This is a genomic window from Christensenellaceae bacterium 44-20 (genome assembly GCA_041223705.1).
Classification (GTDB): Bacteria; Bacillota; Clostridia; order Christensenellales; family Christensenellaceae; genus QANA01.
In genome coordinates this window covers 214,477-259,827 of the sequence record JBCLQU010000002.1, presented here as the reverse complement: position 1 = coordinate 259,827, position 45,351 = coordinate 214,477, and the positions used below count along the sequence as shown (strand labels likewise).

Annotated in this window: 49 protein-coding genes and 3 tRNA genes; 21 read left to right on the top strand and 31 right to left on the bottom strand. The window is 55.9% G+C overall.

What is annotated here, in order from left to right; genetic code table 11:
- Positions 1 to 131 precede the first annotated feature (131 nt).
- The 4 genes from AALG83_08245 to AALG83_08230 form a co-directional block, all read right to left on the bottom strand.
- Positions 132 to 205: transfer RNA gene (locus tag AALG83_08245), tRNA-Gly, on the bottom strand.
- Positions 206 to 328: 123 nt separating this feature from the next.
- The gene (locus tag AALG83_08240) at positions 329 to 1,948 is read right to left on the bottom strand and encodes a VanW family protein (protein MEY8383138.1); all 1,620 of its coding nucleotides are present in this window, start codon (positions 1,946 to 1,948) and stop codon (positions 329 to 331) included.
- 4 nt (positions 1,949 to 1,952) lie between these two features.
- The gene (locus AALG83_08235; GenBank protein ID MEY8383137.1) at positions 1,953 to 2,606 is read right to left on the bottom strand and encodes a redox-sensing transcriptional repressor Rex; all 654 of its coding nucleotides are present in this window, start codon (positions 2,604 to 2,606) and stop codon (positions 1,953 to 1,955) included.
- Positions 2,607 to 4,550: an aconitate hydratase gene (locus AALG83_08230; GenBank protein MEY8383136.1), complete on the bottom strand. Its 1,944-nt coding sequence runs from the start codon at positions 4,548 to 4,550 to the stop codon at positions 2,607 to 2,609.
- A gap of 275 nt (positions 4,551 to 4,825) precedes the next feature.
- On the opposite strand from AALG83_08230, the gene AALG83_08225 reads away from it, so the two are divergent.
- The 7 genes from AALG83_08225 to AALG83_08195 all read left to right on the top strand — a co-directional run bounded on the left by AALG83_08225 (position 4,826) and on the right by AALG83_08195 (position 8,032).
- Positions 4,826 to 5,101 (top strand): hypothetical protein, encoded by a 276-nt coding sequence (locus tag AALG83_08225; protein MEY8383135.1) that lies wholly within the window; start codon positions 4,826 to 4,828, stop codon positions 5,099 to 5,101.
- The gene (locus tag AALG83_08220; GenBank protein MEY8383134.1) at positions 5,098 to 5,361 is read left to right on the top strand and encodes a hypothetical protein; all 264 of its coding nucleotides are present in this window, start codon (positions 5,098 to 5,100) and stop codon (positions 5,359 to 5,361) included. Before AALG83_08225 ends, AALG83_08220 begins: the two co-directional genes overlap by 4 nt.
- Positions 5,362 to 5,406: 45 nt before the next feature.
- Positions 5,407 to 5,607, top strand: coding sequence for a DUF378 domain-containing protein (locus tag AALG83_08215; GenBank protein MEY8383133.1), 201 nt, complete (start codon positions 5,407 to 5,409; stop codon positions 5,605 to 5,607).
- A 130-nt stretch (positions 5,608 to 5,737) separates the two neighbouring features.
- The gene (locus AALG83_08210) at positions 5,738 to 6,241 is read left to right on the top strand and encodes a flavin reductase family protein (protein ID MEY8383132.1); all 504 of its coding nucleotides are present in this window, start codon (positions 5,738 to 5,740) and stop codon (positions 6,239 to 6,241) included.
- A gap of 9 nt (positions 6,242 to 6,250) precedes the next feature.
- Positions 6,251 to 6,742, top strand: a complete 492-nt coding sequence (locus AALG83_08205; GenBank protein ID MEY8383131.1) for an HD domain-containing protein — start codon at positions 6,251 to 6,253, stop codon at positions 6,740 to 6,742.
- Positions 6,743 to 6,765: 23 nt separating this feature from the next.
- Entirely contained in the window at positions 6,766 to 7,209 is a 444-nt protein-coding gene (locus tag AALG83_08200) for a GNAT family N-acetyltransferase (GenBank protein MEY8383130.1), read from the top strand.
- A gap of 22 nt (positions 7,210 to 7,231) precedes the next feature.
- The gene (locus tag AALG83_08195; protein MEY8383129.1) at positions 7,232 to 8,032 is read left to right on the top strand and encodes a M55 family metallopeptidase; all 801 of its coding nucleotides are present in this window, start codon (positions 7,232 to 7,234) and stop codon (positions 8,030 to 8,032) included.
- 154 nt (positions 8,033 to 8,186) lie between these two features.
- On the opposite strand, the gene AALG83_08190 is transcribed toward AALG83_08195, so the two are convergent.
- Genes AALG83_08190 through AALG83_08165 form a run of 6 tightly spaced genes read right to left on the bottom strand, consistent with a single transcriptional unit; the run spans position 8,187 to position 14,903 of the window.
- Positions 8,187 to 9,176 (bottom strand): GNAT family N-acetyltransferase, encoded by a 990-nt coding sequence (locus AALG83_08190; protein MEY8383128.1) that lies wholly within the window; start codon positions 9,174 to 9,176, stop codon positions 8,187 to 8,189.
- A gap of 27 nt (positions 9,177 to 9,203) precedes the next feature.
- Positions 9,204 to 9,965: an ABC transporter ATP-binding protein gene (locus AALG83_08185; GenBank protein MEY8383127.1), complete on the bottom strand. Its 762-nt coding sequence runs from the start codon at positions 9,963 to 9,965 to the stop codon at positions 9,204 to 9,206.
- The gene (locus tag AALG83_08180; GenBank protein MEY8383126.1) at positions 9,952 to 11,010 is read right to left on the bottom strand and encodes an iron ABC transporter permease; all 1,059 of its coding nucleotides are present in this window, start codon (positions 11,008 to 11,010) and stop codon (positions 9,952 to 9,954) included. Before AALG83_08180 ends, AALG83_08185 begins: the two co-directional genes overlap by 14 nt.
- Positions 10,973 to 11,962: an ABC transporter substrate-binding protein gene (locus AALG83_08175; protein ID MEY8383125.1), complete on the bottom strand. Its 990-nt coding sequence runs from the start codon at positions 11,960 to 11,962 to the stop codon at positions 10,973 to 10,975. Before AALG83_08175 ends, AALG83_08180 begins: the two co-directional genes overlap by 38 nt.
- Complete coding sequence (locus AALG83_08170; protein ID MEY8383124.1) at positions 11,956 to 14,544, bottom strand: FAD-dependent oxidoreductase; 2,589 nt, start codon at positions 14,542 to 14,544, stop codon at positions 11,956 to 11,958. Before AALG83_08170 ends, AALG83_08175 begins: the two co-directional genes overlap by 7 nt.
- A gap of 14 nt (positions 14,545 to 14,558) precedes the next feature.
- Positions 14,559 to 14,903 carry a DUF134 domain-containing protein gene (locus AALG83_08165; GenBank protein MEY8383123.1) on the bottom strand — a complete coding sequence of 115 codons (345 nt, stop codon included), beginning with the start codon at positions 14,901 to 14,903 and terminating at the stop codon, positions 14,559 to 14,561.
- 224 nt (positions 14,904 to 15,127) lie between these two features.
- Between AALG83_08165 and AALG83_08160 the strand changes: the two genes are divergently transcribed.
- The 3 genes from AALG83_08160 (at position 15,128) to AALG83_08150 (ending at position 15,844) form a co-directional block, all read left to right on the top strand.
- Positions 15,128 to 15,216: transfer RNA gene (locus tag AALG83_08160), tRNA-Ser, on the top strand.
- Positions 15,217 to 15,293: 77 nt separating this feature from the next.
- Positions 15,294 to 15,369 (top strand) — tRNA-Val (locus tag AALG83_08155).
- Between the two features lie 202 nt (positions 15,370 to 15,571).
- The gene (locus tag AALG83_08150) at positions 15,572 to 15,844 is read left to right on the top strand and encodes a helix-turn-helix transcriptional regulator (protein MEY8383122.1); all 273 of its coding nucleotides are present in this window, start codon (positions 15,572 to 15,574) and stop codon (positions 15,842 to 15,844) included.
- A 244-nt stretch (positions 15,845 to 16,088) separates the two neighbouring features.
- Here the strand turns inward: AALG83_08150 and AALG83_08145 are convergent, their stop codons facing one another.
- The 5 genes from AALG83_08145 to nadD form a co-directional block, all read right to left on the bottom strand.
- Complete coding sequence (locus AALG83_08145; protein ID MEY8383121.1) at positions 16,089 to 16,361, bottom strand: helix-turn-helix transcriptional regulator; 273 nt, start codon at positions 16,359 to 16,361, stop codon at positions 16,089 to 16,091.
- 221 nt (positions 16,362 to 16,582) lie between these two features.
- Entirely contained in the window at positions 16,583 to 17,959 is a 1,377-nt protein-coding gene (locus AALG83_08140; protein MEY8383120.1) for a D-alanyl-D-alanine carboxypeptidase family protein, read from the bottom strand.
- Positions 17,960 to 18,126: 167 nt separating this feature from the next.
- Positions 18,127 to 18,510 carry a ribosome silencing factor gene (gene rsfS, locus AALG83_08135; protein ID MEY8383119.1) on the bottom strand — a complete coding sequence of 128 codons (384 nt, stop codon included), beginning with the start codon at positions 18,508 to 18,510 and terminating at the stop codon, positions 18,127 to 18,129.
- Positions 18,497 to 19,093 (bottom strand): bis(5'-nucleosyl)-tetraphosphatase (symmetrical) YqeK, encoded by a 597-nt coding sequence (gene yqeK / locus AALG83_08130; GenBank protein MEY8383118.1) that lies wholly within the window; start codon positions 19,091 to 19,093, stop codon positions 18,497 to 18,499. The genes rsfS and yqeK overlap by 14 nt, the downstream gene beginning before the upstream one ends.
- Complete coding sequence (gene nadD, locus AALG83_08125; GenBank protein MEY8383117.1) at positions 19,074 to 19,727, bottom strand: nicotinate-nucleotide adenylyltransferase; 654 nt, start codon at positions 19,725 to 19,727, stop codon at positions 19,074 to 19,076. Before nadD ends, yqeK begins: the two co-directional genes overlap by 20 nt.
- A gap of 129 nt (positions 19,728 to 19,856) precedes the next feature.
- Here nadD and AALG83_08120 point away from each other — a divergent pair, with 129 nt between their 5' ends.
- Complete coding sequence (locus AALG83_08120; GenBank protein ID MEY8383116.1) at positions 19,857 to 20,720, top strand: restriction endonuclease; 864 nt, start codon at positions 19,857 to 19,859, stop codon at positions 20,718 to 20,720.
- A 52-nt stretch (positions 20,721 to 20,772) separates the two neighbouring features.
- On the opposite strand, the gene AALG83_08115 is transcribed toward AALG83_08120, so the two are convergent.
- From AALG83_08115 to AALG83_08100, 4 genes are all read right to left on the bottom strand, one after another.
- Positions 20,773 to 21,057, bottom strand: a complete 285-nt coding sequence (locus tag AALG83_08115) for a YhbY family RNA-binding protein (GenBank protein MEY8383115.1) — start codon at positions 21,055 to 21,057, stop codon at positions 20,773 to 20,775.
- Positions 21,058 to 21,095: 38 nt separating this feature from the next.
- Positions 21,096 to 22,370 (bottom strand): GTPase ObgE, encoded by a 1,275-nt coding sequence (obgE, locus tag AALG83_08110; protein MEY8383114.1) that lies wholly within the window; start codon positions 22,368 to 22,370, stop codon positions 21,096 to 21,098.
- Positions 22,371 to 22,469: 99 nt separating this feature from the next.
- Positions 22,470 to 23,105 (bottom strand): endonuclease III, encoded by a 636-nt coding sequence (gene nth, locus AALG83_08105; GenBank protein ID MEY8383113.1) that lies wholly within the window; start codon positions 23,103 to 23,105, stop codon positions 22,470 to 22,472.
- Positions 23,106 to 23,254: 149 nt separating this feature from the next.
- Complete coding sequence (locus AALG83_08100) at positions 23,255 to 23,986, bottom strand: hypothetical protein (GenBank protein MEY8383112.1); 732 nt, start codon at positions 23,984 to 23,986, stop codon at positions 23,255 to 23,257.
- Positions 23,987 to 24,160: 174 nt separating this feature from the next.
- Between AALG83_08100 and AALG83_08095 the strand changes: the two genes are divergently transcribed.
- The 4 genes from AALG83_08095 (at position 24,161) to AALG83_08080 (ending at position 27,948) form a co-directional block, all read left to right on the top strand.
- Positions 24,161 to 25,138 (top strand): hypothetical protein, encoded by a 978-nt coding sequence (locus AALG83_08095; GenBank protein MEY8383111.1) that lies wholly within the window; start codon positions 24,161 to 24,163, stop codon positions 25,136 to 25,138.
- 96 nt (positions 25,139 to 25,234) lie between these two features.
- Positions 25,235 to 26,935, top strand: a complete 1,701-nt coding sequence (argS, locus tag AALG83_08090; GenBank protein MEY8383110.1) for an arginine--tRNA ligase — start codon at positions 25,235 to 25,237, stop codon at positions 26,933 to 26,935.
- Between the two features lie 53 nt (positions 26,936 to 26,988).
- A complete protein-coding gene (locus tag AALG83_08085) occupies positions 26,989 to 27,423 on the top strand; it encodes a GNAT family N-acetyltransferase (protein MEY8383109.1) in 435 nt (144 codons plus the stop codon).
- Positions 27,424 to 27,498: 75 nt separating this feature from the next.
- Positions 27,499 to 27,948: a GNAT family N-acetyltransferase gene (locus AALG83_08080; GenBank protein ID MEY8383108.1), complete on the top strand. Its 450-nt coding sequence runs from the start codon at positions 27,499 to 27,501 to the stop codon at positions 27,946 to 27,948.
- A gap of 48 nt (positions 27,949 to 27,996) precedes the next feature.
- Here AALG83_08080 and AALG83_08075 read toward each other — a convergent pair whose 3' ends face one another.
- The gene (locus AALG83_08075; GenBank protein ID MEY8383107.1) at positions 27,997 to 28,785 is read right to left on the bottom strand and encodes an undecaprenyl-diphosphate phosphatase; all 789 of its coding nucleotides are present in this window, start codon (positions 28,783 to 28,785) and stop codon (positions 27,997 to 27,999) included.
- Positions 28,786 to 28,811: 26 nt separating this feature from the next.
- Positions 28,812 to 29,198, bottom strand: coding sequence for a hypothetical protein (locus AALG83_08070; GenBank protein MEY8383106.1), 387 nt, complete (start codon positions 29,196 to 29,198; stop codon positions 28,812 to 28,814).
- Positions 29,199 to 29,360: 162 nt separating this feature from the next.
- Between AALG83_08070 and ychF the strand changes: the two genes are divergently transcribed.
- From ychF to AALG83_08055, 3 genes are all read left to right on the top strand, one after another.
- Complete coding sequence (ychF, locus tag AALG83_08065; protein MEY8383105.1) at positions 29,361 to 30,461, top strand: redox-regulated ATPase YchF; 1,101 nt, start codon at positions 29,361 to 29,363, stop codon at positions 30,459 to 30,461.
- Positions 30,462 to 30,543: 82 nt separating this feature from the next.
- Positions 30,544 to 31,107, top strand: a complete 564-nt coding sequence (locus AALG83_08060) for a manganese efflux pump MntP family protein (GenBank protein MEY8383104.1) — start codon at positions 30,544 to 30,546, stop codon at positions 31,105 to 31,107.
- Between the two features lie 131 nt (positions 31,108 to 31,238).
- The gene (locus AALG83_08055; protein MEY8383103.1) at positions 31,239 to 31,913 is read left to right on the top strand and encodes a CPBP family intramembrane glutamic endopeptidase; all 675 of its coding nucleotides are present in this window, start codon (positions 31,239 to 31,241) and stop codon (positions 31,911 to 31,913) included.
- Between the two features lie 36 nt (positions 31,914 to 31,949).
- Here the strand turns inward: AALG83_08055 and AALG83_08050 are convergent, their stop codons facing one another.
- The 5 genes from AALG83_08050 to AALG83_08030 all read right to left on the bottom strand — a co-directional run bounded on the left by AALG83_08050 (position 31,950) and on the right by AALG83_08030 (position 36,687).
- A complete protein-coding gene (locus AALG83_08050; protein ID MEY8383102.1) occupies positions 31,950 to 33,287 on the bottom strand; it encodes a C1 family peptidase in 1,338 nt (445 codons plus the stop codon).
- Between the two features lie 129 nt (positions 33,288 to 33,416).
- Entirely contained in the window at positions 33,417 to 35,267 is a 1,851-nt protein-coding gene (locus tag AALG83_08045; protein MEY8383101.1) for a heavy metal translocating P-type ATPase, read from the bottom strand.
- 20 nt (positions 35,268 to 35,287) lie between these two features.
- Entirely contained in the window at positions 35,288 to 35,506 is a 219-nt protein-coding gene (locus tag AALG83_08040) for a cation transporter (GenBank protein MEY8383100.1), read from the bottom strand.
- Between the two features lie 13 nt (positions 35,507 to 35,519).
- Positions 35,520 to 35,885 (bottom strand): metalloregulator ArsR/SmtB family transcription factor, encoded by a 366-nt coding sequence (locus AALG83_08035; protein ID MEY8383099.1) that lies wholly within the window; start codon positions 35,883 to 35,885, stop codon positions 35,520 to 35,522.
- Between the two features lie 292 nt (positions 35,886 to 36,177).
- Complete coding sequence (locus tag AALG83_08030) at positions 36,178 to 36,687, bottom strand: deoxyuridine 5'-triphosphate nucleotidohydrolase (GenBank protein MEY8383098.1); 510 nt, start codon at positions 36,685 to 36,687, stop codon at positions 36,178 to 36,180.
- Between the two features lie 87 nt (positions 36,688 to 36,774).
- Between AALG83_08030 and AALG83_08025 the strand changes: the two genes are divergently transcribed.
- Together AALG83_08025 and AALG83_08020 are read left to right on the top strand one after the other, a co-directional pair.
- Complete coding sequence (locus AALG83_08025) at positions 36,775 to 37,287, top strand: hypothetical protein (GenBank protein MEY8383097.1); 513 nt, start codon at positions 36,775 to 36,777, stop codon at positions 37,285 to 37,287.
- A 9-nt stretch (positions 37,288 to 37,296) separates the two neighbouring features.
- Entirely contained in the window at positions 37,297 to 38,640 is a 1,344-nt protein-coding gene (locus AALG83_08020) for a peptidoglycan-binding protein (protein ID MEY8383096.1), read from the top strand.
- On the opposite strand, the gene AALG83_08015 is transcribed toward AALG83_08020, so the two are convergent.
- Complete coding sequence (locus AALG83_08015) at positions 38,637 to 39,602, bottom strand: alpha/beta hydrolase (protein ID MEY8383095.1); 966 nt, start codon at positions 39,600 to 39,602, stop codon at positions 38,637 to 38,639. The genes AALG83_08020 and AALG83_08015 overlap by 4 nt on opposite strands.
- A gap of 108 nt (positions 39,603 to 39,710) precedes the next feature.
- Between AALG83_08015 and AALG83_08010 the strand changes: the two genes are divergently transcribed.
- A complete protein-coding gene (locus tag AALG83_08010; protein MEY8383094.1) occupies positions 39,711 to 40,202 on the top strand; it encodes an HD domain-containing protein in 492 nt (163 codons plus the stop codon).
- Positions 40,203 to 40,265: 63 nt separating this feature from the next.
- On the opposite strand, the gene AALG83_08005 is transcribed toward AALG83_08010, so the two are convergent.
- The 4 genes from AALG83_08005 to AALG83_07990 all read right to left on the bottom strand — a co-directional run bounded on the left by AALG83_08005 (position 40,266) and on the right by AALG83_07990 (position 44,843).
- Complete coding sequence (locus AALG83_08005; GenBank protein MEY8383093.1) at positions 40,266 to 42,002, bottom strand: CapA family protein; 1,737 nt, start codon at positions 42,000 to 42,002, stop codon at positions 40,266 to 40,268.
- 333 nt (positions 42,003 to 42,335) lie between these two features.
- A complete protein-coding gene (locus AALG83_08000; protein MEY8383092.1) occupies positions 42,336 to 43,187 on the bottom strand; it encodes a YARHG domain-containing protein in 852 nt (283 codons plus the stop codon).
- Between the two features lie 394 nt (positions 43,188 to 43,581).
- Positions 43,582 to 44,166: an HD domain-containing protein gene (locus AALG83_07995; protein MEY8383091.1), complete on the bottom strand. Its 585-nt coding sequence runs from the start codon at positions 44,164 to 44,166 to the stop codon at positions 43,582 to 43,584.
- 152 nt (positions 44,167 to 44,318) lie between these two features.
- Complete coding sequence (locus AALG83_07990; GenBank protein MEY8383090.1) at positions 44,319 to 44,843, bottom strand: hypothetical protein; 525 nt, start codon at positions 44,841 to 44,843, stop codon at positions 44,319 to 44,321.
- Positions 44,844 to 45,351: the final 508 nt, after the last annotated feature.

The following is a 45,351-nucleotide window of genomic DNA, read 5'->3' as shown; positions in this document are numbered from 1 at the left end:
TACGTGCCCGATCGTTCCGATGTTGACATGCGGTTTATTTCTCTGAAATACTTCCTTTGCCATTCTCTTTCTCCTTTTTTACTTGCTTTCGTGCGTAAGCCTGACTAGAATGTGGTAGTCACGTGGTATTCTGGAGCGGGTGATGGGAATCGAACCCACGTAGCCAGCTTGGGAAGCTGGAACTCTACCATTGAGTTACACCCGCATAACCACGTGCTGTTCTTATTCTATAATCCCTCCCTGTTTTTGTCAATAGAAAAGCCCTAAAATAAAGAAAGTGCGGAGGAAAATTTCTCCGCACTTTTTGTCATTATTTTTCCCTTATTTTCTAGGAAGATGCGCTGGGCAGCGCAGGCGCCGGCTCGCCGGAAGGCGATGCACTGGGCGCGGCAGAAGGCACCTGGGAAGGAGAAGGAGAGGGTGAAGGCGAGGGGCCGACGGCCAGCGTCCCCGGGAAGGCCTTATATGTCTCGGTGGAATACAGCTCCTTTTCCCCAATCTGCTTGCCGCTCTGCTTATCCTTTTTAATCTTCCAGACTTTTACCTGGATAAAGTTGTGCCGCGGCTTGACCCACTGGGATGCTTCGGGCTTGAGCTCGGGGTCTACCGTGATTGCCGGCGATTCCGTGGGCTCTTCGTCTTTGACATCCTCCACCTCAAAGCTGACGTCGTAATCCATCTTGGGGCCGTATACCTTGATGGTAACCGTTCTGTCGTTCTTGCCGTCTACCACCGCCACGACGGCAATGGGCGTATCATAGTTGTTCTGGAAGACAAAGTCCGGCCCGCCGGTGGAGATGGTGGCGTCCAGCCCGGTGGGGACATAGCCCAGCGGCCAGGAGTGGTGCGAGCGCGTCGTGATTTTCACTTCGCTCTTGATCAGCGCGATATACAGCGTCGAAGAGACCTGGCAAATGCCGCCGCCCGGCTCTTCCACGTATTTTCCGTTGTTGATGCCCGCCGCATCCTTCCAGCCCGTCTCCTTGGTGCGCGGGCCGGCCGCATCGTTGATGGACCACTTTTCCCCTGGCTGGAGCACCGTGCCGTTGACCACCGTCGCCATGCGCCAGATATTATAGCGGCGCTCATATTTGGAATCCTTGAACCGGGTTGTAAACGAAGCCATGAGCTGGCAGTTTTCCTCCAGCTCGGCTTTGGTCAGCGTCGGCTGCGTCTCGCTTATTTCGGCGGCAATCTGGCTGTTCAGGTCGTCTGCGGCCAGCTTTTCCAGAATCGCCGCGGCCAGCTTCTCATCGTCCACTTCCCTGCCAACCGCCTCTTCTTTGATGCTCAGCGCGCCGTTCAGCTGCAAATTTTCCTCATCCTTGGTTTCGCTGATGACGATCTCCGCGTTCTGAACCGGCGTATTATAGCGCTCGCCCATAGTCTCCAGGCTGGCCTTGAGCGTCTGCTCGGAGGCCTGAACCGTCAGCGGGAAGTTCATTCCCTCTTTTTCGGCTTTCTTTTTCGCCTCGCGGTTTTCTGAGGCCGTGCCGTCTTTGCCGTAGAAAAGCGCCTGCTCCATCACGGAAGGATAATCAATGGATGCGCCCAGCATCTCGCTGTCCAGCGCGTAAACCTCGCCGTCAACGGTATATTCCACCGAAAGCTGCGAGAGCTTGAGCTGCATTTTTTCCGCGACCAGCGGCTCCGCTTCGGCATAAGTTTTATCCGAGACGTCAATCCCTTCGATGCACACGCCAGTCTCAAACTTGCCGCTGGCCAGAATCTCTGCGCGCTTTTCCGGCGTCATCTCGCCGCCGCCCGCAAAGAAAACAAAATAAGCGCCTGCCGCCATGAGCAAAACTGCCGCCACAATGCAGACGACAATCCACAGCTGCCGGTTGTTTCCCCGCCGTCTCCTATTCCTCTCGGCCGGCCGGCCATTTTTCGCTTTTGTATTTTTGCCGCGATAGCTGCTCTGATAGCCGCGTTTTCTTCCTGCCATTGCTCTATTCTGTCCCTTCTGTCAAATCGCCCTGCTGCTTCATGTGATAGAGCAGCACATAAAGGCTGTCGCTTAAATGCACATTTTCCAGCCGCACGCCCCGGCTCACTTCCACATCCGTCGGCGCAAAATTCCAGATACCCCGGACGCCCAGCCCACAGAGCATGGATGCCGTCTCCTGCGCGGCTTCTTTGGGCGTGCAGATGATGCCGAGATCGATGCGGCTTTGCCGGGCAAATTCCGCCAGCGTCTGCACATGGCGTATCGCACAGCCCGCCACGGTTTTGCCTATGGCCTCCGGCCGTACATCAAACACGCCGATGATCCGAAACTTTTCGCAGGCAAAACCGGAATAGCGGACCAGCGCCTGGCCAATATTGCCCGCGCCGATGATCACCGCCCCGTATGCCTGCTCCAGCCCTAAAATAGCTGCAATCTCATCCCGCAGCTTGCCGATGGAATATCCGTATCCCTGTTGCCCGAAGCCACCGAAACAGTTGAGATCCCGGCGGATCTGCGAGGCATTCATCCCAAGCTCTTCGCTCATGCGGGAGGAGGAAATCCGCTCCTCCCCCTGCAAAAGCTTATCGCTCAAATACCGGTAGTATTTGGGCATTCTGCGGATGACTGCCTCTGGAACTTTTCCATAAGAGCCCATCTATTGCTCCACGTTTTTCTTGGTATGATTGAGCAGGCCGCCGGCCAGCAGAATTTCCCGCAGGCGCTCTGAAACTTCCAGCTTCACTTCATACGTCTCGCCCTTGGTAAGGTTGCGCAGGACGAATGGCTCTTGGCCCCGGGTTTTCTGCTGCGCACGCTCGATGCAAAGCGCATCGCCCTGGCCGATTTTATCGTAATCCGCTTCGTTTGCGAAAACCAGCGGCAAAATGCCCGAGTTGATGAGATTGCTCATATGGATGCGGGCAAAGCTCTTTGCGATGACGCCCTTGATGCCCAGATACAGCGGAACCAGCGCCGCGTGCTCTCTGGAAGAGCCCTGGCCGTAGTTTTGGCCAGCCACCAAAAACCCGCCGTTTTTCTCCTTTGCCCGGGCCGGGAAAGAGGCGTCCACAGGCGAGAGGCAGTAATCCGAAAGATACGGGATATTTGAGCGGTAGGGCAGCAGCTTGGCGTTGCTGGGCATAATATGGTCTGTCGTGATATTATCTTCCATTTTCAGCAGTACTTCCCCGCCAATTTCCTCGGGCATCGCCTGGTTGATGGGGAACGGCTTGATATTCGGGCCGCGGACGACTTCCACCTGCGCGCCGTCCTCCGCCGGGGCCACGACCATATTGTCGTTTACCTCGAACACCTCTGGCATCTCGATGCAAAGCTCTGCCAGCTTGCTCTGCGGCAGGCTCAGCGGCGAGGTGAACACGCCGGCAATTGCGCTGGCCGCCGCCGTTTCCGGCGAGACCAGATAGACGCTGGCGCTGGGCGTTCCGCTGCGGCCAAAGAAGTTGCGGTTGAACGTCCGAAGCGAGACGGCGTCCGTCGCCGGAGACTGCCCCATGCCAATGCAGGGCCCGCAGGCGCATTCCAAAATGCGCGCGCCTGCCGCAACCATATCTGCCAGCGCGCCGTTCTTCGCCAGCATATTGAAAACCTGGCGGCTTCCCGGCGCGATGACCAGGCTCACGTTATCCGCGACCTTTTTGCCTTTGAGGATGGCCGCGGCTTTCATCATATCCGTATAGGAGGAGTTGGTGCAGCTGCCAATGCAGACCTGATCCACCTTCATCCCCGCGAGATTGTCGACCGTCTCGATGTTATCCGGGCTGTGCGGGCAGGCGGCCAGCGGCGCCAGCTCTCCCAAATCGATGACCAGGTGCTCGTCGTATACCGCGTCCGCATCTGCCGAAAGCGGCGTATAATCCTGCTCTCTGCCCTGGGCTTTTAAGAAGCTTCTGGTTACTTCATCGCTGGGGAAAATGGAGGTCGTTGCGCCCAGCTCCGCGCCCATGTTGGTGATCGTCGCCCGATCCGGCACGCTCAGCGCGGCAATGCCCTCGCCGCTGTATTCGATGACTTTGCCCACGCCGCCTTTTACCGTCAGTTCCTGCAAAACTTTCAAAATGACATCTTTGGCAGAGACACCCGGATTCAGCTTGCCCCTCAGTTCCACATTGACGACACTTGGCATATTGAGATAGTATGCGCCGCCGCCCATGGCCACGGCCACATCCAGCCCGCCTGCGCCAATGGCGATCATGCCGATGCCGCCGCCCGTGGGCGTGTGGCTGTCCGAGCCCAGCAGCGTCGCCCCGGGCACGCCAAAGCGCTCCAGGTTGACCTGATGGCAGATGCCATTGCCCGGCCGCGAGAAATAGATGCCGTGCTTTTTGGCAACCGTCTCGATAAACTTGTGGTCATCCGCATTTTCACTGCCCGATTGCAGCATATTATGATCGATATAGGCCAGAGACTTTTTCGTTTTGACTCTCGGAATCCCCATAGCCTCGAATTGCAGATAGGCCATTGTGCCCGTCGAATCCTGCGTCAGCGTATAGTCGATGCCGATGGAGATTTCACCGCCCGGCACCATTTCGCCGGATTTCAGGTGGTTTTCCAAAATCTTATACGTCAGTGTTTTTCCCATTGTTTGCTCCGCCCTTTCGTCAAATACATGCAAATTTTCTTATAGTAAATTGTACTTGTAAACGATAAAAATTGCAAGATGCTTGTCCGCCGCAGCGCGCTTTATGGTATAATGATTCCACCCGTTACTGAAATCAGAGATTTCAAACGGGTTCCCGGATTCATTGAACCATGGCACCGCTCCGCTTTGCCGCGGCGCTGGAAGGGGAAGCAAGCTGACGCTTGCCCTTATCATGGTATAATAACCTCACTGCGCTGATTAAAAGGTCAAGAGCGATGGGCAGTCATGGGGGCAAGCCCCATATCCCTTTACTTATTTTAGAAATGGGATTGCAGGGAAAGACGGTCCGCATGGCGGGCTGGAGATGGGGGAGCAAGCTGGCGCTTGCGCTTATCATAGCATCCCTCTTATTGCCGCATTTTTCGCTGGCATCAGGCCAAATCCATCACCGCAAAGGCCATACTATGGCATTATTTACCATCGTGCTTTGCGGGGCGATAAATGTCATTGAAAAATTTACAAAAATAAATGATAGAAAGGAAAAAATATGAGAGTTTGGGGAATTTTAAATAAAAATCATAAAATTATCGCCAGCACGACGGCTTTCAGCCCACAGGAGGAAACCGGGCAGGCGCTGCTGGAATGCTTGGAGCAAATCTATAAAAGCTTGGATATTGCCGAGCCCGTCTGGGTTTCCAAACACGCCCGGGAGCTTTCCGCCTTCCGCAAAACAAAGTTTATGTCCTCGGATTTTATCGAGCCGATCTCCTTCGATTTTTTTGAAATCGAAATTTTGCCAGAGGATTCATAGAATATTCATTTTCGGGCAGACTATCTCCGAAAGGAGTTGATAGTTTTGGATATCGCAGCACTTATTTTAGTCATTATCGGCGCGATTAACTGGCTTCTCATCGGGCTGTTTCAGTTCGATCTCGTCGCTGCAATCTGCGGCGGGCAGACGGCCATCCTAAGCCGGATTATCTATTCTCTCGTGGGAATAGCTGGTCTTTGGTGCTTATCCCTTTTTTCCAGGTACATTCCAAAAAGAGACCATTAAAGAACGCCCGGGATTATCCCGGGCTTCTTGCTTTTTTTCCGCCCTTTTGCCGGGCGCTTTTCTTGCTATTTCTCCCGGCCTCACATATAATAAAACCATACCTTTAAAAAAGAATCGGAGGATGCGGTTTATGGCGATTGTCGATCAGGCAGAAATTTTTGCGCCGCTGGCAGAAAAATTACAGCACGGCGGCTGTTTTCTAGTAACGGGCAGGGAGAAGCCCAATATTATGACCATCGGCTGGAGCACCGCCGGCATTATGTGGAATAAGCCGGTGTTTGCCGTTCCCGTCCGCCTTTCGCGGTATTCGCACGCCAAGCTGGAAGAGCTGGGCGAGTTTACCGTGTGCGTGCCCTCCAGCCTTCATCCCATGAAAAAAGAGCTGGCCATCGCAGGGATGAAGTCCGGCAGGGATATGGATAAAATCGCGGAGCTCGGCTTGGAGATGGAGGCATCTGAAACAGTCTCTGTCCCGCGCATCAAGGGCTGTGCCGCCGTCTATGAATGCCGGGTCATCTATAAAATGCAGATGCCCGAAGCCGAGCTGGACCGCGAGATCGTCTCTAAGCACTACGCCGCCGGGGATTATCATACCATCTACTACGGCGAAATCCTCTGCTGCCATCAGTTTTAGGAGGCAAATATGCTCATCGCCCAGCTCATGCAAAAAATGATCGCCTATGCCGATGGAAATATTCACGATATCAACCACTTCCTGAAAGTCTATGCCTATGCCAAAACCATCGGAGAGTGCGAAGGGCTGGATGGGCAGACGCAGGAAATCCTGGAGGCGGCCGCAATCATCCATGATATTGCCTGCCCGCTTTGCCGCATCAAATACGGCAATACCAGCGGCAAAAACCAGGAGATAGAGAGCCCTGCGCTGGTTCGGGAATTTCTGAAAAATTCCGGCCTTTCGGAAGAGGCCATCAGCCGCATCGCCTATCTCGCGGGCCATCACCATACACCCGGCGCCGCAGACGGCATGGATTATCAAATTCTCATTGAGGCAGATTATCTCGTCAATGCAGACGAGAGTGGGCATTCCAAAGAAAAAATTCAAAATGCCATGCAGCATATTTTCAAAACCCGGACGGGCGCAGAACTGCTGCGTGCAGTCTACCAGTTGTCTTAGGGGGCGCCATGCAGGAGGTTTTCATGCGCAGGCTGCTGCCGGGCGAAATCCCGGCGTTCATCCAGCTGCGGCTGGAACAGCTGAGGGAAGAGGGCTCAAAGCTCCCGCCTAATCTGGAAGCTTCGCTTGCTTCCTACTACCAGCGGCATATGGCGGATGGCAGCTTTATCTCGTGGGTAGTGTGCCGCGGCGATCAGATCATCGCCACCAGTGGCATCTCCCTGGTGGAAAAGCCTCCGTATGCCAGCAACCCTTCGGGGAGAATTGCCCTGGTTTCCAGTATGTATACCAAAAAGCCCTACCGCCGGCAGGGCATCGCCAAAGCGCTTTTGAGCAAAATCGTCGCAGAGGCCAAAGCGTGGGGGTGCGGCACCGTGCAGATCACAGCCTCGGATCAGGGCGTTTTGCTCTACGAAGATTTTGGATTCCAAAAAAATGCCAATTTTCTGCAGTTTCAGATCAAATAGCAGACATGCAAAGGAGAGAAAAATGAGAGTCTTTATCAGCGCCGATATTGAAGGCATCGCTACCACGACGCTTTGGAGCGAAACCGAAACCCAGACGCAGGCCGTCGCACAGGCGCACGCCGCGCAGATGACGGCGGAAGTGAAGGCCGCCTGCGAAGGAGCAATCGCCGCCGGCGCCGACTATATCCTGGTGCGCGATGCCCATGAAACCGGGACGAACATCGATATTCACCAGCTCCCCGCCTGCGCAGAGGTCATCCGCGGCTGGAGCGGCCACCCCTACTGCATGGTGGAGGGCATCGACAAAAGCTTTGACGCCGCGCTGTTCATCGGCTATCACTCGGCCGCCGGCCGGGAGGGCAGCCCGCTCTCGCACACCAACAACCAGCGGCTCTTCTGGGTGAAGATCAACGGCCAGAAAGTCAGTGAATTCCAGATGCATAGCTGGGCCTGCGCGCTGGAAGGCGTGCCCACCGTGTTTCTCTCGGGCGACCAGATGCTCTGCGAGGACTGCGCCTCTCTGCACCCAAAGCTCAAGGCTCTGGCAGTCAAGAGCGGGTTTGGCGGAGCGACGCGCAGCATGGCCCCTTCCCTGGCCGTCCAGAAAATCCGTGAACAGGCAGAACAGGCGCTGCGCCAGGATCTATCCGGCGCGCTCTGCACCCTGCCCGAAACCTTCCATTTTGAAATTTGCTACAAAGATCATACGCTGGCGACCAAGATGTCGTTCTTCCCGGGCTTCCGAAAGACAGACGACAACACCATCGCCATGGATTCGGGCAGCTATCTGGATTTGCTGGTTGCCGCACGGTTTGTCTTTTAGCCCAAAGGCACCCTATCGCCGGAATCGCCCTGTGCGCGGATCATCCTCAGCCATATCTCTTAGCCACCCGGACAGATGTGCGCTGTTGTGCAAAAAAATACACAAAAAAGCGGTCAGCTCATGCTGCCCGCTTTTTTCTCTTTTTGCCGTCCGCTTACTGCCTGGCAATGCCATCCTCAAAGAAATACCGCACGAGAATCTGGCATGGGTTCTCCCCTCCCCAGATCTTCTCGAAGCATTCCAGAGGCGCAAAGCCCATTTTCTCATAAAATGCCCGGGTTTTGGCATAGCCCGCATCCGGGTTGCTCTCGCCCAGCGTTTTGACCTGCAAATATCCAATCCCATTTTGCCAGCACCACGCGGCACAGCGCCAGAACAGCGCCCGGCCTATGCCTTCGCGGTGCATATGCGGCGCAACGCCCATGACGGCAATCTCCGCCGCGCGATCGGAAAGCCGTTTGGCGGCCAGAAAACCGGCTGCTTTGCCATCCTTTCGCGCGCAAAACACAGCCTGATTTTCGCAGTCTGCCGCATACCTCTCCCGCGCCTGCTCGTTTTCGAACCACCCGGGCAGCTGCTCCAGAATTTCCGCCGCCGCGGCGCACTTCTCCCTGGAATCATGCAGCTGCTCTGCCCGATATGCGCCTGAATCGAGATACTCTATGATCTCCCAAATCTCGGGATAGAAGAACAGCTTGCCCGTCAGAACCAGCTGCCGAAGCGCCGCAAGATCCGCCCACTTGGCGCCCGAGACTTCCTCGGATTGCAGCTTTAGCCGGCTTACCGGAACATCCATTTGCAGCAAATAAATATCCCAGATGAGATGCGTGCCGTCCTGGCGCAGGATCCGGCGCAGAAATTGCAGCTGTTCCGGCTGAACCGCCAGGCCCAGCTCTTCTCTCAGCTCCCGGATGCACCCGGAGCGGGTATCCTCCCCCGCCACCATGCGCCCGGTCGTCAGCCCCCAGACGCCCGGCAGAATCTCGCAGTCCTGGCTGCGCTCCTGAATGAGCACTTCCCCCTTGGAGTTGACAATCCAAACTTCCATCGCCAAATGATAGTCCTCAGCGGAAAGCTCCGCCCCTTTAGGCACTGTTTTCCCCGTCTTTTCTGCAAACCGATCGTAAAGATCCCAAACTTCCATATCTGCCCTCGCTTTCGCTCCGCCCGGCTACCTGGCCGCGAAAAACACGCGCCGTTCGCCCTCTCGCAAAACTTCATACCGGCGGACGTGAAATGCCCGCTCAATCGCCTCTTCCTCCAGGCACTCCTGGGTCTCCCCTTCAAAAAAGACGCCGCCTTCCTGCAAAATGACGATGCGATCCGCATACTGCACGGCCTGGGAAAGGTTGTGCAGTATAATCATCACCGTCTTTTTGTGCCGGTTTTTCAGCTCTCTTAATTTGCTCAGAAAAGCCGCTTCGTATTCCATATCCAGGTGCGTCGTCGGCTCATCCAGGATGACGGCCCGGGTATTCTGCGCCAAAATCATGGCCAGATACGCCCGCTGCTGTTCCCCGCCCGAAAGCAGGCGTATGTTCTTACCGCGCATCTCCCAAATATCCGCATCGCGCATGGCTTGCTGGACCGCCTCGCGATCCGCCCGGGAAAAGCGCTTTCCAATATCCAGATAGGGGCTGCGCCCAAAGCCCACCAGTTCCTCCACCGACACCTGCGGCCGCTCCAGATTCTGCGGCAGAATCGCCAGCAGTTTGGCCCGCTCCCGCGGGGAGAGCAGCGCAATATTCTGCCCGGAAAAACAGATCTCCCCCCTATAGCGCAGCTCCTGATTGATGCAGGAGACCAGCGTGGATTTGCCGCTCCCGTTTTTCCCCAGCACGGCCGTGATCGTATGCGGAATCAGCCGGAAGCTGACGCGCTCCAGCACAGGCTCTGCCCGGTAGCCCGCCGTCAGGTTTTCAAAGCTTAGCATGGGCGTCGCCTCCTTTTTTGAGCAGCAGAGAAAAGAAGAAGGGCGCGCCGATTGCCGCCATCACAATCCCCGCCGGCACTTCCGCCGGCGCGAACAGCACGCGCCCCAGCAGATCCGCAATCAGCACCAGAATCGCCCCGGCAAAGGAGGAAAACAGCAAAAGTGATTTTGTATTTTCGCCCACGATGCGCCGGGCGATATGCGGCACCACCAGCCCGACAAACCCCAGAAGCCCTGCAAAGCTCACCACCGCCGAAGCCGCCGCCGAGGCGCAGACCAGGCAAACCATGCGCAGAACTTTGACGCGCACGCCCAGTGAGAGCGCCATCGTATCCCCCAGGCAGAGCAGCTGAATGCGCCGGGATGCCAGCAGGGAAACTGCCAGGCTGGCCAGAATGATAACTCCCGGCGCCGCAAGGCTTTGCAAGCGGATTCCCGCCAGGCCGCCGGCAGAGAAATCGTGATAGGCCAGCAAAATCTCGCTGTCCATCATGGAGAGAAAGGAGATGCCCGCGTTGAGCAGGGCTGTGAGCGCGATGCCCGCCAGGACGACGGTCGCCCGGGTGCTGCCAATGCGCCCGGCCATGGCCAGGATGATCAGCGTCGCCCCAAACGCCCCGAGAAACGCGGCAAAGGGCAGCGCATAGAGCGCCTTTGGCCAAAAGCTCAGGCAAAGAATGGTCAAAAAGCCCGCGCCCGAGTTGACGCCGATGACGCTGGGCCCGGCCAGCGGATTTCCCGTAACGCTTTGCAGCAGCACGCCCGAAACTGAAAGCCCAATGCCGGCCAGCACCGCGCCCAAAACCCGGGGCAGGCGGATATAGCGCAAAATGGCAGACTGCGTCTCATACCCCGGTGCGCCGGCAAAGCCCTTGCAAAAATCCGCAAAGGAGAGCTCCGCGCTTCCAAACCGGAAGGAGAGAGCGGCAAAAAGCACCAGCAAAGTAAACAGCGCCGCTGTGCCCTTCCTGCTCTGCCAAAAATTCCTGCCGGTTTGCTTGTTCTGCCTATCCTGCATTCCCTGCTCCCCCGTTTCCGGCGCCATCCAGCCGCTCTGCCAGATAGGCATAGGCCTCTGCCCACTTGGCATTGGGCTTAAAGTGAAACAGCTCTTTGGGCAGGAAGGCGTAATTCCCCTGCCGCACGGCGTCTAACTGCTGCCATTCGGGCAGGGCAAACAGGCTCTGCATATACTCCTTTGCCGCCTGCTCGTCTCCCATGGTGGAAATAAAGAGATAATCCGGGTTTTGCAGCAAAATCTCCTCCAGGCTCAGCCCTTCCAGTAGCGTCTGTGCCTGATCTGCGATGTTTTCTGCGCCCAGCTCTTCCAGCATCTTGCAGGCGAAATGGTTTTCCGCCGTTTTGGCCTTGGTCGCGCTGTAGGAAGAGCCTGCCCGGATAAATAGAATCCGCTTTTTTCCCTGTTTCTCGGCCTTCTCCTGCGCCCGGGCAACGGTTTCCTGAATCTGCTCCTGGATAGCCTGGCCATAGGCCGCATACGCCCCAGGATTCTCCGTCAGATCCGTGCAGATTTTGAGCACGCGCAGATAATCCTCAAAAGATTCCACATGGAATGCCGCCACGGCCACGCCTGCTTCTTCCAAAACCTCCGCCGCCTCTATCTGCCCCGCCAGATCTGCCGAGCAGATCACGAGATCCGGCTCGCTGGCCAGCAAAAGCTCGATATCGATGGTCTTGCCCGCGCCGCTGTCCACCAGCAAAACCCCTTCCGGCGCAATGCCCCGCTCCACGCTCTCGCCCACCGTCGCGCTCATCTCCCCGCCCGCCAGCTGCCAGATATCCGCATAGGAGGAGAGCAGTACGGCGACTTTTTCCGGCTTTTCCTCCAGCACGACCCGGCGCCCGGCGTCATCCGTAAAAGAATAGAAGCTCTGCGCCGTATCCTGCTGCCCTTCGCCCGCGCACCCAACCGCCGCCAGCAAAAGGGCAAGCCCCAGGAGCAGGGCCATCGCCGCTCTGCTCCTGCGCTTTAGCATGTTGCCCCGCCTTTCAGGTGCTTCTTGGCCGCGAGGTTTTCCTGCTTGCGCTCCAGAAGCGCATCCGAATCCAGCTGGCTCTGCACATTTTCAAAGCCCAGCCGCGCGACGGTATCCGCAAAGCGCTCGCCCGTCTGCCCCTGTTCCCGGAACAGCAAAATCGCCTTTTCCACGACATTAAGCGCCTGCTCTTTGCTGGTATAGACCTTTTCCAGCGGGCGTCCCTGGGCAAATTTCTTGCCCCATCTTCCGCCGATATAGATGCGGTAGCCCGTGGCCTCGGGCGCAAGCGCGCCAAACGGGCAGGCCGGGATGCACCGGCCGCAGTTATTGCAGTTCTCCTCTTTCAGCACAATTTTGCCTTCTCTGAGTTTCGCCGCGCCCATAGGGCAGGTATTTTCCACCTGGCATTTTTTGCAGCCCCGGCATTTTTCCAAATCCACCGCCGGAATCCGCTGGCCCACGATGCCCAGATCGTTGAGATCCGGTTTGACGCAGTTGTTGGGGCAGCCGCCCACAGCGATTTTGAACTTATGCGGCAGCTTGACATCTGCGTACCCATGATAGAACCGCTCGTGGATTTCCTGGGAGAGTGCAAAGGTATCGATGAGCCCATATTGGCAGGTCGTCCCCTTGCAGGAGACCACCTGCCGCACCTTGGATCCCGTTCCGCCCGTCTCCAGGCCAGCCCGGGCCAGCTCCTCGCGCAGCGGCTCAATCTGCTCATACGGCACGCCCTGGATCTCGATGGTGAGCCGGGATGTCATGGTAATCTCGCCGCTGCCAAACTTCTCGGCGGCCTGCGCAATGGCGCGGCTCTCCTCTGCCGTAATCTTGCCGTTGCGCGTGATGACGCGCCCGTTGAACACGCCCGGCCGCGTTTTATCCTGTAAAAAGCCCAGCGCCTTCACCCTTGCAATCTCTGCCTGGGGCACCTTCCGCTCCGCCCCAGGCACGTGCACCGGCTGGAACGCCGTCGCCCCTTCCAGCACGACCGTATTCTCATATCCATAATGGCGCATCCGGTTTTGCAGGAAATACGCCCGCTTGCCCCTGCTGCAAACCAGCAGCAGCTTCTCCTCTTTGGCGATGCCGGGAATCTCCCCGTCCACTTTGGTCAAATCCACATAAGTCGCCCCGGGAATGCTGGGCGCCGCGCCTGCATCGATGATGCGGTAGCCCTGCGCTGCGCCCGCCGCATATTCGGCCGGCGTCATGCTGACGAGTTTGCCCTCCAGCTTGTTGAGCAGGATATAGGCCGCCTGGGTCATGGGGTGAATGGCCGTGGAAAAAGGCGGTGCATAGGCGAAATCTGCGTTTTCAAAATCCTCCAGTCTGGCGCCCATGCCAATGCCCATCACGGCAATATCTACCATTTTGTCTACCGCCCCTGGCCCCAGCACCTGCGCGCCAAGCAGGCGATGCGTCTGTTTATCTGCGATGAGCTTGGTGGCAAAAAACGCCGCATCCGGATAATAGTGCGCCTTATCGTCGGTAACCGCCAGCGCCGTGGCAACGTCATAGCCCGCTTCCCTGGCCTGGCGCTCGGTCAGCCCGGTTTTGCCGCAGTTCAGCCCAGGGAGCCTGACGACGCCCGTCCCCAAAACGCCGGGATAGCGCCTCTGCTCGCCCGCCAGAACCTGCGCCAGCATCCGCCCCTGCAGGTTGGCCGAAGAGCCCATGGCAGACCACTGCTCCCGGCCTGTGATGCGGTGATAGACCATCGCGCAGTCCCCTGCCGCGTAGACATCCGGCAGATTGGTGCGCATCTGTTCGTCGACTTTGATGCAGCCGCGCACCAGCTCGATGCCGCTCCCCTGCAAAAATTCCGTGTTGGGCCGAATGCCTACCGAGAGCACGACCAGATCGCAGGGTAGCTCGCCCGCATCCGTGCGCACTGCGCGCACTTTGCCCTCTCCCAAAATCTCTTCCGCCTTGGTGCCCGTCAGCACGGAAATGCCCTCTCGCCTTAAATGCCGCTGCACATATGCCGCCATTTCCGCATCCAAAATTCCGGGCATGAGCTGTTCCGCAAAATCGATGACTGTAACGCCGATGCCCTGGGCTTTCAGGTTCTCCGCCACTTCCAGGCCGATAAAGCCTCCGCCGACGACCACCGCCCGCCTGACGCTTTCAGCCTGCACATAGGCTCGAATGGCAACGGCATCCTCCGGCGTGCGCATCTTATAGATCCCCTTTTGCTCTATGCCAGGAATGGGCGGCAAAATCGAGCGCGCACCCGTGGCGATGACGAGGGCGTCGTAGTTCAGCTCCTTCTGCTCTGCCCGGGCCAGATCGCGCACCAGCACTTTCTTTTTGTCGCTCTCCAGCGCGATGGCCTCCATGCCCGTCTGCACGCAGACACCCGTCAGATCCGCATATTTCTTGGGCGTATTGACGATGAGCTCCGCCGCATCCTCAATCGCTCCGCCCACATAATAGGGCAGCGCACAGCCCGCGTAGGAAATCTCCCGATCCCGGGTGATCAGCGTGATTTGCGCGTCCCTTTCTTCCCGTTTGAGCTTGGCAGCCGTCTTTGTCCCGGCCGCAACTCCGCCAATGATGAGTATTTTTCTCTGCATTTTTTACCTCTTTTCTATGCCTGCGCTTCCCGATGGCAGCAATGCGCCTCCCCGGCGCATTCCGGCTTCAACGCCGCGCATACCAGCACGTCTCCTCCCGCAATGAGAATTTGCTTGCCGTTGACCAGCGCATCCGCAATTTTTTGGCGCGCGGCTTCATACATCCGGGTAACGGTCGGCCGGGAAACCTGCATTTTTTTCGCGCACTCCTCCTGCGTCAGCTTTGCGTAATCCAGCAAGCGAATTACCTCATATTCATCATAGCCGACGGTAACGCTGCCCGCCTCCTCCAAATCCGGAAAAAAGCGCGTTACCTTGGGCTTCGAGCAGATATATCTGCATTTTTGTGGCCTTGCCATAAAGCACCTCGCCTTCTGCTTTTTAGTATAATAGTTTATGAACATATGTCAATAATCTTTTTTAAGGGTACTATATGTCTTTTGCTATGCAAAACACCAAATTCTTTTTCGCCATATTTTTCACAGCGTTTTCGCAGAAAGCAGGATAAAATCCTTGAATTTTTCAAATAAGTTTGTTATAATTCAAAAAGGCGTCAAGAAAGCCTTGGCAAAGCGCCCGGAGTGGAGAAGTATCGAAGTGGTCATAACGAGCGCGACTCGAAATCGTGTTGCCCGCAAGGGCACGTGGGTTCGAATCCCACCTTCTCCGCCATTTGGGCAACGAGAGCGCGAAAGAGTAAAAGCCTTTTGCTTTTGTCTTCCCGCCTTCCTAGCTCACTTATTTTATCTGGAGGCGTAGCTCAGCTGGGAGAGCACTTGCTTCACACGCAAGGGGTCACTGGTTCGAGTCCAGCCGTCTCCACCACAAAAAACCGCTTTATAGAGCGGTTTTTTTATTATTCTTTTTTCTCATCATCCTTACAAATAGCCCTTTTGACTACAAAAGAAAAATAAAGCAGCTCTTTTTTCTGCCGGTATCTTAGCGCAAAAGTATTCCCATATTCCATTGCGCAAGCAAATATTAAAATTCCATAATTTTCCAATACTGCATTTTTCAGGAGAAAATTATGGAAACCCTTTATTCAAAAATTGTCGCTCAAAATACCCTGAGGCTTCGCAAAGAAGCTGGTCTCTCTCAATTTGCTCTTGCCATCGAAGCCGGCATCGATCCCAAAACGCTTAACGCCATCGAACACGCCAATGCCAATTTGGAGTTAAGCACCCTTGAGAAAATCTCAAAAGCACTGGGCATTTCTGTGGAGCTCCTTTTTGATGGGCTCGAAGATCCGCTCTCCAAGTTGGATTCGCTGATTTGCCTCCTATCTGAAAATTGCGAATAAGCAGCAGAGCCTTCGCCGCGCTTCTTAGTTCCCGCGCGGTTTCCTCAGCGCAATTTATTTGCTCTGCGAAATAGCTCTCTGCAAATTTGGCAGCACTTCTAAATCAAACGATCTAGTGTTTGATCAAATGAACCGAAAACAGGGGCCGCTTTTCTAATTTGATTTACCCATCTGAACATGCCGTTTGCGGCGCGCAAACTTCCTCGCCTTTTTTCACAAGGCGAAAGCCGAATGATTCTCTCTTCTATTTCTGTGAGCAGTCCGTCAGAAGCTCTATCAGCGCATCTAGTCCCGGCGACGCTCTCTTCTTTCCCTCAAAGAACCGCGCAATGGGAATGCCAAGCGCACCTGCAATTTTTTCCAAAGTGCCCAGCTTCAACTTGCTGGCGGCGTGTTCCGCGGCATGAAGTGTCTTGAGCGCAATATCAGCTTCTGTGGCCAGCTTCAGCTGTGAGAGACCCATTTCCTTGTGGAACTTCAAAATAGTCTGAGCGACGGTTCGATTTATTGTTTCCATAATCCCCTCCTAGCAAAGCCTTATGAGAAAATTATGAAACAATTAGACATAACTATATAGTTACAAAAATGCAACCAAATTAGAACCACATTTTACGAATAGAGAAACCGCGGTTCCTCCAGCCATTTATGGGGCATCACATGCTAAAAGCAGCAGGAGCCAGGCCAGCAAAACCTTCAAATAAAAAGAAGAGAGCCTTTGCTCTCTTCTTTACTTATTTTTTAAAATCTGCGCCGGCGCCGGCGATAAACCGAGCCGACTTTTTTCCTTCTGGAACGCGAGTAACGCATTCTGCGGCTTCTCTTTGCTCCCAGCGTGCGCACAATCAGGAAAATAATCAGCGCGATAGGGATAAGCAGCCAAAGCCAAACATATTTGCTGATTTTCCGCACACCCGTGCTGGGATCATCCAAATCCACCGTCCCGACCTTATTCGCATTGGCATTTTCGACGAGCTTCTGATATTCTTCATTGCTCATCATATCCTCTGCCGCAGCCAAATCGCCTGAAAAGATCGTCTGCTCCCCGTTTGCGATTACCACTTTTCCGACGATATCTCCCATGAGCACAGGCGCTGCCAGAGCCTCGTTCGGCGTAATCTGCACGGTAATTTGAGCGCGATCCACATCGTTTTTCAAAACAATCGCGCCATTTGCGCCCGTCCCAGCCGGAACGCATTTGAGCTTCATGGGCACGCCATCTACCACCGGCGCATTTGCCACATCGATTTGCAGCTTTTCCGCCGCCAGCTCATCCAGCGGCACTTTGGAAAACTCATTAAAGCCATATTCAAAGAGTGAACGGACGATCGTCCATCTCTTTGCACCCTGATCCGAGCTGTCTCCGAACACCAGCGCGATCAGATGCCTTCCGTCTTTTTCCGCCGTCGCAATGACGCATCCGCCTGCGTTGGCTGTGGAGCCTGTTTTTAGCCCTGTCGTGTACTCATATTCAAAGTTGGTATACGGCGGCGTATTGGGATCTTTGTTCTCCGGCGTATAGATCAGCCGGTTGGTGTTTTCCAGATTGAAGTTGGTCGTCTTGTCAACAGTGGTGGCGTTGTATGTTTTGCTGCTTGCGATCTTCATGATCGTCTCATTGCCTGCGGCATACTGCGCCAATTTTGCCATATCGCGCACAGTGGTCTGGTGCCCGTCCCAATCCAGCCCCGAAACTGTAACGAAGTTTGTGCTTGCCATGCCCAGCGCCGCCGCTTTCTGATTCATCAGAACGGCGAATTGATCCGTCGAGCCCGCGACCTTCACCGCCAGCGCCACTGCCGCATCATTGCCTGAACTTAGGAACATGCCATAGAGCAAGGTCTCCACGGTTACCGTCTGCCCGGGCTTTAAGCCCATCAGCGAGCCGGAAACTGAAACCTCCGCCCCGACGGTAACTTCATCCGCCAGCTGCACATGATCCAGCGCAACCAGCGCCGTCATGATCTTGGTCGTGCTGGCAGGGGCGATCCTGGCATCCGGGTTCTTCTCATAGAGCACAGCCCCGGTATCTTGATCTACCAGCATGATGGCATTTGCCGTCATTTCAGCTTCATCGATGCCTGCCGCAAAGACCCAGTATACCGTGGTAAAAACCATTATAAACGCAAGAAACGCGACAAATATTTTAAAAAGCAAATTACGCTTCAACAGCATAACCTCCTTGGGCACTTCAAAATACACATAAGGCTAGTATATCATAGCCCCCGTTATTTTGGAACAAAAAAACCCTCCTTTTGTCGAGTATTCACAATTTCACAATATTTTTAGGCATTTTTGCCAGTTTCCCGGAACTCCGGCAGGCCCTCATATTCCAGGAAGTTGTCCTTGTCTTTCCAGAGCCGCTCGATGTCGTAGAACTCCCGCTCCTCCCTATGGAAGAGATGCACCAGCAGATCGCCGAAATCCACGACAATCCACCTGCCCTGCCGATAGCCTTCCATGCGCTTTTTAAAAATGCCGTTTTTGGCCATATACTGCTCTGCCTCATCTGCCAGCATGCGCAGCTGCGCCGGCGAGCGCCCGCTGCATACGACGAACGTCTCGGCCAGAATCGTCTGCCGGGAAACATCCAGCAGCACGATCTTCTCCGCCTTTTTCGCATCCAGCAGCTCTGCCAGCCCCATGGTTACCTGATCAAAATTTGCCATTTTGTTCTCTCCTTTTTTCTATCACCCACTGATAAGCGGCGGCGGTATCCGGGTGCACTTCCCCGCCCCTCGCCTGCAAATAGGCCAATTCATGCGCCAGAGCCCGTTCCAGCGCCTGCTCCAGGCCAAAATCCAGCGCCTGCCGCAGCTGCTCCACTCCGTCAAACTCCCGGTTCTCCTCCAGCAGATCGGATAAATAGACGATCTCCTCCAGCCGGCTCATGCCCCGCGCGCCTGTAGTATGGTGCGCAATGGCCGCGAGCACCTGTGCATCGCAGATGCCCAGCTCCCGCTCGGCCAGCTTCGCCCCCACCGGCCCGTGCAGTAAATTGGGCTGTGCCTCATAGGCATGGCAGAGCGGAATGCCAAACTCCCTGGCATAGGCCAGCATTTGTTCATCCGAGGTGTACTTGGCATAATCGTGCAAAAGCCCTGCTACCGCCGCTTTTTCTGCGTCCTCTCCGTATTTTTGCGCCAAATCCACAGCCATCTTTTCCACGCCCAGGCTATGCACCAAGCGTTTGGGCGTCAGCCGCTGGCGCAGCGCTTCCAGATAGCGCGCTCTAAGCTCCTGCGAATACATGCTCCGCCTCCATAAACTGCAAAACCCGCGCCGGAACCAGTGCATCCACGCGCTCGCCCCGGCCCAGCGCTTCCCGCACCATAGTCGAAGAAATATCCGGCCCTTCTCCGGAGGAAAGCAGGATTTTCACGCCGTATTTTTCCTTCAGCTCCTTCAGCTTGGCCTCCACCTTGTGCATGGGATCGCCCGGCCTGGGCACGCACAGGAATGTGCAAAGATCCTGGGTGAGCACCGCCTCATACTCCTTCCAGGTTTCCAGCTGAAACAACGTATCCGTCCCGATGATATAGTAGATGCGCTGGCCGGGTTTCAGCGTTTTATGAAAAGCGCGCAGGGTATCGATGGTATAGGTATACCCCTCCCGCCGCAGTTCCATCGTGCAAAGCTCCAGAAAAGCCCCCTCCTGGCAGAACAGGCGGCACATCTGCTCCCGCTGCCCGGCGCTGAGCACGGCCTCCTGTTGCTTATGCGGCGGAATGCCCACAGGCAACACGATCACCTTATCCAGCTCAAATTCCCGGTAGACCTGCTCCGCGATGCGAAGATGCCCCAAATGCGGCGGGTTGAACGTCCCGCCCAAGATGCCGATGCGGCGCGCCAAAGGCTCCTGCGCCGCCAGATTCTCTCTTTCCATGCCTCTCCTCCTGCTCATTTATTATACACAATCCCGGCTTGTGATACAAACCCATCTTCCCTCCGCGCATAAAACTGGATATTTCTGTAAATACTAGGCGATAATTCCAGTATATGAGGAGGGGTACTCATGCAGTTAGATCAAAAAGCCATTCGCTATTTCAAACGCAAGCGCCGCGGCGGCAAAAACAGCATCGCCCGGGGACTGGATCTCCTTTTGGGCACGCTGCTGCTCTCTGCCCTGCTGTTTTTCCTGTTTTGGCGCCTGCATATGGGCATCCGCGCCGCCCTGATTTTAGGCGTCTGCACGGCGCTGGCCCTTCTGGCGCTGTATGCCGGATTCTGCCGCTATCAGCTGGAGAAATATATCTCCAAAGAACTGGATGCCCTCAAAAACGAGTGCGCTCTGGAAAAGCTGACGCTGCTTTCAGACGAAAGTTTTTGGGAAATTTGCCTGGAAATTTTCGCAGAGCACGGCGCCCAGGGCGGCGAAGAGACGCTGGGCGGGCTATACTTGCCCCAGCAGCAGCTCTTCTGTTATGCGCTGCACAACCATCCGGAAAATCCTGTGGGCGTGCAGCAAATTCTGCTGCTGCACCGCAAGCTGAAAAAGCTGGGCGCGCAAAAGGCGCTTTTGCTCTCTGCCGCGCCCTATCAGGATGAGGCCGGCGCTATGTCTCAGCGCCTGAACGCGGAGATCACGCTGCTTGACCAAAAGGAATTCCTGGAGCTCCAGCATCCGCTCATCGCGCCCTCCGAAGAGGAACTGCAAAAGGCGCTTTTGGCCAAAGTTCATCATCCGGCATTCGAAAACCCAAAAAGCATCTTCCTGCGCCGGGAAAAATCCAAAGCATATTTTCTGCTGGGTATCTTCCTGCTCTGCTGGTATGGCCTGACGGGCTTCTCCATCCTCTATCCTATTATTGCCGCTCTTTGCTTTTCTCTTTCGCTTTTTTGCTGGTTTTCCGGAAAAGAACAGCGCTCCTCAAAATAAAAAAACGTGCAGCCAGCCTGCACGTTTTTTCTATTCGTTTTTTCTCAGATCGCTACAGCACGATGACGGGCTTCTCCTCGTTGCGGCGGTAAAGCGCAAATTTCCGGCCGATAAACTGAACCGGCTCTGCCCCCAGCTGCTCCGCTAAAAGGTGCAGCGCCTCCTTTGCCGAAAGCGCACAGTTGCGCTGAACGCTTCCCTTCACCAGCTCCCGCGCCGTCAGCGCATCTTCTGCCTGTTTCAGCAGGTTTTCCGTGATGCCCTCTTTTCCGATGAAAATGATCGGCTCCATGCCGTTGGCCATGGCCCGCAGTTTGGCTCTCTGTTTGCTCGTCATACTCTTTTCCTCAAATGCTTTCTTTCCTGATATTGGATCTACTCCACAAAATCGAACGTCTCTCCGTTGAGGCGGACTTCCTGCCCATCCTGAACGCCGAATTCCCTCAGCGCCTTGATGATGCCCAAATCCTCCAGCAGCTTTGCAAAATGCCGCATGGAATCCGGGTCTTCCGGGTCGATGCGGGCAAAAATCGAATCGATGAGGCTGCCGTTGACCTCGGCCACGCCATCCATGCCGCGGCTGAGTTCGAAGCTCTGCTCACTGCTCATGGTCTCCCATTCCTCGATGACGCCCTCTTCCTCTATCTGCCGCACAGGCGGCAGCTCCTGCAATTGCCGCGTGATGGCCGAAAGCAGTTCCCGCACGCCCTGCTGCGTCGCCGCAGAGATGGGATAAACCGCAATACCCTTAGGCTCCAGCTCATCCTTCAGCCATTCATAGCCCACTTCCGCGCCGGGCAAATCCATCTTGGCCGCGGCGACGATCTCCTTGCGCTCGGCCAGTTCAGGGCTATAAGCCTCCAGCTCTTTGCGGATTTTGGCGTAATCCTCCAGAGGGTCTCTCCCCTCCACGCCGGATGCATCCACAACATGCAAAATCATGCGCGTCCGCTCGATATGCCGCAGAAAATCGTGCCCCAGCCCGGCGCCCTGGCTGGCGCCCTCGATGAGGCCGGGCAGATCTGCCATGACAAAACTGCTCTCGCCCGTGCCCACAACACCCAGGTTAGGCGAAAGCGTGGTAAAGTGGTAATCCGCAATTTTGGGCTTGGCCGCCGAGACCACCGAAAGCAGCGTGGATTTTCCCACGCTCGGGAAGCCCACCAGCCCCACATCCGCGATGGATTTGAGCTCTAAAATGACCTTGCGCGCCAGCGTTTTCCGGCCGGGCAGCGCAAAGCGCGGCGTCTGGCGCGTGGGTGTGGTAAACTTTGCATTGCCCTTGCCGCCCCGGCCGCCCTTTAGGATGACTCTTGGCGTCCCGGAATGCAGATCCGCCACGACGCGCCCGGTCTGTTCATCGATAATCACCGTTCCCTCGGGCACTTTGATGATGAGATCTTCCCCGTCCTTGCCCGCCATATTCCGCCGGCCGCCGTTCTCGCCGTTGCCCGCGGTGAACTTGCGGGTAAAGCGGAAATCCACCAGCGTGCGCAGATCCGGATCCGCCTGGAAAAGAATATCCCCGCCGTTGCCGCCGTTGCCGCCGTCCGGGCCGCCGGCCGCGACATATTTCTCACGCCGGAAGCTGACGGCGCCGTTGCCGCCGTTGCCCGCTTTAATCGTGATCTTTACTTTATCTACAATCATGTTCTGTCAACTTTCTGCCCGCGCCCAAAACAAAGGCGCGCGCCTGTTCTGCTCCCTTCATTTTTTACAGCTTAGGAGCATCCTATCCAAAAACCCTGTCTATTTTGCGGGCTCACCCTCTGTGCTGGGGCAGAGATCGCGCAAAAAGCAGGTATCGCACGCGGGCTTTCTGGCATGGCAGACCTGCCTGCCGTGATAAATGATCCAGTGATGCGCGTTGCCCCATTTCTCTTTGGGGATGAGCGCGCACATCTGCTCTTCTGTTTTGAGCACATCTTTTGCATTTGCCAGGCCCAGGCGGTTGCTCACCCGGAAAACATGCGTATCCACGGCAAAGCCGGGAATGCCAAAAGCATTGGAAAGCACGACGTTGGCCGTTTTGCGCCCGACGCCAGGCAGTTTGGTCAGCTCGTCCATATCCGGGGGCACCTGCCCGCCATACTGCTCCACCAGCATCTTTGCCGTGCCGATGAGGTTCTTTGCCTTGACGCTGTAGCACCCGCAGCTATGGATATCATCGCAGAGCTCATCGAAATCTGCCGCGGCCAATTCTTCTGCATTTTTATATTTAACAAACAGCTTTTCCGTAACCTTATTGACGCGCACGTCTGTGCATTGCGCCGAGAGAATCGTCGCCACCAAAAGCTGATAGGGGTTAGCAAAATGCAGCGCCGGAACGGCATCCACATATACCTCTTCCAGCCGCTTTAAAATTTCCTGTTTCCGCTTTTCCATAACAAACCCTTCTTTCTTGCCTGCCATTTTTTCCTTGGCCCCTCTATCATATCAAAAAAGGGCGGGGCTTGTCTAGAAAAGGCGAAAATTCTTCTCGCTTTCCTGCATCAAATAAAAAAAGAGTTTGCCGGAGGGCAAACTCTTTCTATCTAAATTTCCGGCGGCAGTTCGCTGGAAAACGCCGCGCTGCTCTGTTCCCTCAGGGCCTGGAGCTGGCGCTCCAACTCCTGATTGCGGGCGCGCTGTACTGCAAGCTGTGAGAGCAGCCTCGTCTCCTGGCCACTTTGTCTCTGAATCGCCGCCCAGACGATATGGTTGAGCCCATAGAGCACCGCTTCCCCATCCTTGCCCAGCCGCGCCAGATTATCCGCCAGCTCGGCCAGCGTCTGCTCTGCGCCCGGCCGCCGGCGCATTTTCTGCATGGGGTTATCCTGCGGCCCAATCTTTCCGGCGTCTTTGAGTTCCTGCAATACTTTTTCAATATACCCCGGGTTGCCGCGCAAAAGCCCGCGGTATTTATTCTGATAGCGCAGCATGGCTTTTTTCTCGCCGCCGCCCAGCTTTGCGGCAATGCTGCGCACAGATTTCCCCTCTGCCTGCCCCAGCAGCATAGCCTCTACCAGGCGGTGCTGTTCCTGCTCGCCAAAGGGGACAAAGGCGGCCTTGCCCCTGCCCGGCTCTTCCCGCAGTTTTGTGTAGTAGTAATTGCGGATGCTGTTGGGCCGCCTTCCAGTCTGTTGCGCCACCGATTCAAATGCGCGCCGAATGGGCTGCCCCTGCGCCGCCGCCCGGTCTATCTCTTCAAATAAAAGCGCCGTCTCTTCCGGCGACCACCCGGCTTTTCCAGAGGCCTGCCCCTGCTGCCTTTGCTTTTCTGCCATACTTAAAAATCCTTTCGGTTTTCTAGCTATATTATGAGCGTCCGTTTCGGAGAATATAAACAAAAAAGCAGAAACTTTGCTCTGCTTTCGTAAACTCTAAGATATTTTTATTTCCGGGGCGCGAGGAATAGAACTTTTTATACATTCCTGGCGCATATTTGAATATAGTATAGCATGGAACATTTAAATCTTCTTCAAATTTCCAGCCCCGCAGATGGGCTGGTCTATCTAAACGGCTCGCTGGCCGGGGAACTGCTGGGCGGGCAGCTTTCGCTCTGCATTCCAAGAGGGCGTTTTTGCCTTTCCTTTTCCCCTCTGGAGCAGACAGACGGCAAGGTTTACCTTCCCTTCTCCCGCATTCTGGATCTTTCAGAGGAAAAGCCGGTAATCCTGCGGGACGACGGCGTTCTTAGCGTCTATCTTCTGGGGGAGATCTGCTGCGTTCAGCTCTTCCCGCCCTATGCCAGCACGCCCTGCCTGCCCTATCTCGTGGCGGCACACGGCTTTTCCTTTAACGGCCAGCGGATGCGCGCTCAGGTCTATTTTGATCGCGTGCCCTGCTTTTCTCTGGAGGAGAATAACCGCATTCTTTTTGCCTGCACACTGCCCTTTTCCGCAGAAAGCGCCAAGCTCTCCACGGCAAAAATCGGGGGTGAGTTCTGCGTCATCGCCGAATTGGAGCAGACAAAGAAAAAAGCTCTTGCCTGTGTGGCTGTGCAGTCTCGAAAGCTGCTTTTCTGCGAGGAATACGAGCAGTATCATCTTTCACCGCAGACGGGCCTGGAGCTCTTCGGCCCTTCCCAGCGCTGCGGCTACTGTGTCGTCCGGCAGTATCGGGAAAAAGCGGAACAGCCATCCATCCGGCTGGCCCGCCTGCCCGAAGAACAGGCCGACCCAGCCCGCGCCTTTGCCCTGGCCATACAGCACCGGGATTCGGGAACAGCCCTCTCCTTCCTCTCCCCATCTCTGGCCCGGGAGCTCAGCTTTGAAGATCTGCTGGAGTTTTTCGGAGACGCCGTTCCCGCGCCTGAGCAGTTTTGCCAGCCGGGAGAACTGGCCTTTTGTGAAAAGCTCTCCGAACACATCTTTTTTGTGCGCCGGTTCGCCTTAGAGCTCATGGGGGATAAAATCAGCAATATCTCCGAAAGGTAGCGCATAGGCCCATGTTTTCCCCGCCGCCCCGTTGCCATTTTCCAGGGCGTATGATATAGTAAATAGGAAAAAACGCAAGAAAATGGATGGTGTAACATGGATTACAAAAGTGAACTTGCTCTGCTTTTAAATAGCGCCCAGCCCTCCCTTTCCGCTTCCGAGCTGGAGGAGATGCTGGAAATTCCCCCGGATGCAGCCATGGGCGATTATGCCCTGCCCTGCTTCAAGCTGGCCAAAACCCTGCGCATGGCTCCGCCTAAAATCGCCGCAGATTTGTTGAAAAAATTCCAAAAACCCGGCTGGATCTCCAAGGTTGAAATTGCAGGCGGGTATTTGAATTTCTTTGTGGATCGGGCGTTTTTCGCGCAAAGCACGCTTTCTGCCGTCGGCCAGCAGGGCGAGCGCTATGGCTCTTCCCAGATGGGAGAGGGCCGCGCCGTTACCATCGATTATTCTTCCATCAATATTGCCAAGCCCTTCCATATCGGCCACCTCTCTTCCACGGCCATCGGCCACGCGCTCTATAATATCTACAACTTCCTTGGGTTCCACTGCGTAGGCATCAACCATTTGGGCGACTGGGGCACGCAGTTTGGCAAGCTCATCGCGGCATATAAGCGCTGGGGCAACCGTGAGGATGTGGAAAAGCGTTCGATTCAGGCGCTTTTGGAACTATACGTCCGCTTCCACGAGGAAGCCAAGCAGAATGCCGCGCTGGACGACGAGGGCCGCGCCTGGTTCAAGAAAATCGAGGACGGCGACGAGGAAGCGCTCTCTATTTTCGGCTGGTTTAAGGAGCTGACGCTCAAGGAAGTCTCCAAGGTTTACGACCTGTTGGGCATTCACTTCGATTCCTATGCCGGCGAATCCTTCTATAACGATAAAATGCAGCCCATCATCGATGAGCTGAAAGCCAAAAATCTGCTGGAAGAGAGCGACGGCGCGCAGATCGTCCGGCTGGATGACTATGATCTTCCGCCCTGCCTGATTCTGCGTTCAGACGGCGCCACGCTCTACGCAACGCGGGATCTTGCTGCGGCATTCTACCGCAAAAAAACCTACGATTTCTATAAAAACCTGTATGTCGTCGCCTATCAGCAGAACCTGCATTTCCGCCAGCTCTTCCAGGTGCTCGATCTGATGGGCGCGGATTTCGCAAAAGACTGCGTGCATGTGGCCTTTGGCATGGTCTCACTGGCTGACGGCACCATCTCCACCCGGGAAGGCCGCGTGGTATTTTTGGAGGATGTGCTCAACTCGGCCATCGAGAAAACCCGCAGCGTCATCCAGGAGAAAAACCCGAACCTGGAAAACAAAGACGAGATCGCCAAAAAAGTCGGCGTGGGCGCAGTGGTCTTCAGCGTGCTCTCGGGCAGCCGCATCAAGGATATCACCTTCGATCTGGATCGCCTGCTCAACTTCGACGGCGAGACGGGGCCGTATGTCCAGTATACGCATGCCAGGGCCTGCTCCCTGCTGCGCAAGGCCGGCGATGCCTATACCGCCGCGCCGGACTACACGGCGCTTGCCTGCGATCAGGCGTTTGCCGTGCTGCGCCTCATCCAGGAATTCCCCGGCGTCATCGTCAAAGCCTCGGAGAAATATGAGCCGTTTATGATCACCCGGCAAGTCGTCTCCCTGGCGCAGGCTTTTAACAAATTCTACTACGACATCCGCATTCTGGATGAGCAGGATCCTGCGGGAACTGCGGCACGCCTGGCGCTGGTGGACGCGACGCGCACGGTCATCAAAACTGGCCTGGCGCTCATCGGCATCGATGCGCCCGAGCAGATGTAACAAAAAAACGAGCAAGAGCAGGATTTTTCCTGCTCTTTTTCTTAGGAGGCACAATGCAAATTATCCCGGCAACGGCTCAGGAAATGGAGGCCGTCTATTCTCTCATCTGTCAGCTGGAAGAACAGACTCTCCCCTCTGCGGATTTTGAGCGCATCTATTTGGAGAATTTGAAAAATCCCCAGATTTTCTATCTGCTCTGCAAAGACCAGGGCGAAGTGCTAGGATTTTGCAGCCTGCATATTCAGGCTCTGCTGCACCATGCGGGAAAGATTGCCGAAGTGCAGGAGCTGGTTCTCTGTCCCCGGGCCAGGGGAGCCGGCGCGGGCCGGGCGCTGATGGAGGCGGCGAAGCAAAAGGCCCGGCAGGAGGGCTGCCTGCAAATCGAGGTTTGCTGCAGCCTGCGCCGCCAGGATGCGCACCAGTTCTATGAGCATATCGGCCTTGAAAAAAGCCACTATAAGTTTACCGCCCCGCTGATTCCTGTTTGACAGCGCGCCCCTCATGCCGTAAGATAGATCTGCCGGCAGTATTGCCGAGTTTGTATTCAAAGAGGTGTGGTTTCCATAATCGAAATCAAAAAAGTAACGCAAGACAAGAAACAGTATCTGGATTTGCTCCTATTGGCCGACGAGCAGGAGGATATGATCGACCGCTATTTGGAGCGGGGCGAGATGTTTGCTCTGCTGGACGGCGGGCAGGTGCGCAGCATTGCCGTCGTAACCGAGGAGGATGCGCAGACCTGCGAGCTGAAAAACCTGGCCACCCGGGAAGAAGACCAGGGCAAGGGATACGGCCGCGCCATGGTACAGCATCTATTTGGCTTCTACAAAGGCCGCTATCAGAAGATGCTGGTCGGCACGGGAGACAGCCCGCTGACCGTCCCCTTCTACGAGAAATGCGGGTTTCTCTATTCACATCGGCTAAAAAATTTCTTCACGGATCACTACGACCACCCGATTTTCGAAGCGGGAAAACAGCTGGTGGATATGGTCTATTTCCAAAAGGAGCTATAACTTGCATATAAAAAGAAGACGGCCGATTGCCGTCTTCTTTTTATGCCCTTAGAAAACCAGGTGCCACCATGCCTGATCCAAAAGAACCAGAATGCCCAAAACCAGCACATACAGCGCGAAGCCATACATCTTGCGCTTGCGGATGAGACTTAGCATAAAGCGCACGGCGAAATAGCCCGAAAGGCCGGCGGCGATCATGCCGAAAATGGTGGGCCAGAGATAAACCGTGCCCGCGCCGTCTGTTGCCAGCTTATAGCCCTCCAGAACAGTCGACCCCAAAATAACCGGGATGGACATCAGGAAGGAAAACTTGGCCGCAAGGCCGCGGTCCAGCCCCATAAAAAGGCTGCCCGCCAGCGTCGAGCCGCTGCGCGAAATGCCCGGGAACACAGCCACGGCCTGCATACACCCGATGCCCGCCGCATTGGCATAGCTGATTTCCTTTTTTCTATGGCGCTTTTGCGCGCTGAGCATTTCGGAGAGCGTCAGCAGCACGGCCGTCAGCAAAAAGCCCACGCCCAGATACTGCCCGCCAAACGTGCTTTCGATAAAATCTCCGATGAGCAGCTCTGCGATGACTGCCGGGATCGTCGCTACAATCAGCAGCCCCATCAGCTTTTGCACCGGGTGGCGCAGCAGGCCGACGATATCCTTCCAGAATACGGCGAAGATGGCAATCAGCGTGCCCACATGCACCATGACGTTAAAAAACAGCATATTGCTGCTGTCGATTCCCATGATATTCTGGAACAGCACCAGATGCCCGCTGCTGGAGACAGGCAAAAACTCCGTCAGCCCCTGCAAAATCCCCAGAATGATTCCCTGCAAAATATTCATATCTTCTCCTCCTATGATCGCCTTTTTCAGGCACCGGCGGCATCTTTTTTCTGCGCCGCCCTTGCTCTGCAAATTTCAATCGCGGCGCCTGCGGCCAGAAAGCCCAAAAGGCACCCCGCCCAGATCAGCCAAAGATTATTTGAGCGCGCCCCGGCAGAATTTACCGTATCCCAATTGAGCGCCAGCCCAATGCCAAAACCGCATGGATAGCCCAAAACCGCCGAAAGCGAAAACCATCTTTTTCCAAAAGCCCAGGAATTTGCCAGCGCGATCAGCGTGCAGGCGGCCAAAATATCCGCCCAGTCCTTCATGCCGTGCAAATCGAGCAGGGCATACCGGCAAAGCCAGTAAAACAGGCCCAGCAGAGCGAGATTGCCGCACAGCACGGCGAAATTCCTGTTCCTATTTTTCATGGCTCGCTCCCCCTTTTGCCCAGCCGGCACTTCGAGGCCATTATACCATTATTTTACGCACCCGGAAACACTTTCATGGCTCTCCCGGAAAATTTTACTTTTTAGACGAAATCGTCTATAATAAGAAAGCATTGCAAATACCCAGGAAAGGAACCACGAGAAATGAAACTCGGCGTCGTCGGTATGCCTAACGTAGGCAAGAGCACGCTATTTAATGCCATCACCCAGGCTGGCGCGGCCAGCGAGAACTACCCCTTCTGCACCATCGAGCCCAACGTCGGCATGGTGAGCGTGCCGGATGCGCGGCTGGATTACCTGGCAGAAATTCACCATCCCAAAAAGTTCACTCCGGCCACCATCGAATTTGTGGATATTGCGGGCCTGGTCAAAGGGGCCAGCAAAGGCGAAGGGCTGGGCAACAAGTTCCTCTCGCATATCCGGGAGGTGGACGCGATTGTGCATGTCGTCCGCTGTTTTGAGGACGAGAATATCACGCATGTGGACGGCAAGGTCGACCCTGTGCGGGATATGGAGACCATCAGCTTCGAGCTGATTTTCGCCGATATGGAGAGCGTCGAAAAGCGCCTGACCCGCGCGGAAAAGATGCAGAAAAGCGGCGATAAGAAATATGTGCAGGAAGCGGCGGCCTTAAAGAAGCTCTATGCGGCGCTGGAAGCGGGCAAACCCGCGCGCACCGTGCAGCTGGAGGAAGGCGAGCAGGCGCTTTTGCGGGATCTTTTCCTGCTGACGGATAAACCCATCATTTATGTCGCCAATATTTCCGAGGAGGAGCTGGGCACCCCGGTTTCGGATCTGCCTTTGGTCATGCGGCTCAAAGAGCGGCTTGCGCAGGAAGATGCGCAGCTTCTGGTCATCAGCGCTAAAGTGGAGGAAGAGCTCTCCATGCTGGAGCCGGAGGAGAAACAGCTCTTCATGCAGGAACTGGGCATCGCGCAGTCTGGCCTGGATCAGCTGGTGCAGGAGAGCTATAGCCTGCTGGGGCTCATCAGCTTTCTCACTGCCGGGGAAGACGAGGTCCGCGCCTGGACCATCACCCGCGGCACAAAAGCGCCCCAGGCCGCCGGCAAAATCCATACCGATTTTGAGCGCGGTTTCATCAAGGCAGAGGTCATCGCGTTCGATGCGCTAAGAGAGCTGGGCGGTGATATGCTTTCGGCCAAGGAGAAGGGCCTTGTGCGCCAGGAGGGCAAAGAATACGTCATGCAGGACGGCGATGTTGTGCTCTTTAAATTCAACGTGTAACTGATTTTGGTTCGTCTAAAAGCGGCTTGGCCTGCGTATTACTGGATCAGCCCGCCTATTTTCAGAATATGAAGGAGCGATTATGTCTTTCTTAGAGCTTTTTCTCATTGCCGTGGGCCTTGCGATGGACGCCTTTGCCGTCTCCATCTGCAAAGGGCTCTCCATGCCCCGGCTGAATTGGAAACATGCCGTCATCGTTGGGCTGTACTTTGGGCTGTTCCAGGCCGGAATGCCCGTTTTGGGCTATTTTCTCGGCTCCAGCTTTGCCGGGCAAATCGAGGCGCTCGATCACTGGATCGCCTTTTTGCTCCTGGCCGTCATCGGCGGGAACATGATTTTGGAATCCCGCAAGCAGGAGGCCCAGCCCAACGCCAGCGTGGCCTTTCGGGTGATGCTCCCGCTAGCCATCGCCACCAGCATCGATGCCCTGGCTGTGGGCGTAACCTTTGGCATTTTGCATGCCGAGCTCGTGCTCTCTGTCTCGCTGATCGGCATCGTTACGTTCCTGCTCTCGCTTGCCGGGGTCAAGCTGGGCAACTGCTTCGGCGCCAGGTATAAATCCCGGGCAGAGCTGGTCGGCGGGCTGATTTTGGTGCTGCTGGGGCTAAAAATTCTATTAGAGCATATGGGCGTTCTTGCCTTCTAAGGGTAAAAAACCTTCCTGCAAAGCGGAAGGTTTTTTTCTTATAAAAATCTCAAAAAAGAGTTTTGCTCTTCTTTCTTGTGCCCGGCCAAGCTTCTTGCTATAATGGAGAAAACCCAGCAGGGAGGCGCATCATGGCGCAGGAAAAACGCAGTGTTTGGCTGATCATAGCAATGGTATGTTCCGGTTGCCTGATTATGGCGATCGTGGATGCAGTTATCGTCCCTTCCTATACGGTGAAATCCCTCATCAAGCTGGCGCTCTTTCTGGCGTTTCCGCTGGCCTATTCCCTCACGCGGCACCGCGCGCCGCTGCGCAGTCTGTTTCGCGTGCAGAGCCGGCGCAACCTGACCGAGCCGCTCTTTCTTGGCCTGGCGGTTTACGGGGTGATCATCGGCGGTTTTCTTTTGGGAAGGCAGCTCATCGATTGGTCGGCCGTCTCCTCTTCCCTGCAAAACAGCCAGGAAAACATTTTTCTCATGGGCGCATATATCTCGCTCGTCAATTCGCTCCTGGAAGAGTTTTTCTTCCGCGGCTTTGCCTTTCTCATGCTCAAAGAGATCGCCGGCCCTAAGCTGGCTTATCTGTTCAGCGCCGGAATTTTCAGCCTCTATCATATCGCCATCATGCATAGCTGGTTTTCCCCGCTGGTTTTCGCCCTGATGCTGGTCAGCCTGTTTTTTGCAGGCCTGCTGTTTAACTGGCTCAACGAGCGCTATCAAAATCTCTATGCCTCCTGGATGGTGCATATGTTCGCCAACCTGGCCATCAACACGGTTGGCCTGCTGCTCATCATCGATAAGCTTTAGGCGCAAGAAAAAAGAGCGGGAATCCCCGCTCTTTTTTTATGCCTTGCAGTGCGCCAGAGAACCCATAGGATCCCATGGCTCCAGCAGAATCGGCTCGGCCTTCAGCTGCTCCAGCGCCTCGTCTGAGAGATATTTTTTATGCACGACCACCTGATAGGTGTATTCGGTAAACCAGTCGTCGCTCATGACATAGTAGCCGTCTTTTCCCGGCTCCTTGCCCCAGCTGTTTTCCACGCGCCAGCGGTTGGGCCTGCCCTGCTCATCCAGGTTGACGCCCAGGAACACCATGGCGTGCGTCATCAGGCTGTGTCCGTAATCCAGGCGCTGCGCCTTATCCATCGGAAAGGAGACGCCAAAGAGCTGATCCGCCCGGATGACATCCAAATCCATGATGCCGTTTTCGCGGATCGAGCATTTGCCGACGTCGCAGCCAAACCACACCGGCGCTCCGTCCTGCATCTGTGCGATGGCCGCAGCCTTGAGCTGCTCGATGGGCAGGTTCAGATACCGCACCGCCCTGCCCTCTTTGACGCTTCCAAGGTATTTCACGCTGTACGTCTTCCCAAAGGGCTTATCGGCCGTGGGCGCGTTGATCAGGCTGACGTAGTCATCCAAGCTCCAGCCGACATATTTGGCGAAAAATTCCTGGGGCGTGATCCTGGCATCCCGGATGAAATTGCCGTCCTTATCTCTGGTTTCAAAGCAGAAATCCTTAGGCGGCTTGCCCAGGCTGATGCAGAGGATTTGATAGATCTCGGCCAGCATCTGCTCCTTCCTGCCCCGCAGCTGCTCCAGTGCCTCGCCCTGTTCATGCGCCGTACGCAGCGTACAGGCAAATTCCCGCAGTTTGAGCGTGAGATAATAATCCATCTCCCGGGTCGCGGAAGACGAGACGGATTCAGGCATGGCGTCTTTGGGGACGATGCCGTATTTCTCCACCAGCCCGCAGAACATATCCCACTGCCCGCCGTCTCCCATGGGGTCGGTCAGCAAAAAGGAGACCAGCCGGCCGGCTGTAGGCTCATCCAGCGTATCCAGGATGTTTTCCAGAAAATAGTTGGATTTTTCCAGCTTATCGAAAAAGAGCGGGTAGCTCTGGGAGAATTCAAAGGTCTCCAAATTGAGCTTTTGCATCACCTCGAAGCGCATGACATTGAGCGCCGCAAACATCCAGCACCGCCCGCTGGCCTTCTGGTTGGTGATCTCTCCCTGCTTGATATTGATGGAAAACTCGTGCCGCTCCCGGCGAAACGCCTCATAGGAGATGGCGGATTTGACGATCCCGTTCTGCACGGCCGCATTCATGGCCACGGCATTTGCCGGGTTCGCGTCAAACTGCTGTTCAAATTTGATGAGCTGCTGTGGTGTAATCATATTCCCTCCTGTTTTTATATGCCTATGGCAGGAAGCCCCCTGCCATGCCGCAAACTTTTCATTTCTCCTCTATACCATAGCGAAAAATGCGGAAAAAGTAAAGAAAAAAGGGGCATAGGCGCCCCTTTTCTATTCTTTTGCTTTCATGGCCCGCATGGCGTTGATGATCGCGATAACAGACACGCCCACATCCGCGAAAACCGCGGCCAGCATATGGATGAGGCCGAACGCCCCCAGCACCAGCGCAACGCCCTTGACGCCCAGCGCAAAGACGATATTCTGCATGACGATGCGGTGCGTTCTGCGGCTGATGCGAATGGCCTGCGGAATTTTGGAGGGCGCATCCGTCATGAGCACGATATCCGCCGCCTCGATGGCCGCGTCGCTGCCCAGAGCGCCCATGGCAATGCCGATATCCGCCCGGGTCAGCACAGGCGCGTCGTTGATGCCGTCGCCCACGAACACCAGCTTTCCCTTGCCGCTTTTCTGCTCCAGCAGCTGCTCGACTTTCTGCACCTTATCCAGCGGGAGCAGTTCGGCATACACAGCATCGATGCCGAGTTTGCCCGCAACATCCTCGGCCACAGCTTTGGCATCCCCGGTGAGCATCACCGTCTGCCTGACACCTGCCGCCTTGAGCTCGGCAATGGTCTGCGCGGCATCCTCCTTGATCTCGTCGCGAATGGTCAGGTGCCCCAGGTATTTGCCGTCTCTTGCCAGATAGACCACACTGCCCACCGCCTCCGACGGAGCATAACCGCTCTGGCAGTATTCCTCCATCAGTTTTGCATTGCCCGCCGCGATCTGCGCACCGTCCACCTGTGCCAGCACGCCCTTGCCCGAAATTTCTCTCACATCCTGCACGCGGCTTAAATCCAGTTCCCTGCCATAGGCCGCCCGAATGCTCTGGGCGATGGGGTGCGTGGAATAGCTCTCGGCCAGTGCCGCGCATTCCAGCAGTTCCTGCGCCGCCACTCCCTCTGCCGGCGCCTGCTCGGCAAGCGCAAAGTTGCCCTTTGTCAGCGTGCCCGTTTTATCAAAGACCACAGTCTCCACTTTTGAAAGCGCTTCCAGATAGTTGCTTCCCTTGACGAGAATCCCGGCCTTAGACGCGCCGCCGATGCCGCCGAAATAGCTGAGCGGAACCGAGATGACCAGCGCGCAGGGGCAGGAGATGACCAGGAAGCTCATGGCCCTGCTCACCCAAGCGCTCCAATCGCCGAGAAACAGCGGCGGGATGACGGCCAGCGCCAGCGCCGCGCACACGACGCTGGGCGTATAGTATTTGGCAAAGCGCGTGATAAAATCTTCAGCTTTGGCCTTCTTTTCACTGGCGTTTTCCACCATATCCAAAATCTTGGAGACCGTCGATTCCCCAAACTCTTTGGTAACCCGAAGGCGCAGTGTGCCGTTCAGGTTGATGCAGCCGCTGAGCAGCTCGCTGCCCGCTTCCGCCTCTCTTGGCGCGGATTCCCCCGTCAGCGCGGAAGTATCGATGGCTGCGCTGCCCTCCAGCACGATGCCATCCAGCGGGATTTTCTCGCCTGCGCGTACGAGAATCTCCTGCCCGATTTCCACTTCCTCCGGGTCCACCTGCCGCGTCTCCCCTTCTTCTAAAAGATTGGCATAATCCGGGCGGATGTCCATCAGCGCAGAGATAGCCCCGCGGGATTTGCCCACAGCATAGCTCTGGAACAGCTCCCCGACCTGATAGAGCAGCATGACCAGCACGCCTTCCATATATTCCTGCGTGCAGAACGCGCCTACCGTCGCGATGCACATCAAGAAGTTCTCATCAAAAACCTGCCCGCGGAAAATATTGCGAACCGCCCGCCAAAGCACATCCCCGCCGCTCACCAGATATGCCGCCAGAAAAGCGCCCAGCCTCCAAATGCCCTCCAGGGGCAGCGCCAGGCAAAGCGCCAGCAGTGCGGCGCCCAAAAGAATGCGCAGCAGCGATTTTTTCTGTTTTTTGCTCATGGCCATGCTCTCCCCTGCCGTTATTTTACGATTCTGCAATCCGGCTCAACGCGCCGAATCGCTTCTTCCACTTTCTGCAAAATTTCCTGATATCTGCTCTCCTCTGCGGTCAAAACCAGCTTCTGCGCCATGAAATTCACCGTCGCCTTTTCCACACCCGGCAGCTCGTTGATGGCGCGCTCCATCTTTGCCGCGCAGTTCGCGCAATCCAGTTCCTCTAAACGATAGACCTTTTTCATCTCTTTCCCTCTCCTATTCTTCAATATGTTCCTTGCCCTGATCGATGATCGTGCGGACGTGATCGTCGGCCAGAGAATAAAATACCGTTTTGCCATCCCGGCGGTTCTTGACCAGCCGGCTCTGCTTTAGCAGGCGCAGCTGATGCGAGACTGCGCTCTGCGAGAGATTCAGCAGCTGCGCAATATCGCAGACGCACATCTCGCTTTCGAACAGGACGTATAGAATCCGGATGCGCGTGGAATCGCCGAAAATTTTGAACAGCTCCGCGAGATCATATAGCTCCTCTTCTCCGGGCATCGCCTGCATCACCTTTTTCACAATCTCCTCATGCGCATGGAAAAACTCGCATTGCTCAACCGGCTCAAGATCCTGCTTCATTCGCGTTCTCCTTTTTACATATGAATAATTGTTCATATGTTCTTTTATTTATATTATATTCCTCTTCCCGCAAAAGTCAACCTTTTTTACAAAAACACCAAAGCACTTTTTTACAGAATTTCCCTTAGAAAATTTGGTTTATTTTCGCTTTTGTGGGCATCCTATACTCAGAGGCAAACAGGCGGCCAGTCCACCCGTTTGTTTCCGCCCAAAAATGGGCAAATAAAAAAGAGCGCAAAGGATATTCCGCCATCGGCGTATTTTCCTATCTGCGCTCTTTTCCTTTTCAGAGCTATTTTGTCGTGCTGCCAAACCCGCCGTCCCTCGGGGCGCAGGCCGCGTCGTCTTCCGTGATGCCAAAGGGAAGAAAGATGCCCTGCATCATGCCCTGCCCGGCGGCGATATGCAGCGTCTTGCCCTCCCGGGAATCGTTGGTCAGCTTGCATTGAATATGCCCTTCATTTTGAGAGCCGTAGTAGTCGCTGTCGATGATGCCTACGGTGTTATTGAGCTGCATGCGGAATTTGAACCCCAGCCCGCTGCGCGGAAAACACTGCAAAACCCATCCTCCCTGCATGCGGGCGCGGATTCCCGTGGGCAAATGGATTTGCTCTCCCGGCGCCAGGGAGAAATCGATGGGGGAAAAGAAATCGTATCCGGCAGAGCCCGCCGTTGCCCGCTGGGGCAGGCGCAGCTGCTCATACGCCGCCAGCGCCCTGGCCTCGCCGCCCCCCAGGAGCCGCTCAAAATCCTCTAAAAACTGCTGTTTGGAAACTAATTCAAACCGGGCAATCCTCTGCATTGTCTCTTCCGCCTTTTCTCACTTTGCCCTTATCATACCAGATCCGCCCTCTTTTTTCCAGATGGCCAGGCACAAAAGGCGCCTTTTTTGAATAGGATAAAAATAATCAGCATTTTGGAGGTCATCGTGAATCAGAACCAATACCCAAATATCGATCGGTATGCACAGAAGAGCCGCCAGGATCAGGAGCTGGAAGACATGGGCATCGATTCCTCTTCGGTGGAGTTCAATGCGCCGCAGACCTATGAGGAGTTTTTGAATCAAAACCCCGGCAAAGGGACGCTGAAAATCCAGGCTTTCACGGCCAGGCAGGCACTGCCCGTGCCCGGCGTTCATATCATCGTCAGCAAGCGCATCGGCGACGAAGATCATGTTTTCTTCGAGGGGACGACGGACGAGAGCGGCCTGATCGACAACATCGTGCTCCCGGCGCCTCTGCGGGGCAGCTCGGAAAAGCCTTTCCAGCCGCACCCTTTCGCGCTCTACGACATTCATGCAGATCACCCTTCCTACCGCCAGCAGGATCTGCGGCAGGCCGCAATTTTTGATGGAGTGAAATCCATTCAGCCCGTGGATCTTTTCCCCGGCCCGCGGAAATAAGGAGGATACATGGCAACTTTCACCATACCAGAATATATTACCGTGCATCTGGGGCCGCCAAACTCCAATGCGCAGAATATTACCATCCCCTTCCGGGATTATATCAAAAACGTGGCTTCCAGCGAAATTTACCCAACCTGGCCGGAATCCGCGCTGCGCGCCAACATTCTGGCACAGACTACATACGCGCTCAACCGCATCTATACCGAATGGTACCGAAGCCAGGGCTATGATTTTGATATTACCAACTCCACTGCCTATGACCAGGCGTTCGTTCCCAACCGCGATATTTTCGGCAACATCTCGCAGATCGTGGATGAGATTTTCAATGACTACGTCGTCCGCCAGGGCAGCGTCGCCCCGTATTTCACGCAGTATTGCAGCGGCGCACTGCGGCAATGCGAAGGGCTTTCCCAATGGGGCACGGTAGATCTCGCCGAGCAGGGATATGTCCCCTATGAAATTTTGCAGTATTATTACGGAGACGATATCAACATCGTGTTTGGAGCGCCTTCCGCGCCCAACATCCGTTCCTACCCCGGCATCCCCCTGAAACTCGGCAGCGCCGGAGAAGACGTTAGAACCATTCAGCGCCAGCTCAACCGCATCGGGGATAACTACCCTGCCATTCCCAAAATCGAAGTCGTTTCCGGCGTTTTTACGCCCGAAACCGAGGCCGCCGTGCGCAAGTTCCAGCAGATTTTCAACCTGACCGTGGACGGCATCGTGGGCCCGGCGACCTGGTATAAGATCAAGTATCTGTACGTTACGGTCAAGCAGCTCTCCGAGCTGGAAACCGAAGGCGTCGCCCTCTCGGAAGTCAGCCGGATCTATCCGGGCCAGCTGGCGCTGGGAGACGTCAGCAACTACGTCCGTGTACTGCGCTACTATCTGGGCGTCATCGGCTATTTTGACCCGGAGATCCCGGTGATCACTCTGGGCGATACTTTCGATGAGCAGACGGCCGAGGTCGTCCGGGCGTTTCAGGAGCAAAATGGCTTGCCTGTTACGGGGGAAGTGGACCGCGATACCTGGAACGCCATTCTGCTGGCCTATGCCGATATCCGCTCTTCCCTGCCCGAAGCCTTTTCCTATTCGGATTTCATCTACCCCGGCCGGCTGCTCAGCCCAGGCATTGCGGATTGGGATGTGCGCGTCTTGCAGCAGATGCTGTCTGTCATCACAGAGTCCAACCCGAACCTGCCGCGGGTTACCGTTACCGGGACATACGACCAGGCGACGGAAGATGCCATCCGCCAGATTCAGGAGCAGTATGGCATCCCCGTTACCGGCCAAACCGGCTCGATCACCTGGAACGCCGTCGTGGATGAGTATCTGCGCGTAACGGGCTAGCCCTGCATTTCGGGCAGAAAGCGCGCCAAAAAGCCGCGCACCACCGCCTCGTATTCCTGCTGATGCAGGAAATAGGAGGTCGCGTGATCGGCCGTCGGCGCCAGGAAAATCTGCTTTGGCCCGGCATAGGCGCGGTACATCTCTTCCGACATTCTGGTGGGAACAAACCGATCCTGCTGCCCATGGATGAACAGGATGGGAACTTCCGCCTTTTTCAGCTGCTCGCCGGCCGAGCACTGGGCGAACGTATAGCCCGCTCGGAGCTTGCAAATGGCGCTGGCAACCGGCAAAAACGGAAATGCGGGCAGGTGGTAGTATTCGCGCAAAACATGCCGGAATTCTTCCAGAGCAGAGCGAAAGCCGCAGTCTGCGATCACCCCTTTAAGGCCCCTCGGCCGCTCGCCCGCCGCCATGAGCACGGTTGCCGCCCCCATGGAGACGCCGTGCAGCAGGATTTTGCACGCCTCGCCTAGGCGCTGGCGCAAATACTGCATCCAAAGCAGGCAGTCTTTGTGATCCAGCCATCCGAATCCGATGAACTTGCCGCCGCTCTTTCCATGCGCCCGGTTATCCGGGAGGAGCAGCGCATAGCCCATCTGATAGAAAAATTTTGCAAATACGCTGAAATTGGTCTTCCCGTCTGTCTTATGCCCATGAATGGCAAGGAGCACTTTGCCGTTCTCCGGATGCCGGGAAGGGTAGAACACCGCGTGCAGCGGCGTGCCGTCCTGCGAAAAAATCTGCACCTCCTCGCTTGGCAGTGCATCCAAAAAAGCCTCCCCCTCATGGATGCGCGGCATATGCGGCAGCCATTTTTTCGCGGGCGGCTTTTGCTTTCTGCGCGGCCTGGGCCGCACCAGTGCATAGCGATAGAGCGCATATGAGATCAGCAGTATCAGAAGGGCAAAAGCGCCCAGCAAAAATAAAACCCAGGTAAGTGCATCCATCATCGTCTCTCCCATTTTCTGGTTTTGTTAAAATAAATTGCTGTGATTGACAAAAATTGCTTTGTTCTTTGTCATGTTCAAGCCGCGGGCCGTATGCTATAATTGCAATAGTGAGGTGAAGCAATGTTTCGAGAATTTTTTGATTGCATCCGCGATCTTTATTATACCGATGCTGTTCAATCCATGCAACACACGACCCAGCATGTGCCCACGGTCAACTGCCTGGAGCACTGCCTGTTCGTCTCGTATGTGAGCTTCCGCATGGCAAAAAAGCGCGGGTTAAACTACCGTGCCGCGGCGCGGGGCGCACTTTTGCACGATATGTTCCTCTACGACCAACACGATAAGCGCAACTATGTGGGCCGGCACGCGGCCTATCACCCCCTGGCCGCCCTCCGCAATGCGACGGCGCGTTTTTCCCTCTCGGAAGTGGAAAAAGACTGCATCGCCAGCCATATGTGGCCGTCGGCCGGGCAGAAACCGCGTTTTGCGGAATCCAAAATCGTGAACCTGGCAGATAAAATCTGCGCGACGGCAGAAGTTCTGCATATCTACCATCTGCTGCGCATCCGCCGCCAGCTTCTGTCGGCTTTGCTGCAGCCGCAGCGCGCATAGCAAAAGGGAAGGCAACCGCCTCCCCTTTTTTATTTTCTCAGCATTCCCTGTCTGGCGCTGTTTTCAGCCAAGCTCCCGGATTTCCGTAAAAACATCCTCGCCCTTCATGACTTTGGCGATTCGATCGTGCGCCGCCGAAAGCGAAGAAGATGTTTTGCCGCCGTTGAGCGCGGCGCTGGTCGGCACGATCACATGATGCCCATCCCCATATTCCACAAACACTTTGCACGGAATATATCCCACATTTTTCAGCTCAATTTCATCCTCTTTCCGAGCCAGATCCAGCTTTAAAATGACGGTATCGTTGTTGATCTCCCTTCCCATACCCGAGACAAAGTTGCCCATGGAGAAGATACAGGGGACGCTTCTGCCGTCTGCCGCGGTGATGATCTTCGGGCCTTGCAGGCAATGTGAATGCGAGCCGGCGATAAAATCCACCCCGGCATCTGCCATCTGCTGGGCGTGCTGCTCCTGCTTCTCCGTATAGTCGTGCGTATTCTCTACGCCCCAGTGGTTATAGGCGATGATAAACTCGGCCCCGGCTTCCCGCGCCGCCGCCACATCCGCCTTGACGTTTTCCTCGGAATACCGCCTGATGAGCAGCGATTTCTGCGCATCCGGAATGGCCAGCTCGCCGTATTTGGTATTGAGAATCTCGGTATAGGAGAGCACCGCGACTTTGATGCCGTTCACGTCTGCCAGCAGGAACCTCGGCTCCCCGGCTCGGGTAAACGTGCCGGTATGGGCGATGAGGTAGGTATCCAGCATCTGCACCGTCTCATAAAGCCCCATGGTTCCCGTATCCCCGGCGTGGTTATTGGCCGTAACCACGGCATCATAGCCCGCATAGCGGACCGCATCCAAAAACGTCGCCTGGGCGTTGCAGTGCGGGTTATCCTGGACGGTTTTCTCCGCCGCCGTATAGGGGCTGGAGTAGGAAAGGCAGGTTTCCAGATTCCCGACGACAAAATCGCCTTTCTCGAAAATACCGCGCACCAGCCGGAAGCTGCTGTTATAGTTATAGCTTTTGCCGGACTTGGCCGCATACTGCTGCGAGGAAAGGCACATGAGATCGCCCGTCAGCAAAATGCTCGCCTCTCCCGTATCCAAAGCATCCGGATTCTGCCAAATGCCGTCCTTCTTCTGGAATCTGGGCGCAGTAATCTCGCCGAGCGGCGCATACGGCTTGCTGGAAGTGACCCAGACGGCGACGGAATCCTGGTATTCTCCCGCCTGCGCACTGATCCGCGCCGTTCCCTTGCCCACTGCCACGACCCTGCCTTGGCTATCCACGGTGGCGACGTTCTCGTCGTTGCTGGACCAAACTGCCTGCCCCTGGATTTCCCGGGAGAGATGGCAGCTCAGCTGCCCCTCCTGGCCCGGCTCCAGCGCAAGGTAGGCCTGATCGATATGCACGCCCGGCGCCTCCGGCATCCCTGTTACCTCGATTTTCAGCTCGCCCGAGGCGTTTTCATGCACAAGCGAGACGATGCACTCCCCCACTCCGACGGCCACAATCTCCCGCTGTTCGTTGACCAGCGCCACCGCCTCATCGCTTGAGGCATACCAAAGCGCCCCGTCCGGCGAAAAATTTTCCGCAAAGCAGTCCTCCAGGGAGACGGTATCGCCCTGCCGCATTTCCAATACTTCCAGCGCAAAGGCCGGGATTGGCTCTGCGCTGGGCTGAACGCTTTGGCTCGGCTTTGGCGCGGCGGCCTGCTCGGTTCGCTCTGCACAGCCGGCCAAAGCGCAGGCCAGCATCAAAATCAGCAAAACTGCTGTAACTCTTCTTGCTTTCATTTTTCCTCTTTCTCTTCCCTGTTCTCTTTTTACTATACCATATCGGCAGCGCGCAGCGTGTGCCTGCGGCAGCCATCCAGAAACGCTCCGGCTTCGGAAGGGCCCTGCCCTTCGCTTATATGATACCATGAGAAAGGCAAGCGCCGCGGCCAAGCGGAGCGGCGCCATTGGGTACCCGTTTGAAACCCTTAATTTCAGTAACATGTGAAATCATTTTACCATATCCGGCGCACAAAAGACAATCCAGGTTTTGCCGCTCATAGAAAAAGGACAGGAGTTTGCTCCTGCCCAAAATGCGCTTTCGCGCTATCCTTCTTTCCAATGCCTGCCATGCTACGATTTCTGGTATCCCTTTTCCCGCTCCACTTCCAAAATGCGGATGATATTTTCAATCTGGCAGTTGTTCATGCGGCCGCGGACGATCTCGTCATCCTCCGTATCCGGAAGATACCATTTGAATTGGCTGAAATAATCCTCAATCTGATGGTTCAGCGTAAAAATCTTGCCGGATACCGCATACATTCCATTGCGCAGCACCGAGAGCTCAAATTCACTGGCCCGCTCCAGCTCTTCCCTGGTATAGCAGCGGCCGGATCCCGCAATAATCCAAAACTCCAAATTTCCGGCAGACGCCTCTGCATAATAGGTATCCAGCGCGGCGAGCAGCTCACTGCAGTGGGAATCAAAGCAGCAGTAGCCCCCCTGGCGGCGCTCCAGCATATAGGTATCCTCAAATTGCAGTGCAACTTGCTGCCCGGCAGGGTCTTCCCCTTCCAGCCGCTCCTGCACCTGCAAAATCAGGACATCGCCGTCCCACTGCGTTGTATAGCTTTGAATCTGATAGCGCGTCAGCCGGGGCAAATGCGCGGCTCCGCTCCAGGCGCCGGTCTGGGCATCCAGCCCTTTCCAAAGCGCACTTTCTTCCGCGACAGTTCCGCTCAGCACGCCCGCCCCTTTGATGCCATCGCTCCCCCAGTCCTGGGTTAGAATGAGCTCAACTTTCCGCTCAAACTGCGCGATGAACTCCTCCAACCGTGCTTTTTCTTCCTCCGTCAGCTCTCTGGCCGGCGCCCCGGCATCCAAGGCAGTTTTCTCCTCCTGCCCGCCTTCGCCCTGCGCCAGCCCATCCTCTGGCAGAGCCTGGGCAGTTTCTGTCCCCTTTTCAGCAAAAGCCCCAAGATGCATGTATAAAAAACCGGCCACAATGCCAAAAGCCAAAAGCAGAAGAGTCGCGAGCATAACAAAGCCTGGGCGCCTCCCGCTTTTTCGGGGAGACTCCCAGCCCTTTGCTTTTTCAATAAAGGCAGTGCCTGTGAGCGAGCCGCGCGCAGCAGCTTTGGATTGCATCTGCCGATCCGAAAGCTCTGCCCCACAATAGGGGCAGCACTTCTGGCCCTGCGCAAGCTTTGCTCCACAATCGGGGCAAAAACAGCCCATACTGTGCCTCCTTGCAACCACTTTACTTGATTTGATTATATCACGTTCGGTCTTTTTGGCAAATAAACATCGTGTAAATAAAAAGCCGCGTTTTCCCTCTGAATACGCGGCTTCTACCCGGATCATAAGCGCATGGAACGGCTCAGCCAAGCTCCTGCATCTGCTGCGCAACACTCTGCTCGCAGGAGCGCATGGCCAGAATCGTGCGGCTAAGCAGCTCGTCCAGCTCCCAGCCCAGCATCTCCGCGCCGCTTCGGATGACATCCCTGCTGCATCCCGCGGCAAAGCGCTTATCCTTGAACTTCTTTTTCAGGCTGGAAAGCTCCATATCTGAGACGCTCCCGGACGGCCGCATCCGCGCCGCCGCGCCAATCAGCCCCGTAAGCTCATCCGCTGCGAACAGCACTTTTTCCATCTCGTGCTCGGGCTTCACCTCCGAGACCAGCCCATACCCATGGCTGCATACTGCGTGGATCAGTTCCTCGCTGGCGCCCCCTTGCCGCAATAGCTCCGGAGCTTTCTGACAATGCTGCTCCGGGAACTGCTCAAAATCGATATCGTGCAGCAGGCCGGCAATTCCCCAGAAATCCTCCTGCTCCGCATAGCCCAGCTCCCTGGCGTAATAGCGCATCACGCCCTCTACCGTCAGCGCATGCAGCAGATGGAACGGCTCCTTATTATATTCTCTCAACAGCTGCATGGCCTGCTGCCTTGGCATACTTTGCATGGTATTTTCCTCCTTTTGGCGCGGCAACTGCCGCCGTTTTCTCTGTTCTATCTTTTTTAGTATAGCATATTTTCCAAAATTTGCGCACCAAAAAACCGGCGCGAGATGCGCCGGCCTTTTGTTTGATAGAGCGGGTGGCCTCAGCTGGGAAGTTATTCGCTCAGTCTTTTTACGATAAGCGCCGTATTGGCATAGCCGTTCGTCGTTACAGTAATATCGCCAGACACCTGGCCCACAGCCGCAATCGCCAGATCCAGGTTATCCCCCGGCGCCAAACTCACAAGCGCCTGGGAGGCAAACCGCCCGACGTAGAGGGAAGTGTCTCCGCCCTGCAGCAATCTCTGGGTATCCTGCGTCTCCGGCAATACAGTGCCGTTATTCCGCACAGCGACGCGCAGTGTGCTGGCCGTATTTGCCTGGGCTGATACGTCGTAGGAAACCTCGTAATTCCCGGGCTCGTGAATGGTGAGCGCACTCACGTTAACCCCCATGCCCTGGGCAGGCATCGCCGTATTCATGGCAATTGGTTCATACGTCTCCGGCGCCGTCAGGGTCAGCTGCTGCTGGCCGTCATGATACAGGCCGCCGTATACCACAGACGTACTCGCGTCTTTGCCCGGTTCTCCCATGGGGATATTGAATTCCAAAACCGGCTCTGTGTCCGTCCCAATGTTCACAACGCTCGCTTCTGTGTTAGGCGGGAGCGTTCTAGTTTCCCCAATCCGCACGGTCGGCGTTGCGCCGTCCTCGCCGTCTTCTCCCCGCGGACCTGTGGGACCAGTAGGACCAGTTGGGCCAGTCGCACCTCTCGGACCTGTGGGGCCAGTTGGGCCGGTCGCCCCTCTCGGACCCGTAGGACCGGTCGCACCTGTTGCTCCCGTGGCACCTGTCGCCCCGGTTGCACCTGTCGCCCCAGTTGCACCTGTGGGACCCACCGAGCCTTGCGCGCCTGTCGCTCCCGTGGGGCCAGTCGCGCCGTTAGCTCCTGCCGCCCCAGTTGCACCTGTCGGGCCTGTAGGGCCGGTTGCGCCGTTGGCTCCCGCGGCTCCGGTTGCGCCTGTCGGACCTGTGGGGCCGGTTGCGCCGTTGGCTCCTGCCGCTCCGGTTGCTCCTGTCGGGCCTGTCGGGCCGGTTGCGCCGTTAGCTCCTGCCGCTCCGGTTGCGCCTGTCGGGCCTGTTGCGCCG

What these genes read in the sequence shown, in the direction of transcription:
- AALG83_08240 (MEY8383138.1), bottom strand. Translation starts at nt 1,948, where the DNA reads ATGGCAGGAAGAAAACGCGGCTATCAGAGCAGCTATCGCGGCAAAAAT.
- AALG83_08235 (MEY8383137.1), bottom strand. Translation starts at nt 2,606, where the DNA reads ATGGGCTCTTATGGAAAAGTTCCAGAGGCAGTCATCCGCAGAATGCCC.
- AALG83_08230 (MEY8383136.1), bottom strand. Translation starts at nt 4,550, where the DNA reads ATGGGAAAAACACTGACGTATAAGATTTTGGAAAACCACCTGAAATCC.
- AALG83_08225 (MEY8383135.1), top strand. Translation starts at nt 4,826, where the DNA reads ATGGGCAGTCATGGGGGCAAGCCCCATATCCCTTTACTTATTTTAGAA.
- AALG83_08220 (MEY8383134.1), top strand. Translation starts at nt 5,098, where the DNA reads ATGAGAGTTTGGGGAATTTTAAATAAAAATCATAAAATTATCGCCAGC.
- AALG83_08210 (MEY8383132.1), top strand. Translation starts at nt 5,738, where the DNA reads ATGGCGATTGTCGATCAGGCAGAAATTTTTGCGCCGCTGGCAGAAAAA.
- AALG83_08205 (MEY8383131.1), top strand. Translation starts at nt 6,251, where the DNA reads ATGCTCATCGCCCAGCTCATGCAAAAAATGATCGCCTATGCCGATGGA.
- AALG83_08200 (MEY8383130.1), top strand. Translation starts at nt 6,766, where the DNA reads ATGCGCAGGCTGCTGCCGGGCGAAATCCCGGCGTTCATCCAGCTGCGG.
- AALG83_08195 (MEY8383129.1), top strand. Translation starts at nt 7,232, where the DNA reads ATGAGAGTCTTTATCAGCGCCGATATTGAAGGCATCGCTACCACGACG.
- AALG83_08190 (MEY8383128.1), bottom strand. Translation starts at nt 9,176, where the DNA reads ATGGAAGTTTGGGATCTTTACGATCGGTTTGCAGAAAAGACGGGGAAA.
- AALG83_08185 (MEY8383127.1), bottom strand. Translation starts at nt 9,965, where the DNA reads ATGCTAAGCTTTGAAAACCTGACGGCGGGCTACCGGGCAGAGCCTGTG.
- AALG83_08180 (MEY8383126.1), bottom strand. Translation starts at nt 11,010, where the DNA reads ATGGCGCCGGAAACGGGGGAGCAGGGAATGCAGGATAGGCAGAACAAG.
- AALG83_08175 (MEY8383125.1), bottom strand. Translation starts at nt 11,962, where the DNA reads ATGCTAAAGCGCAGGAGCAGAGCGGCGATGGCCCTGCTCCTGGGGCTT.
- AALG83_08170 (MEY8383124.1), bottom strand. Translation starts at nt 14,544, where the DNA reads ATGCAGAGAAAAATACTCATCATTGGCGGAGTTGCGGCCGGGACAAAG.
- AALG83_08165 (MEY8383123.1), bottom strand. Translation starts at nt 14,903, where the DNA reads ATGGCAAGGCCACAAAAATGCAGATATATCTGCTCGAAGCCCAAGGTA.
- AALG83_08150 (MEY8383122.1), top strand. Translation starts at nt 15,572, where the DNA reads ATGGAAACCCTTTATTCAAAAATTGTCGCTCAAAATACCCTGAGGCTT.
- AALG83_08145 (MEY8383121.1), bottom strand. Translation starts at nt 16,361, where the DNA reads ATGGAAACAATAAATCGAACCGTCGCTCAGACTATTTTGAAGTTCCAC.
- AALG83_08140 (MEY8383120.1), bottom strand. Translation starts at nt 17,959, where the DNA reads ATGGTTTTTACCACGGTATACTGGGTCTTTGCGGCAGGCATCGATGAA.
- rsfS (MEY8383119.1), bottom strand. Translation starts at nt 18,510, where the DNA reads ATGGCAAATTTTGATCAGGTAACCATGGGGCTGGCAGAGCTGCTGGAT.
- yqeK (MEY8383118.1), bottom strand. Translation starts at nt 19,093, where the DNA reads ATGTATTCGCAGGAGCTTAGAGCGCGCTATCTGGAAGCGCTGCGCCAG.
- nadD (MEY8383117.1), bottom strand. Translation starts at nt 19,727, where the DNA reads ATGGAAAGAGAGAATCTGGCGGCGCAGGAGCCTTTGGCGCGCCGCATC.
- AALG83_08120 (MEY8383116.1), top strand. Translation starts at nt 19,857, where the DNA reads ATGCAGTTAGATCAAAAAGCCATTCGCTATTTCAAACGCAAGCGCCGC.
- AALG83_08115 (MEY8383115.1), bottom strand. Translation starts at nt 21,057, where the DNA reads ATGACGAGCAAACAGAGAGCCAAACTGCGGGCCATGGCCAACGGCATG.
- obgE (MEY8383114.1), bottom strand. Translation starts at nt 22,370, where the DNA reads ATGATTGTAGATAAAGTAAAGATCACGATTAAAGCGGGCAACGGCGGC.
- nth (MEY8383113.1), bottom strand. Translation starts at nt 23,105, where the DNA reads ATGGAAAAGCGGAAACAGGAAATTTTAAAGCGGCTGGAAGAGGTATAT.
- AALG83_08100 (MEY8383112.1), bottom strand. Translation starts at nt 23,986, where the DNA reads ATGGCAGAAAAGCAAAGGCAGCAGGGGCAGGCCTCTGGAAAAGCCGGG.
- AALG83_08095 (MEY8383111.1), top strand. Translation starts at nt 24,161, where the DNA reads ATGGAACATTTAAATCTTCTTCAAATTTCCAGCCCCGCAGATGGGCTG.
- argS (MEY8383110.1), top strand. Translation starts at nt 25,235, where the DNA reads ATGGATTACAAAAGTGAACTTGCTCTGCTTTTAAATAGCGCCCAGCCC.
- AALG83_08085 (MEY8383109.1), top strand. Translation starts at nt 26,989, where the DNA reads ATGCAAATTATCCCGGCAACGGCTCAGGAAATGGAGGCCGTCTATTCT.
- AALG83_08075 (MEY8383107.1), bottom strand. Translation starts at nt 28,785, where the DNA reads ATGAATATTTTGCAGGGAATCATTCTGGGGATTTTGCAGGGGCTGACG.
- AALG83_08070 (MEY8383106.1), bottom strand. Translation starts at nt 29,198, where the DNA reads ATGAAAAATAGGAACAGGAATTTCGCCGTGCTGTGCGGCAATCTCGCT.
- ychF (MEY8383105.1), top strand. Translation starts at nt 29,361, where the DNA reads ATGAAACTCGGCGTCGTCGGTATGCCTAACGTAGGCAAGAGCACGCTA.
- AALG83_08060 (MEY8383104.1), top strand. Translation starts at nt 30,544, where the DNA reads ATGTCTTTCTTAGAGCTTTTTCTCATTGCCGTGGGCCTTGCGATGGAC.
- AALG83_08055 (MEY8383103.1), top strand. Translation starts at nt 31,239, where the DNA reads ATGGCGCAGGAAAAACGCAGTGTTTGGCTGATCATAGCAATGGTATGT.
- AALG83_08050 (MEY8383102.1), bottom strand. Translation starts at nt 33,287, where the DNA reads ATGATTACACCACAGCAGCTCATCAAATTTGAACAGCAGTTTGACGCG.
- AALG83_08045 (MEY8383101.1), bottom strand. Translation starts at nt 35,267, where the DNA reads ATGAGCAAAAAACAGAAAAAATCGCTGCTGCGCATTCTTTTGGGCGCC.
- AALG83_08040 (MEY8383100.1), bottom strand. Translation starts at nt 35,506, where the DNA reads ATGAAAAAGGTCTATCGTTTAGAGGAACTGGATTGCGCGAACTGCGCG.
- AALG83_08035 (MEY8383099.1), bottom strand. Translation starts at nt 35,885, where the DNA reads ATGAAGCAGGATCTTGAGCCGGTTGAGCAATGCGAGTTTTTCCATGCG.
- AALG83_08030 (MEY8383098.1), bottom strand. Translation starts at nt 36,687, where the DNA reads ATGCAGAGGATTGCCCGGTTTGAATTAGTTTCCAAACAGCAGTTTTTA.
- AALG83_08020 (MEY8383096.1), top strand. Translation starts at nt 37,297, where the DNA reads ATGGCAACTTTCACCATACCAGAATATATTACCGTGCATCTGGGGCCG.
- AALG83_08015 (MEY8383095.1), bottom strand. Translation starts at nt 39,602, where the DNA reads ATGGGAGAGACGATGATGGATGCACTTACCTGGGTTTTATTTTTGCTG.
- AALG83_08010 (MEY8383094.1), top strand. Translation starts at nt 39,711, where the DNA reads ATGTTTCGAGAATTTTTTGATTGCATCCGCGATCTTTATTATACCGAT.
- AALG83_08005 (MEY8383093.1), bottom strand. Translation starts at nt 42,002, where the DNA reads ATGAAAGCAAGAAGAGTTACAGCAGTTTTGCTGATTTTGATGCTGGCC.
- AALG83_08000 (MEY8383092.1), bottom strand. Translation starts at nt 43,187, where the DNA reads ATGCATCTTGGGGCTTTTGCTGAAAAGGGGACAGAAACTGCCCAGGCT.
- AALG83_07995 (MEY8383091.1), bottom strand. Translation starts at nt 44,166, where the DNA reads ATGCAAAGTATGCCAAGGCAGCAGGCCATGCAGCTGTTGAGAGAATAT.